This window comes from Brachybacterium sp. SYSU DS0246 (assembly GCF_059391765.1).
Genome location: NZ_JBZXYT010000029.1, coordinates 1 through 47,703, shown reverse-complemented (window position 1 = coordinate 47,703; position 47,703 = coordinate 1). Strand labels below are relative to the sequence as shown.

Annotated in this window: 52 protein-coding genes and 1 tRNA gene; 49 read left to right on the top strand and 4 right to left on the bottom strand. The window is 68.5% G+C overall.

The genetic code is table 11. The annotated features are described in order from the left end of the window. The first annotated feature begins 118 nt into the window (after positions 1 to 118). Positions 119 to 1,210: a lactonase family protein gene (locus tag AC5020_RS13745; protein WP_464988676.1), complete on the top strand. Its 1,092-nt coding sequence runs from the start codon at positions 119 to 121 to the stop codon at positions 1,208 to 1,210. A 150-nt stretch (positions 1,211 to 1,360) separates the two neighbouring features. Next, the gene (gene galK / locus AC5020_RS13740; protein WP_464988675.1) at positions 1,361 to 2,659 is read left to right on the top strand and encodes a galactokinase; all 1,299 of its coding nucleotides are present in this window, start codon (positions 1,361 to 1,363) and stop codon (positions 2,657 to 2,659) included. A 200-nt stretch (positions 2,660 to 2,859) separates the two neighbouring features. On the opposite strand, the gene AC5020_RS13735 is transcribed toward galK, so the two are convergent. Beyond that, positions 2,860 to 3,939, bottom strand: a complete 1,080-nt coding sequence (locus AC5020_RS13735; RefSeq protein WP_464988674.1) for an adenosine deaminase — start codon at positions 3,937 to 3,939, stop codon at positions 2,860 to 2,862. Further along, entirely contained in the window at positions 3,936 to 5,171 is a 1,236-nt protein-coding gene (locus AC5020_RS13730) for a pyridoxal phosphate-dependent aminotransferase (RefSeq protein WP_464988673.1), read from the bottom strand. Before AC5020_RS13730 ends, AC5020_RS13735 begins: the two co-directional genes overlap by 4 nt. 245 nt (positions 5,172 to 5,416) lie before the next feature. On the opposite strand from AC5020_RS13730, the gene AC5020_RS13725 reads away from it, so the two are divergent. The 14 genes from AC5020_RS13725 (at position 5,417) to tuf (ending at position 24,671) form a co-directional block, all read left to right on the top strand. Next, positions 5,417 to 5,489 (top strand) — tRNA-Trp (locus tag AC5020_RS13725). A 63-nt stretch (positions 5,490 to 5,552) separates the two neighbouring features. After that, the gene (gene secE / locus AC5020_RS13720) at positions 5,553 to 5,825 is read left to right on the top strand and encodes a preprotein translocase subunit SecE (protein WP_377020012.1); all 273 of its coding nucleotides are present in this window, start codon (positions 5,553 to 5,555) and stop codon (positions 5,823 to 5,825) included. 75 nt (positions 5,826 to 5,900) lie between these two features. Further along, on the top strand, positions 5,901 to 6,809 hold the full coding sequence (gene nusG / locus AC5020_RS13715; RefSeq protein WP_464988672.1) for a transcription termination/antitermination protein NusG: 909 nt from the start codon (positions 5,901 to 5,903) through the stop codon (positions 6,807 to 6,809). Positions 6,810 to 6,998: 189 nt separating this feature from the next. Then, positions 6,999 to 7,430, top strand: coding sequence for a 50S ribosomal protein L11 (rplK, locus tag AC5020_RS13710; protein ID WP_377020010.1), 432 nt, complete (start codon positions 6,999 to 7,001; stop codon positions 7,428 to 7,430). A 4-nt stretch (positions 7,431 to 7,434) separates the two neighbouring features. Next, a complete protein-coding gene (gene rplA / locus AC5020_RS13705; RefSeq protein WP_377020009.1) occupies positions 7,435 to 8,154 on the top strand; it encodes a 50S ribosomal protein L1 in 720 nt (239 codons plus the stop codon). 464 nt (positions 8,155 to 8,618) lie between these two features. After that, positions 8,619 to 9,134 carry a 50S ribosomal protein L10 gene (rplJ, locus tag AC5020_RS13700; RefSeq protein ID WP_377020008.1) on the top strand — a complete coding sequence of 172 codons (516 nt, stop codon included), beginning with the start codon at positions 8,619 to 8,621 and terminating at the stop codon, positions 9,132 to 9,134. Positions 9,135 to 9,279: 145 nt separating this feature from the next. Beyond that, a complete protein-coding gene (gene rplL / locus AC5020_RS13695; RefSeq protein WP_377020007.1) occupies positions 9,280 to 9,666 on the top strand; it encodes a 50S ribosomal protein L7/L12 in 387 nt (128 codons plus the stop codon). Positions 9,667 to 10,252: 586 nt separating this feature from the next. Beyond that, on the top strand, positions 10,253 to 13,741 hold the full coding sequence (gene rpoB, locus AC5020_RS13690; RefSeq protein ID WP_464988671.1) for a DNA-directed RNA polymerase subunit beta: 3,489 nt from the start codon (positions 10,253 to 10,255) through the stop codon (positions 13,739 to 13,741). A gap of 123 nt (positions 13,742 to 13,864) precedes the next feature. Then, the gene (locus AC5020_RS13685) at positions 13,865 to 17,749 is read left to right on the top strand and encodes a DNA-directed RNA polymerase subunit beta' (RefSeq protein ID WP_377020005.1); all 3,885 of its coding nucleotides are present in this window, start codon (positions 13,865 to 13,867) and stop codon (positions 17,747 to 17,749) included. Positions 17,750 to 18,315: 566 nt separating this feature from the next. Beyond that, entirely contained in the window at positions 18,316 to 19,560 is a 1,245-nt protein-coding gene (locus AC5020_RS13680) for a resuscitation-promoting factor (protein ID WP_464988670.1), read from the top strand. 713 nt (positions 19,561 to 20,273) lie between these two features. After that, on the top strand, positions 20,274 to 20,648 hold the full coding sequence (gene rpsL, locus AC5020_RS13675) for a 30S ribosomal protein S12 (RefSeq protein ID WP_377020002.1): 375 nt from the start codon (positions 20,274 to 20,276) through the stop codon (positions 20,646 to 20,648). Next, complete coding sequence (gene rpsG, locus AC5020_RS13670) at positions 20,648 to 21,118, top strand: 30S ribosomal protein S7 (RefSeq protein WP_377020000.1); 471 nt, start codon at positions 20,648 to 20,650, stop codon at positions 21,116 to 21,118. The genes rpsL and rpsG overlap by 1 nt, the downstream gene beginning before the upstream one ends. 90 nt (positions 21,119 to 21,208) lie before the next feature. Then, positions 21,209 to 23,356, top strand: a complete 2,148-nt coding sequence (gene fusA, locus AC5020_RS13665) for an elongation factor G (protein WP_377019999.1) — start codon at positions 21,209 to 21,211, stop codon at positions 23,354 to 23,356. A 127-nt stretch (positions 23,357 to 23,483) separates the two neighbouring features. After that, on the top strand, positions 23,484 to 24,671 hold the full coding sequence (gene tuf, locus AC5020_RS13660) for an elongation factor Tu (RefSeq protein ID WP_377019998.1): 1,188 nt from the start codon (positions 23,484 to 23,486) through the stop codon (positions 24,669 to 24,671). Positions 24,672 to 25,004: 333 nt separating this feature from the next. Here tuf and AC5020_RS13655 read toward each other — a convergent pair whose 3' ends face one another. After that, a complete protein-coding gene (locus AC5020_RS13655) occupies positions 25,005 to 26,048 on the bottom strand; it encodes a YflT domain-containing protein (RefSeq protein WP_464988669.1) in 1,044 nt (347 codons plus the stop codon). Between the two features lie 214 nt (positions 26,049 to 26,262). On the opposite strand from AC5020_RS13655, the gene ngcE reads away from it, so the two are divergent. From ngcE to rpsQ, 14 genes are all read left to right on the top strand, one after another. Further along, positions 26,263 to 27,717, top strand: coding sequence for an N-acetylglucosamine/diacetylchitobiose ABC transporter substrate-binding protein (gene ngcE, locus AC5020_RS13650; protein ID WP_464988668.1), 1,455 nt, complete (start codon positions 26,263 to 26,265; stop codon positions 27,715 to 27,717). After that, positions 27,717 to 28,697, top strand: a complete 981-nt coding sequence (locus tag AC5020_RS13645; protein WP_377019994.1) for a carbohydrate ABC transporter permease — start codon at positions 27,717 to 27,719, stop codon at positions 28,695 to 28,697. Before ngcE ends, AC5020_RS13645 begins: the two co-directional genes overlap by 1 nt. Further along, positions 28,694 to 29,602, top strand: coding sequence for a carbohydrate ABC transporter permease (locus tag AC5020_RS13640; RefSeq protein WP_464988667.1), 909 nt, complete (start codon positions 28,694 to 28,696; stop codon positions 29,600 to 29,602). Before AC5020_RS13645 ends, AC5020_RS13640 begins: the two co-directional genes overlap by 4 nt. A gap of 406 nt (positions 29,603 to 30,008) precedes the next feature. Next, complete coding sequence (gene rpsJ / locus AC5020_RS13635) at positions 30,009 to 30,317, top strand: 30S ribosomal protein S10 (RefSeq protein ID WP_038371325.1); 309 nt, start codon at positions 30,009 to 30,011, stop codon at positions 30,315 to 30,317. 11 nt (positions 30,318 to 30,328) lie between these two features. Further along, positions 30,329 to 31,009, top strand: a complete 681-nt coding sequence (rplC, locus tag AC5020_RS13630) for a 50S ribosomal protein L3 (protein ID WP_377019991.1) — start codon at positions 30,329 to 30,331, stop codon at positions 31,007 to 31,009. Positions 31,010 to 31,014: 5 nt separating this feature from the next. After that, a complete protein-coding gene (rplD, locus tag AC5020_RS13625) occupies positions 31,015 to 31,794 on the top strand; it encodes a 50S ribosomal protein L4 (RefSeq protein WP_377019990.1) in 780 nt (259 codons plus the stop codon). Beyond that, positions 31,791 to 32,093: a 50S ribosomal protein L23 gene (gene rplW / locus AC5020_RS13620; RefSeq protein ID WP_377019989.1), complete on the top strand. Its 303-nt coding sequence runs from the start codon at positions 31,791 to 31,793 to the stop codon at positions 32,091 to 32,093. Before rplD ends, rplW begins: the two co-directional genes overlap by 4 nt. Before the next feature lie 46 nt (positions 32,094 to 32,139). Next, the gene (gene rplB / locus AC5020_RS13615; protein ID WP_377019988.1) at positions 32,140 to 32,976 is read left to right on the top strand and encodes a 50S ribosomal protein L2; all 837 of its coding nucleotides are present in this window, start codon (positions 32,140 to 32,142) and stop codon (positions 32,974 to 32,976) included. An 18-nt stretch (positions 32,977 to 32,994) separates the two neighbouring features. After that, positions 32,995 to 33,276, top strand: coding sequence for a 30S ribosomal protein S19 (gene rpsS, locus AC5020_RS13610; protein ID WP_377019987.1), 282 nt, complete (start codon positions 32,995 to 32,997; stop codon positions 33,274 to 33,276). 50 nt (positions 33,277 to 33,326) lie between these two features. Next, positions 33,327 to 33,680, top strand: coding sequence for a 50S ribosomal protein L22 (rplV, locus tag AC5020_RS13605; RefSeq protein WP_377019986.1), 354 nt, complete (start codon positions 33,327 to 33,329; stop codon positions 33,678 to 33,680). Between the two features lie 10 nt (positions 33,681 to 33,690). Next, positions 33,691 to 34,545 (top strand): 30S ribosomal protein S3, encoded by an 855-nt coding sequence (gene rpsC / locus AC5020_RS13600; RefSeq protein ID WP_377019985.1) that lies wholly within the window; start codon positions 33,691 to 33,693, stop codon positions 34,543 to 34,545. A gap of 5 nt (positions 34,546 to 34,550) precedes the next feature. Beyond that, positions 34,551 to 34,970, top strand: a complete 420-nt coding sequence (rplP, locus tag AC5020_RS13595; protein ID WP_377019983.1) for a 50S ribosomal protein L16 — start codon at positions 34,551 to 34,553, stop codon at positions 34,968 to 34,970. Next, positions 34,970 to 35,203, top strand: a complete 234-nt coding sequence (gene rpmC, locus AC5020_RS13590) for a 50S ribosomal protein L29 (RefSeq protein WP_377019982.1) — start codon at positions 34,970 to 34,972, stop codon at positions 35,201 to 35,203. The genes rplP and rpmC overlap by 1 nt, the downstream gene beginning before the upstream one ends. Positions 35,204 to 35,223: 20 nt before the next feature. Then, entirely contained in the window at positions 35,224 to 35,559 is a 336-nt protein-coding gene (rpsQ, locus tag AC5020_RS13585) for a 30S ribosomal protein S17 (protein WP_377019981.1), read from the top strand. A 305-nt stretch (positions 35,560 to 35,864) separates the two neighbouring features. On the opposite strand, the gene AC5020_RS13580 is transcribed toward rpsQ, so the two are convergent. Then, positions 35,865 to 36,389 (bottom strand): hypothetical protein, encoded by a 525-nt coding sequence (locus AC5020_RS13580; protein WP_464988666.1) that lies wholly within the window; start codon positions 36,387 to 36,389, stop codon positions 35,865 to 35,867. A 405-nt stretch (positions 36,390 to 36,794) separates the two neighbouring features. On the opposite strand from AC5020_RS13580, the gene rplN reads away from it, so the two are divergent. The 19 genes from rplN to rplQ all read left to right on the top strand — a co-directional run bounded on the left by rplN (position 36,795) and on the right by rplQ (position 47,652). Then, entirely contained in the window at positions 36,795 to 37,163 is a 369-nt protein-coding gene (rplN, locus tag AC5020_RS13575) for a 50S ribosomal protein L14 (RefSeq protein ID WP_193116799.1), read from the top strand. Position 37,164: 1 nt separating this feature from the next. After that, the gene (gene rplX / locus AC5020_RS13570; RefSeq protein WP_377019979.1) at positions 37,165 to 37,551 is read left to right on the top strand and encodes a 50S ribosomal protein L24; all 387 of its coding nucleotides are present in this window, start codon (positions 37,165 to 37,167) and stop codon (positions 37,549 to 37,551) included. After that, the gene (rplE, locus tag AC5020_RS13565) at positions 37,551 to 38,120 is read left to right on the top strand and encodes a 50S ribosomal protein L5 (RefSeq protein ID WP_377019978.1); all 570 of its coding nucleotides are present in this window, start codon (positions 37,551 to 37,553) and stop codon (positions 38,118 to 38,120) included. The genes rplX and rplE overlap by 1 nt, the downstream gene beginning before the upstream one ends. 1 nt (position 38,121) lies before the next feature. After that, entirely contained in the window at positions 38,122 to 38,307 is a 186-nt protein-coding gene (locus tag AC5020_RS13560; protein ID WP_377019977.1) for a type Z 30S ribosomal protein S14, read from the top strand. A gap of 71 nt (positions 38,308 to 38,378) precedes the next feature. Next, a complete protein-coding gene (gene rpsH, locus AC5020_RS13555; RefSeq protein WP_464988665.1) occupies positions 38,379 to 38,777 on the top strand; it encodes a 30S ribosomal protein S8 in 399 nt (132 codons plus the stop codon). Positions 38,778 to 38,796: 19 nt separating this feature from the next. Beyond that, the gene (rplF, locus tag AC5020_RS13550) at positions 38,797 to 39,339 is read left to right on the top strand and encodes a 50S ribosomal protein L6 (RefSeq protein WP_377793089.1); all 543 of its coding nucleotides are present in this window, start codon (positions 38,797 to 38,799) and stop codon (positions 39,337 to 39,339) included. Positions 39,340 to 39,341: 2 nt separating this feature from the next. Continuing rightward, complete coding sequence (gene rplR / locus AC5020_RS13545; RefSeq protein WP_377019973.1) at positions 39,342 to 39,728, top strand: 50S ribosomal protein L18; 387 nt, start codon at positions 39,342 to 39,344, stop codon at positions 39,726 to 39,728. 37 nt (positions 39,729 to 39,765) lie between these two features. Next, complete coding sequence (gene rpsE, locus AC5020_RS13540) at positions 39,766 to 40,461, top strand: 30S ribosomal protein S5 (protein ID WP_377019971.1); 696 nt, start codon at positions 39,766 to 39,768, stop codon at positions 40,459 to 40,461. Next, the gene (gene rpmD, locus AC5020_RS13535; RefSeq protein ID WP_377020017.1) at positions 40,458 to 40,640 is read left to right on the top strand and encodes a 50S ribosomal protein L30; all 183 of its coding nucleotides are present in this window, start codon (positions 40,458 to 40,460) and stop codon (positions 40,638 to 40,640) included. Before rpsE ends, rpmD begins: the two co-directional genes overlap by 4 nt. A 4-nt stretch (positions 40,641 to 40,644) precedes the next feature. After that, complete coding sequence (rplO, locus tag AC5020_RS13530; protein ID WP_377019970.1) at positions 40,645 to 41,136, top strand: 50S ribosomal protein L15; 492 nt, start codon at positions 40,645 to 40,647, stop codon at positions 41,134 to 41,136. Positions 41,137 to 41,290: 154 nt separating this feature from the next. Next, complete coding sequence (secY, locus tag AC5020_RS13525) at positions 41,291 to 42,595, top strand: preprotein translocase subunit SecY (protein WP_377793090.1); 1,305 nt, start codon at positions 41,291 to 41,293, stop codon at positions 42,593 to 42,595. Then, positions 42,592 to 43,221 (top strand): adenylate kinase, encoded by a 630-nt coding sequence (locus tag AC5020_RS13520; RefSeq protein ID WP_377804358.1) that lies wholly within the window; start codon positions 42,592 to 42,594, stop codon positions 43,219 to 43,221. Before secY ends, AC5020_RS13520 begins: the two co-directional genes overlap by 4 nt. Continuing rightward, positions 43,218 to 44,054: a type I methionyl aminopeptidase gene (map, locus tag AC5020_RS13515; protein ID WP_464988664.1), complete on the top strand. Its 837-nt coding sequence runs from the start codon at positions 43,218 to 43,220 to the stop codon at positions 44,052 to 44,054. Before AC5020_RS13520 ends, map begins: the two co-directional genes overlap by 4 nt. Positions 44,055 to 44,358: 304 nt before the next feature. Continuing rightward, complete coding sequence (gene infA / locus AC5020_RS13510; protein WP_010532507.1) at positions 44,359 to 44,580, top strand: translation initiation factor IF-1; 222 nt, start codon at positions 44,359 to 44,361, stop codon at positions 44,578 to 44,580. A gap of 21 nt (positions 44,581 to 44,601) precedes the next feature. After that, a complete protein-coding gene (rpmJ, locus tag AC5020_RS13505) occupies positions 44,602 to 44,715 on the top strand; it encodes a 50S ribosomal protein L36 (protein WP_010532506.1) in 114 nt (37 codons plus the stop codon). A 310-nt stretch (positions 44,716 to 45,025) separates the two neighbouring features. Continuing rightward, positions 45,026 to 45,400 carry a 30S ribosomal protein S13 gene (gene rpsM, locus AC5020_RS13500; protein WP_377019964.1) on the top strand — a complete coding sequence of 125 codons (375 nt, stop codon included), beginning with the start codon at positions 45,026 to 45,028 and terminating at the stop codon, positions 45,398 to 45,400. Positions 45,401 to 45,501: 101 nt separating this feature from the next. Further along, on the top strand, positions 45,502 to 45,906 hold the full coding sequence (gene rpsK, locus AC5020_RS13495) for a 30S ribosomal protein S11 (RefSeq protein WP_377019963.1): 405 nt from the start codon (positions 45,502 to 45,504) through the stop codon (positions 45,904 to 45,906). A 157-nt stretch (positions 45,907 to 46,063) separates the two neighbouring features. Then, on the top strand, positions 46,064 to 47,059 hold the full coding sequence (locus AC5020_RS13490) for a DNA-directed RNA polymerase subunit alpha (RefSeq protein WP_377019962.1): 996 nt from the start codon (positions 46,064 to 46,066) through the stop codon (positions 47,057 to 47,059). Positions 47,060 to 47,085: 26 nt separating this feature from the next. Further along, positions 47,086 to 47,652, top strand: a complete 567-nt coding sequence (gene rplQ / locus AC5020_RS13485; RefSeq protein WP_464988663.1) for a 50S ribosomal protein L17 — start codon at positions 47,086 to 47,088, stop codon at positions 47,650 to 47,652. Positions 47,653 to 47,703 lie beyond the last annotated feature (51 nt).

Genomic DNA, 47,703 nt, shown 5'->3' with positions numbered 1-47,703 from the left:
GGCAGGGCTGGCAGAACTCATGCTGGCCGTCGAACGGCTCGCATCCTAGGCCATGCACCCGCCGGGACCGAGTGGTCACGACCCTACCGAACAAGGCCGCACTAAGGAGGGTCCCCCAGTGAGCATCCCCGCACTGATCGCCGTCGGCTGCTACTCCCGGAGCGGCACCGGCCGGGGCCCCGGTCTCGAACTGATCCGGCTGACGACCGAGGGAACCGGCGTCCCCGGCGGAGCGGACGGTGCCCCGGCGCTGACGGTCGAACGCGGGGCGAGTGTGGAGCTGCCGGATCCGTCCTTCGTGCTGTGGAGCCCGGACGGGACGCTCCTGTATGCGGTGCTCGAGACCGATCCGGCCCGCGTGGTGGCGGTGCGCGTAGGGCAGGACGGCCGCAGCGCCGACGTCGTCGCTGATCATCGGCTGGCGGCCGCCGGTGGCTGCCACCTGGCCTTCGGGCGCTCCCCGTCGACCCTGCTGGTGGCCGGCTACGGCTCCGGCACCGTCGAGACCGTGCGCCTGGACGCCGAGGGCCTGCCCGTCGAGTCGGTCGACCGCGATGACCACCATTCCCTGGCCGACGGCGGCCGGCCGCACCCCCACCAGGTGGTGGCGCTTCCCGGCACCGACCTCCTGGCCGTTCCGGATCTCGGCCTGGACCGGGTGTTCCTCTATCGCCAGGACTCCACCGGAGAGGTCGACCTGGCGGGCGAGATCCCCCTGCCGCGCGGCAGCGGCCCGCGCCACCTCGCGCCCGACCATGAGTCCGAGCAGCTGCACATCTCGTGCGAGCGCTCCGGCATGATCGCGACCGCGGTGCGACGGGACGTCCCGGCCGAACGCCCCGGCGCGTCGGCTCCGCAGGGTGCGACGCGCGAGTGGAGCGTGCGCTCGAGCACCGCCGCCAGCGGCCGGGAGGGTGACAACGCGCTCTCGCACGTGGAGCTGTCGGCCGACGAGTCCGTGCTGCTGGTCGCCAATCGCGGGCCGGACACCGTCTCCGCGCTGTCGCTGGCCCAGATGCGGCCGCAGCTCGTCTCGGAGATCGAGGTCGGGGCGCACCCGCGCCACTTCACCCGGCTCGGCGACCTGGTGCTGGTCGCTGCCCAGGAGAGCGACCGCATCGACGTGCTGCGCCTGGAGCGGGACGAGCTCTCCGTGGCCGGGGACCCGATCCCCGCGCCGTCGGTGGCCTGCCTCGCGCTCAGGCCCTGACAGCGGCCGCGGCCGCTGCTCACGCGCGTGAACCTCACGCGCTGACGAGGGCCGCCGACGCCCCGGGGGTTACACTTTCGGTCGCCGTGCCGGGGCCTACCGCGCGGTATGGCCAGTGCCCCGGCCCTCAAGAGTTCCGGAAGGAAGACGATGACCTCTGCCGCAGACGCCGGCACCGCCGAGACCCTGACCGAGGGCGCCCGATCCGTCGGCGCCCCAGCGGCGGACTCCACGGCCGACGGATCCGCCGCGGTCGTGCTGTCCGCCGCCCCCGATCGCACCGAGGCCGCCGAGCGGGCGGAGTCGCTGTTCCTCGAGTCCTTCGGATACCAGCCCGACGGGGTCTGGTCGGCGCCCGGACGCGTGAACATCATCGGCGAGCATGTCGACTACCAGGACGGGCTGTGCCTGCCGATGGCGATCTCGCACCGCTGCTACGCGGCGGCCGCCCGGACGCCCACCGACCGGGTGCGCCTGCGCTCCGCTCAGGACGATCGGGTGCTCGATATCGACGCGCGCGACCTCGAGCCGGGAGCGATCGACGGCTGGCCGGCGTACGTCGCCGGCGTGCTGTGGGCCCTGCGCCCCTACATCTCCGGGGCCACCACCCAGGGCATGGATGTGATGATCGACGGCCAGGTGCCGCTCGGTGCGGGACTGTCCAGTTCCGCCGCGCTCGAATGCGCTGCGGCGGAGGCCATCGAGGCGCTGCTGAGCCTGGGGACCGGTCCGCTGGATCGGGTCAAGGCCGCCATCACCGCCGAGACCTCCTTCGCCGGGGCGTCCACGGGCGGGCTCGATCAGTCCGCCGCGGTGCTCTCCCATGCCGGCCACGCCCTGTTCCTGGACTGCCGTGACTTCTCCACCCGGGCCGTGCCGTGGGACCTCGCCCAGCAGGGCCTCGCGCTGCTGATCACCGACACCCGCGCGGAGCACTCCCATGTCGATGGCGAGTACACCGCGCGCCGCGCGGACAGTGAGCGCGCCGCCGAGGCCCTGGGGGTGGCGACCCTGCGTGAGGCCGATGCCGGCCGGCTCGAGGAGCTGCTGCCGCGCATCGAGGACGAGGTGGTCCGTCGCCGTGCCCGCCACTCCATCACCGAGATCCAGCGGGTCAAGGACTTCGACGCACTGCTCGCCTCCGGCACCGTGCGCGAGAACGTGGCCGAGCTGGGCCGGCTGCTGAATGCCTCCCACGATTCCCTCCGTGAGGACTATGAGGTCACCGTCGCCCAGCTCGATGTCGCGGTCGACGCGGCGCGTGCGGCCGGTGCCCACGGCGCCCGCATGACCGGCGGCGGTTTCGGAGGGTCGACGATCGCCCTGGTCGAGGCCGACGAGGCCCAGAGCGTGGCCGAGGCGATCGCGGCAGCGTTCGCCGAGCGCGGGTTCACCGCCCCGGAGTTCTTCCTGGCCCTGCCGTCCGAGGGCGCCGGCCAGGACCGCTGAGCTCTCCGGGGCCGGCCAGGGCCGCTGAGCTCCCCGGGGCCGGCGGCGCCCGTCTCCCTGCGGGTCCATTGCTCCCCGCGGGCCCATCCCGGTTCTTTCTCCGGGCCTATTCCGGCGGCCGGATGGGTTGGGTTCCGATACGTTCCACTCAGCTGGTACGAATCGGAACCCAGCTGACTCGGGCGTCGGTCGGGTGGAGGTCAGGCCCGGTCGGGCGGGTCGCCTCCCGGCCAGTCACCCTCCGGCCGTACGCCCTCCAGCCAGTCGCGCACGCCGGCCAGGAGCCGCGTGCGGGTCGCCTCGTCCGCGGCCGAGAGCCTGATGGAGGCGGCGGCGAGATCGGCGAGCTCGGGGTCGGAGAGCCCGACGGCCCGGGCGGTCTCGTACTGGTCCAGGAGGCGGGAGCCGAACAGCAGGGGATCGTCGGCCCCGAGGGCGACCTGCGCTCCGGCGTCGACCAGCTGCCGCAGCGGCACATCGCCGGGCTCGGCGACGACACCGAGCGACGCGTTCGAGGCGGGGCAGACCTCCAGGCCGATATCGGCCTCGACGATGCGCTCGAGCAGGCGAGGGTCCTCGGCCGCACGCACCCCGTGGCCGAGACGATCGGGAGCCAGGTGCTCCACCGCCTCCTGGACGTGGTCCGGTCCTAGCAGCTCCCCGCCGTGGGGCACCGAGAGCAGCCCGGCTCCGCGGGCGATGCGGAACGCCGGCCCGTACTCCTCGGTGGTGCCGCGGCGCTCGTCGTTGGAGAGGCCGAAACCGATCACTCTGCCCGCGTGACGCGCGGCGAGGCGCGCGAGGGTTCGGGCGTCCATGGGGTGCCGGGTACGGGAGGCGGCGACGATGATCCCGATGCTCACTCCGGTCGCCGCTTCGGACCGCTCCGCCTGGTCCAGCACGATCTCCATCGCCGCGGTGAGCCCACCGACGAACGGCGCGTAGCTGGTGGGATCGACCTGCAGCTCCAGGCGTCCCGAGCCCTCGGCGGCATCGTCCTGCGCCGCCTCGTGGATGATCCGGCGCATGGCGTCCTCGCCGTCGACGACGGCACGGGCCGCGTCGTACTGCCGCTGGAAGCGGAACCAGCCGCGGTGGGTCGGCTCGACCTGCAGTGCCACCTCCTCGGTCAGTGACCGAGGCAGCAGGATCCCGCGCTCGCCGGCGAGGTCCCGCAGGGTCGAGGTGCGCATCGACCCCGTGAAGTGCAGGTGCAGATGCGCCTTCGGCAGAGCGGCGAGGTCGCGCGGGGTGCCCTCGTCCGGGCCCGCGGGGCTCACTCGGACAGCAGCGCGGCCAGACGGTCGATGCCCTCGGCGAGGTCGTCGTCGTTCAGTGCGTAGGAGAAGCGCAGGTGGCCGGGGGCCCCGAAGGCCTCGCCGGGAACGGCGGCGACCTCCGCCTCCTCCAGCATCACGGTCGCCAGCTCGGTGGACGTGGTGACCTGCCTGCCACGGATCTCGCGGCCGAGCACGCCGGAGACGTCCGGGAAGGCGTAGAACGCCCCGGTGGGGGTGGGCACGGTGAAGCCCGGCACGGCCGCCAGCTTCTCGACGATGGTGCGGCGGCGACGGTCGAAGGCCTCGCGCATGCGTTCGACGGGCTCCGTCGGCCCGGTCAGTGCGGCGATCGCGGCGCGCTGGGCGATGTTGTTGACGTTGGAGGTCAGGTGGGACTGCAGATTGCCGGCCGCGGCGACGACGTCCCGCGGCCCGACCATCCAGCCCACGCGCCAGCCGGTCATCGCGAAGGATTTCGCCACTCCGCCGAGGATCACGGTGGTCTCGGCGAGTTCGGGGACCGCCGCGAGGATCGAGGTGAAGGTGACGCCCTCGTAGGTGAGGTGCTGGTAGATCTCGTCGGTGATCACCCACAGCCCGTGCTCCAGGGCCCAGGTGCCCAGCTCGCGCAGCTGCTGCTGGGTCATGACCGCGCCGGTCGGGTTCGACGGGGAGCACACGACGATCGCGCGGGTGCGCTCGGTGCGGGCCGCCTCGAGCTGAGCGATCATGGGCACGTAGCCCTGGTCCGCGCCCGCCAGGACCGGCACGTCCGCGGCCCCGGCCAGGCGGATCGCCTCGGGGTAGGTCGTCCAGTACGGGGCCGGCAGCAGCACCTCGTCGCCCGGGTCCAGCAGCGTCGCGAAGGTCTGGTACACGGCCTGCTTGCCGCCGTTTGTCACGAGGGTCTGGGCCGGCTCGACGGTCAGACCGGTGGAGGCGGAGACGCTCTCGGCCAGGGCCTGCCGCAGCGCCGGCAGGCCGGCGGCGGGGGAGTAGCGGTGGTTGACCGGATCCGATGCCGCCTCGATGGCCGCGTCGACGATGTGCCGAGGGGTGGGGAAGTCGGGCTCGCCGGCGCCGAAACCGATGACCGGGCGCCCGGCGGCCTTGAGCTCCTTGGCCTTGGCGTCGACCGCGAGGGTGGCCGACGGGGCGATCGCGCCGACCCGCTGGGAGATACGGGCGCGCTGAGGAGTGCTGGCAGAGGTGGGGACGTCGTCGGTGATCACCCGACTATCGTGGCAGAGCTCTCCCCGCGGTGCCAGGTCGCCCGAAGTGCGGATCACCGGCGACGGCGGGCTGCGCGAGTCGGCTCTGCGGCCCGGGCGCAGCGGTGCCGAGCCGTGGGCCGATGTGATCTGGCGCGGGCGGATTCGCACAGGGTCGCCCCGGCTTGTATGCTGATCGCTGGTCAGATTCGTGCCCGTTCTTCGAGGCGGTACGGACCAACCTCACGGGGGACTTTCCCGCGTGGAGGGCAGTGGCGCAATTGGTAGCGCAGCGGTCTCCAAAACCGCAGGTTGCAGGTTCGAGCCCTGTCTGCCCTGCCGGCCCGGCCGGGTCCGCCCGGCCGGATACGGATGACCTCGAGGAGATCGGACAGTCCAGACGTGAATTCCAGCCAGAACGCCCCGTCGGCGCCCACCAGCGGCGACGCCCAGGGCTCCGGGTCCAGCAACCCGTTCGTGGCAATCGGTCTGTTCATCCGCCAGGTCATCGCGGAGCTCAGGAAGGTCGTCGTCCCGACCCGTAAGGAACTGGTCGTGTACTCGATCACGGTCCTGGTGTTCGTGATCGTGATGATCCTGCTGATCTTCGGCCTCGATGCCGGATTCAGCTGGCTGTCCCGGACTGCGTTCTCGTCTCCCGACGCGGGAGTCTGAGCGGGTCCGCGCCGAGCAGCACGCCGCACCGCGCCCGACCATTCCACAGCCGTCAGGAAGGCAGGTTCCCCGCTGATGAGCGACCAGACCTCATCCCCCGAAGAGTCCTACCAGGACGTCGACGACTCCCTGTCGTTCTCGTCGTCTCCCGAGACCGACGCAGCGCCCCAGGCGGCTGACGCCGAGGCGCAGAGCTCCGAGGCCGAGCTCGCCGAGGATGCCTCTGTGGATCAGGAGGCCCCCACCGAGGAGGGTGAGGACGCCGCGGAGACGGCCGCCGACCCGGTCGACGGCGACGCCGAGCCGGCCACCGGTGACGAGGCCGCGGAGTCCGAAGCGCCCCAGGAATCCGAGGACTCCGAGGAATCCGAGCAAGAGGACCCGCTGGTCGAGCTGAAGCGTCATCTGCGCTCCGCTCCCGGTGAGTGGTACGTCGTCCATTCCTACTCCGGCCACGAGAACCGCGTGAAGTCCCAGCTCGCGACGCGTACCGAGACCCAGGACATGGAGGACTACATCTTCGAGGTCCAGGTCCCGATGGAGGACGCGACCGAGGTCAAGAACGGCCAGAAGAAGATCGTCCGCCGGGTGCGGGTGCCCGGTTACGTGCTGGTGCGCATGGACCTGACCACCGAATCGTGGCGCGTGGTGCGCGACACCCCGGGCGTGACCGGCTTCGTCGGCAACGCGACCGACCCGACGCCGCTGAGCTTCGACGAGATCTACTCGCTGCTGGAGCCCTCCGTCGGCCTGCCGGAGAAGAAGCGCTCCTCGGGCGGCACTCCGAGCAAGCCCGCCGCCGCGCAGAAGATGCCCGATTTCCACGTGGGCGAGTCCGTCACCGTCATGGACGGTCCGTTCGAGACCATGCCGGCGACGATCTCCGAGATCCACGCGGAGACCCAGAAGCTCCAGGTGCTCGTGTCCATCTTCGGGCGCGAGACCCCGGTCGAGCTCGGCTTCGATCAGGTCACCAAGATCTGATCGGACCCGTTCGGCGCCGCGGCCTGCGCCGCGGCAGTACGACCAGGATCACCCTTGATCCCGGTCGACGCCGACGCGACGTGCAGGTAGCGTCGCACCGGACCTGACGTCGCCCCCGGCGCGTCCAGGTCCCCGCAGTGGGAGGAGCATGATGAGCTCCGCCCGGACCACGACACAGAGAGAAGAGCAATGGCTCCCAAGAAGAAGATCGCGAGCGTCATCAAGCTCCAGATCCAGGCCGGCCAGGCCACACCTGCGCCGCCCGTGGGTCCCGCGCTCGGCGCTGCCGGCGTGAACATGATGGAGTTCGTCAAGGCGTACAACGATGCGACCGCCGATCAGCGCGGCAACATCATCCCGGTCGAGATCACGGTCTACGAGGATCGCTCGTTCACCTTCATCACGAAGACCCCGCCGGCCGCTGAGCTCATCAAGAAGGCCGCCGGCCTCCAGAAGGGCTCGGCCACTCCGCATACGGACAAGGTCGGCACGATCACCCAGGCTCAGGTCCGCGAGATCGCGGAGACCAAGATGCCTGATCTGAACGCGAACGACATGGATACCGCGGCGAAGATCGTCGCCGGGACCGCTCGTTCCATGGGCATCACGGTGGAGGACTGACGAGATGGTATTCCGTAGCAAGGGTTACAAGGACAGCGCGGCCAAGGTCGAAGCGGGCCGCGAGTACTCGCCGCTGGACGCCCTGCGTCTGGCCCAGAAGACCTCCCCGGCGAAGTTCGACGCGTCCGTCGAGGTCGCCATGCGTCTGGGCGTCGACCCGCGCAAGGCCGATCAGATGGTCCGCGGCACGGTCAACCTGCCCAACGGCACCGGTAAGACCTCCCGCGTCATCGTCTTCGCGACCGGTGCGCAGGCCGACGCGGCCCTCGAGGCCGGGGCCGACGAGGTCGGCGACGACGAGCTCATCGAGAAGGTCGCCGGCGGCTGGACCGACTTCGACTCGGCCGTCGCCACGCCGAACCTGATGGGCAAGGTCGGTCGACTGGGCCGCGTGCTCGGCCCCCGCGGCCTCATGCCGAACCCCAAGACCGGCACGGTCACGATGGACACCGCCAAGGCCGTGTCCGACATCAAGGGCGGCAAGATCGAGTTCCGCACCGACCGTGCAGCGAACCTGCACTACCTGATCGGCAAGGTCTCCTTCACTGATCAGCAGCTGGTCGAGAACTACGTCGCCGCCCTCGATGAGATCCTCCGGCTGAAGCCGTCCTCCTCGAAGGGCCGCTACATCTCGAAGATCACCGTGTCCACCACCATGGGCCCGGGCATCCCGGTCGACGTGAACCGCACGCGCAACCTCCTCGAGGACACCGACGAGGCCTGATCCGTCAGTCTGACCGGGCCTGATCGAGCTCCTGCGAGCTTGTGGCCGGTCGGAGATCAGTCAGTCCGGTCCGGCACGGCCGGCCCGTCGCGCCATAATTCGGCACCTGGGATTCATGCTCACTCGAGCATGCGTCCCAGGTGCCGAACTGCATTCGTGGGGCGGTGTTGTGAGGCACTTCGCTCCACGCGGGGTAGTGGCTCGCGCCGCGTCCCGGTAGTCTGTAGGCACCGAAGACCGCCGGTCGTCGCCCTCGACCCCGAGAGCGACCGAAGAAATCCCGCACGGGATGGCCTGCGCAGGTGTAGAAGCGACCTCGCACGGTCGTGCCCATCCGGTATGTGCCGGAGCCCTCGCGGCGCGGGCATCACGTGCGAATGAGGCCTCGACACCTGCGTGTCGAGGCCTTTTCCGTGCCTGAGGACGACTTCACCCGTCGGCGAGAGACCTCTGGAAGGAGGGCCATGGCGAATCCCGACAAGGTGGACGCCGTCTCGGAGATCGCGGATCTGTTCCGCGAGTCCGATGCCGCCGTCATCACCGAATATCGCGGGCTCAGCGTGGGGGAGCTCCAGGAGCTCCGCCGCTCACTGGGTTCCGAGACGACGTACGCCGTGGTGAAGAACACGCTCACGGAGATCGCCGCCCGCGAGGCCGGCATCACCGCTCTCGATGGCACGCTCAGCGGTCCGACCGCTATCGCCTTCATCAAGGGTGAGCCGGTGGAGCCTGCGAAGGCTCTGCGTGACTTCGCCAAGACGCACGACAGGCTCGTGATCAAGTCCGGTCTCTTCGAGGGCAAGGCGCTCTCGAAGGAGGACGTCCAGAAGCTCGCGGACCTCGAGTCCCGCGAAGCGATGCTGGCCTCGGCCGCCGGCGCCATGAAGGCGTCGCTGTCCAAGGCTGCCGCAACGTTCGCCGCGCCGCTGTCCAAGACGGCACGCGCCGTGGACGCACTGCGCGCCAAGCAGGAGGCCTGAGGCCCTCGGGCCCCACGCTTCCGCAGTCCGCAGCCTCAGCGCTGCACCCGGAGCCCCTGAGCGGGGCACCGGACCGCAAGACCTGGCGCAGTGCGCCGCCTTACACCGCAGGGACCACGTCCCGCTTACAGGAAGGAACGCCACCATGGCGAAGCTCAGCAACGACGAGCTCATCGAGGCTTTCAAGGAAATGTCCCTCATCGAGCTCTCCGAGTTCGTGAAGCAGTTCGAGGACGTCTTCGACGTCACCGCCGCCGCTCCCGCGGCCGTTGCCGCCCCGGCCGGCGGTGGCGGCGAGGCTGCACCCGCCGAGGAGGAGAAGGACGAGTTCGACGTCATTCTCGATTCGGCCGGGTCCGCCAAGATCGCCGTCATCAAGGAGGTGCGCGCCCTGACCTCCCTCGGTCTGAAGGAGGCCAAGGCGCTCGTCGACGAGGCCCCCAAGCCCATCCTCGAGGGCGTCAAGAAGGACGACGCCGAGGCCGCCAAGGAGAAGCTCGAGGAGGCCGGCGCGACCATCAGCCTCAAGTGATCACCGGCGCTCGCCCTGGCGAGCGCCTGGCTTGAGGGCGGTCTCACCGCCTGCAGACTCGCTCTGCTGCCCGAAGGGCCGTCCCGCTTCCGCGGGGCGGCCCTTCGTCGTGCCTGCGGTCCACGCGCTCACGCGCTGCGTCGGCGCGGCCGCGACGTGCGGCCGCGGAGTGCGACCGTGCGCCCGCGTGGCGCGACCGCGCGACACGAGACCCCCGCATCGCGCGCGGCCTGCTTGACTCCGGCGGGATTTGCGTCCATTCTGTCTGCCGTACGGAGCTGTTCCTGCCGCATGCGCCCCGCTGAGCCGAGCTCGCGGAGGCCGGTCGAGCCAGACGGGCAGGAGGCACCGGGCGAAAATTTCCGCGCCAGGCATATAGCGGCCGACGCGGATGGACCGGCCACGTCGCGGGCCTTGTGTCCATCCGCGATTTTGTGTATGCTCAGTCCTTGCGCTGCGCGTCGCCCGTAGGTTCTGCTGCTCTGCTCGTCTTCGACGTCATTGTTGGCTGCTCTGCCTGCTCCACTGCCCTGACGGGTGTTCGCCGCGCCTGGGATTCCGTCATCGGCCTGTGGAAGGACCCCCCTTGGCTGCCTCGAGCACCGATCGCACCACCGACATCGCACTTCGCACCGCCTCCCCTCGCGTCACCTTCGCGAAGCTCGGCGACCCCATCGACGTTCCGGATCTGCTGAGTCTGCAGACCACCTCGTTCGACTGGCTGCTGGGCAACGAGCGCTGGCAGGAGCGTGCCGCCGAGGCCGCTGCCGCCGGTCGCGAGGACGTCCCGCAGAGCTCCGGGCTCGCGGACATCCTCGAGGAGATCTCTCCTATCGAGGACTTCGCGGGCAACATGTCCCTCTCCTTCCGGGACCACACCTTCGACGACCCGAAGTACACGGTCGAGGAGTGCAAGGAGAAGGACCTCACCTACGCCGCTCCGCTGTACGTCATCGCGGAGTTCATGAACAACGAGACCGGTGAGATCAAGACCCAGACGGTCTTCATGGGCGAGTTCCCGCTCATGACCGACAAGGGCACCTTCATCATCAACGGCACCGAGCGCGTCGTCGTCTCGCAGCTGGTCCGCTCCCCGGGTGTGTACTTCGAGGAGAACGTCGACAAGACCAGCGACAAGCACGTCTTCAGCGCGAAGGTCATCCCCTCGCGCGGCGCCTGGCTCGAGTTCGAGGTCGACAAGCGCGACCAGGTCGGCGTGCGCATCGACCGCAAGCGCAAGCAGTCGGTGACGACCCTGCTGCAGGCACTGGGCATGTCCCACAGCGACATCCTCGAGGAGTTCGGCGAGTTCGAGTCGATGCGCTCGACGCTGGAGAAGGACCGCATCTCCTCGCAGGACGAGGCGCTCATGGACATCTACCGCAAGCAGCGCCCGGGCGAGCCGCCCACGCGCGATGCGGGCGAGGCCATGCTCAACAACCTCTACTTCAACGCCAAGCGCTACGACCTCGCGAAGGTCGGCCGCTACAAGATCGGCAAGAAGCTCGGTCTCGAGGGCAGCCTGTCGGAGTCCACCCTCCGCCTCGAGGACATCGTCGCCACGATCAAGTACATCGTCGCCCTGCACGACGGCGTCGGGGAGTACACCAGCTCCGCCGGGAAGCCCGTGCGCGTCGAGACCGACGACATCGACCACTTCGGCAACCGTCGCATCCGTGCGGTGGGCGAGCTGATCCAGAACCAGATCCGCACCGGTCTCTCCCGCATGGAGCGCGTCGTCCGCGAGCGCATGACCACGCAGGACGTCGAGGCGATCACCCCGCTGACGCTGATCAACATCCGGCCCGTCACCGCGGCGATCAAGGAGTTCTTCGGAACCTCCCAGCTCTCGCAGTTCATGGACCAGAACAACCCGCTGTCGGGCCTGACCCACAAGCGTCGCCTCTCGGCGCTCGGCCCGGGCGGCCTCTCCCGTGACCGCGCCGGCATGGAGGTCCGCGACGTCCACCCGTCGCACTACGGCCGCATGTGCCCGATCGAGACCCCTGAGGGCCCGAACATCGGCCTGATCGGCTCGCTGGCGACCTTCGCGCGGATCAACCCGTTCGGCTTCATCGAGACGCCCTACCGCAAGGTCGAGGGCGGCCTGGTCACCGACGAGATCGTCTACCTCACGGCGGACGACGAGGACCGGCACATCATCGCCCAGGCCAACGCCAAGATCGGCGAGGACGGGCGCTTCGTCGAGGACCAGGTGCTGGTGCGTCTGGCCGGCGGCGACCCCGACCTGGTCGATGCGGCCGACGTCGACTACATGGACGTCTCCGCGCGTCAGATGGTCTCCGTCGCCACCGCGATGATCCCGTTCCTCGAGCACGACGATGCCAACCGCGCCCTCATGGGCGCGAACATGCAGCGCCAGGCCGTGCCGCTGCTCCGCGCCGAGATGCCGCTGGTCGGCACCGGTATGGAGCGTCGCGCAGCGGTCGACGCGGGTGACGTGGTCGTCGCCGAGAAGGGCGGTGTCATCGAGGAGCTCTCGGCCGATCTCGTCGTCGTGATGGCCGACGACGGCACCCGGCAGACCTACCCGATCGGGAAGTTCCAGCGCTCCAACGCCGGCAACTCCTACAACCAGCGCGTGCTGTTCGACGAGGGTGACCGCGTCGAGGCCGGCTCGATCCTGGCCGACGGTCCCTCGACCGACCAGGGCGAGCTCTCGATGGGCAAGAACCTGCTGGTCGCCTTCATGTCGTGGGAGGGCCACAACTACGAGGACGGCATCATCCTGTCCTCGCGGCTGGTCCAGGACGACGTGCTCACCTCGATCCACATCGAGGAGCACGAGGTCGACGCCCGCGACACCAAGCTCGGCAAGGAGGAGATCACCCGGGACATCCCGAACGTCGGCGACGACGTGCTGGCCGATCTCGACGAGCGCGGCATCATCCGCATCGGCGCCGAGGTGGAGCCGGGCGACATCCTCGTCGGCAAGGTGACCCCGAAGGGCGAGACCGAGCTGACCCCGGAGGAGCGCCTGCTGCGCGCCATCTTCGGTGAGAAGGCCCGCGAGGTGCGCGACACCTCGCTGCGCGTTCCCCACGGCGAGTCCGGCACGGTCATCGGTGTGCGCGTGTTCACCGATGACGAGGACGGCGACATCCTCCCCACCGGCGTCAACGAGATGGTCCGCGTCTACGTGGCCCAGAAGCGCAAGATCACCGGCGGCGACAAGCTCGCCGGCCGCCACGGCAACAAGGGCGTCATCGCGAAGATCCTGCCGGTCGAGGACATGCCGTTCCTGGAGGACGGCACCCCGGTCGACATCATCCTCAACCCCATGGGCGTGCCCGGCCGCATGAACATCGGCCAGGTCATGGAGACCCACCTGGGCTGGATCGCGAAGTCCGGCTGGGACCTCGACCCCGAGGACGAGGTGTCGGCCGAGCTTCCCGAGGCGGCTCTGCACGGCGAGCCCGGCACCCCTGTGGCCGTCCCGGTCTTCGACGGCCTCTCGGCCGAGGAGGTCACCGGCCTGATCGCCAATCACAGCCCCAACCGGGACGGTGTGCGGATGGTCAAGGAGGACGGCAAGGCGCAGCTGTTCGACGGTCGCTCCGGCGAGCCGTTCCCGGAGCCGATCTCCGTGGGCTACATGTACATCCTGAAGCTCCACCACCTGGTGGACGACAAGCTGCACGCGCGGTCGACGGGCCCGTACTCGATGATCACGCAGCAGCCGCTGGGCGGTAAGGCCCAGTTCGGCGGCCAGCGCTTCGGTGAGATGGAGGTGTGGGCCCTCGAGGCCTACGGCGCCGCGTACGCCCTGCAGGAGCTGCTGACGATCAAGTCCGACGACATCTCCGGCCGCGTCAAGGTCTACGAGGCGATCGTCAAGGGCGAGAACATCCCGGAACCGGGTATCCCGGAGTCCTTCCGCGTGCTGCTGAAGGAGATGCAGTCGCTGTGCCTGAACGTGGAGGTGCTCTCCAGCGACGGCACCGCCCAGGAGGTGCGCGAGAGCGACGAGGAGGTCTTCCGGGCCGCCGAGGAGCTCGGGATCGACCTGTCCCGCCGGCCCCACGAGGGCGTCGGCTCCATCGAAGAGGTCTGAGCGACGGGAACCCGGGAGCGCGCAGCGGTCGCAGGAATCCCCGCACCTGCAGCGCCTCCCGGACCCCTCCCTCGGCCCCCGTTCCCTCAGACCCCACGACTTCCGATCGAGAGAAGGACACCTGTGCTCGACGTCAACACCTTCGATGAGCTGCGCATCGGCCTCGCCACCGCCGATGACATCCGCGGCTGGTCCCACGGCGAGGTCAAGAAGCCGGAGACCATCAACTACCGCACCCTGAAGCCCGAGATGGACGGCCTGTTCTGCGAGCGCATCTTCGGCCCCACCCGGGACTGGGAGTGCTACTGCGGCAAGTACAAGCGCGTGCGCTTCAAGGGCATCGTCTGCGAGCGCTGCGGCGTGGAGGTCACCAAGTCCTCCGTGCGCCGTGAGCGCATGGGTCACGTGGAGCTCGCCGCTCCCGTCACCCACATCTGGTACTTCAAGGGCGTTCCCAGCCGTCTGGGCTACCTGCTCGATCTCGCGCCGAAGGATCTCGAGAAGATCATCTACTTCGCCGCGTACATGATCACCGCGGTGGACGAGCAGGCCCGCCACGAGGACATGCCGGAGCTGCAGGCCCGTTTCGACCTGGAGATCAAGGAGCTCGAGAACGAGCGCGACTCCGCGATCAACCAGCGTGCCGTCTCCGCCGAGAAGGACCTCGCCCAGCTCGAGGAGGAGGGCGCCAAGGCCGACGCGAAGCGCAAGGTCCGCGACTCCTCCGAGCGCGAGCAGTCCCAGATCCGCAAGAAGTACGACGCCGAGATCGCTCGCGTCACCGCGGTGTGGGAGCGCTTCAAGTCCCTGAAGGTCGCCGACCTCGAGGGTGACGAGCAGCTCTACCGTGCGATGAAGCTGCGCTACGGCACCTACTTCGAGGGCGGCATGGGCGCCGAGGCGCTCCAGAAGCGCCTGCAGGACTTCGACCTCGAGGGGGAGGCCCAGGCTCTCCGCGAGGTCATCGCCAACGGCAAGGGCCAGAAGAAGGCCCGCGCCCTGAAGCGCCTCAAGGTGGTCTCCGCCTTCCGCTCGACCACGAACTCGCCGGCCGGCATGGTCCTGGACTGCGTCCCGGTCATCCCCCCGGATCTGCGTCCGATGGTGCAGCTGGACGGTGGCCGTTTCGCGACCTCCGATCTCAACGATCTGTACCGTCGCGTGATCAACCGCAACAACCGCCTCAAGCGGCTGCTGGACCTCGGGGCTCCCGAGATCATCGTGAACAACGAGAAGCGCATGCTGCAGGAGTCGGTCGACTCGCTGTTCGACAACGGCCGGCGCGGCCGTCCGGTCACCGGACCGGGCAACCGCCCGCTGAAGTCGCTCTCGGACATGCTCAAGGGCAAGCAGGGTCGTTTCCGTCAGAACCTGCTGGGCAAGCGCGTGGACTACTCGGCGCGCTCGGTCATCGTCAACGGCCCGCAGCTGAGCCTGCACCAGTGCGGCCTGCCCAAGGGCATGGCGCTGGAGCTGTTCAAGCCCTTCGTCATGAAGCGCCTGGTCGAGCTCTCGCACGCGCAGAACGTGAAGGCCGCCAAGCGGATGGTCGAGCGGGCGCGTCCGGAGGTCTGGGACGTCCTCGAAGAGGTCATCACCGAGCACCCGGTGCTGCTGAACCGTGCCCCGACCCTGCACCGTCTGGGCATCCAGGCGTTCGAGCCGCAGCTCGTCGAGGGCAAGGCCATCCACCTCCACCCGCTCGTGTGCGCCGCGTTCAACGCGGACTTCGACGGTGACCAGATGGCTGTCCACCTGCCGCTGTCGGCCGAGGCCCAGGCTGAGGCCCGCATCCTGATGCTGTCCTCGAACAACATCCTCAAGCCCTCGGACGGCCGCCCGGTCACCATGCCCGCGCAGGACATGGTCATCGGTCTGTACCACCTCACCACGGTGCGCGAGGACGTCCCGGGCGCCGGGCGCTCCTTCGCCTCGGAGGCCGAGGCGATCATGGCCCATGATCGCGGCGAGCTGCACCTGAACGCCCCGGTGAAGATCCGCTTCACCGACATCGTTCCCGGCAACGACTGGGAAGCCCCGGAGGGGTGGACCGAGGGTGACCCGATCACCCTGGAGACCACTCTGGGCACCGTCTACTTCAACGAGGCGCTGCCGGAGGACTTCCCGTTCGTCCAGGGCCAGGTCGGCAAGAAGCGTCTGGGCGGCATCGTCAACGCGCTGGCCGAGAGCTACGACAAGGGTCAGGTCGCCGCGTCGCTGGACGCGCTGAAGTCCTACGGCTTCTCCTGGTCGACCCGCTCTGGTGCCTCCTTCGCGCTCTCGGACGTCGTCACCCCGCCGAACAAGGCGGAGATCGTCGCCCGCTTCGAGGCCAAGGCCGCCCAGGTCCAGGAGAACCGGGACCTCGGTCTGGTCTCCGAGGCCGAGCGCAACATGGAGCTCATCGACATCTGGACCGAGGCGACCAACGAGGTCGACAACGCCATGCGTGAGAACTTCGAGTCGACCAACACCATCTACCGGATGGTGGACTCGGGCGCCCGCGGCAACTGGATGCAGATCCGCCAGATCGCCGGCATGCGCGGCCTGGTGAACAACCCCAAGGGTGAGATCATCCCGCGCCCGATCCTCTCCAACTACAAGGAGGGGCTCTCGGTCCTGGAGTACTTCATCGCCTCGCACGGCTCCCGCAAGGGCCTGGCGGATACGGCGCTGAAGACGGCACAGTCCGGCTACCTCACCCGTCGTCTGGTCGACGTCTCGCAGGACGTCATCGTCCGCGAGGACGACTGCGGCACCACCAAGGGCCTGGTCATCCCGATCGCGGTCGAGGAGGCCGGCGCGCTGCGCACCCACGAGCACGTGGAGTCCACGGCGTACGGACGCGTCCTGGCCACTGCGGCCATCGGCGCCGACGGCGAGGAGGCGGCCCCGGCCGGCTTCGAGGTGGGCGACGTCCAGATCGAGCAGCTGGTCGCGGCCGGCGTGCGCGAGATCAAGATCCGCTCCGTGCTGACCTGCGATTCGGCAGTGGGCACGTGCGCCCAGTGCTACGGCCGCTCGCTCGCGACCGGCCAGCTGGTCGACATCGGCGAGGCCGTCGGCATCGTCGCGGCCCAGTCCATCGGTGAGCCCGGCACGCAGCTGACCATGCGTACGTTCCACTCCGGTGGTGTGGCCAGCGCCGACGGCGACATCACCCACGGTCTGCCCCGTGTCCAGGAGCTCTTCGAGGCCCGCACCCCGGCCGGCTTCGCGCCGATCACCGAGTTCGCGGGTCGCGCCGAGATCGAGGAGAACGACAAGCAGCGCCGGATCACCGTGACGCCGGACGACGGCTCCGACCCGGTCACCTACACGGTCTCCAAGCGTGTGACCCTGCTGATCGGCGACGGCGACCATGTCGCGGTCGGCCAGCAGCTCACGCAGGGCTCGGTGGACCCGAAGCAGGTCCTGCGCATCCTCGGCCCGCGCGCCGTGCAGCAGCACCTGGTCGACGAGGTGCAGAAGGTGTACATCTCGCAGGGCGTGGACATCCACGCCAAGCACATCGAGGTCATCGTGCGCCAGATGCTGCGTCGCGTGACGATCATCGAGTCGGGTGACACCGACCTGCTGCCCGGCGACTTCGCCGAGCGGGTCGCGTTCGAGCGCGAGAACCGCCGGATGCTCGCCGAGGGCGGGCAGCCCGCCTCCGGTCGTCCGGAGCTGATGGGCATCACCAAGGCGTCCCTCGCGACGGACTCGTGGCTGTCGGCGGCCTCCTTCCAGGAGACCACCCGCGTGCTCACCGAGGCCGCCCTGAACCGCAAGAGCGACTCGCTCATGGGGCTCAAGGAGAACGTCATCATCGGCAAGCTGATCCCCGCCGGGACCGGCCTGTCGCGGTTCCGCCGCATCGCGGTGGAGCCGACCGACGAGGCCAAGGCGCAGATGTACCAGGTGCCGGGGTACGACGAGCTGGACTTCTCCGGCTTCGGTCAGACCGGTGCGGTGAACCTGGACGACATCGACTACGCCGATCCGTTCCGCACGGACTTCCGCTGAGTCGCTGACGGCCGCGGCGTCGCTGCGCTGAGGCCCCTGCGGGGGTGCCCGGCGGACCGGCCCGCGTGACCGGCATGAGGGGCGGTCCCACTTCGGTGGGGCCGCCCTTCGTCGCGTCCGGGCGACCCAGCGGAGCACTGTGCGGGCTGCGCAGTCCCTCCTGAGCCCGGCGTGGGCGTCGACGACGGGAACCGGGTTCGCGGGACCCGTGGGCGGCTCACGTGGGCGGCCCCGTGGGCGGCTCACGTGGGCGGATCCCGTGGGCGGCTCACGTGGGCGGGACCACGCGGCGCAGAGCCGACGGCCCGCCCGGCGTGACCTGTCGGACCCGGAAGTTCACGTGCGGGTAAAGACCTCTTGGGTGGGAGCCCAAACCCTCGTCGAACGCCTTCACAGCAGGCGAAAAGGACGAAACGATGGGTCCTGGCAGTTCCCGTGCGACCTTCCCCCGCTGCGCTTCGCCCCCGAACGCGCGCTCGTGCCGGAACGCCCGTGCCCCGCTCGGGGCACTCGCGCTCAGGCAACGACTGCCGCCCCGCTGTGGCGGCCGAGGAACAGGTGGAACAGTGAAGAAGACTCCGTGGATCATCGCGGCTGCGACCGCGGCCGTCGTCGGCGTCGGCGGTGGCGGAACGGCCTATGCCGTCTCCAACGAAGCCGCCGTGACGGTGTACGGCGAGCAGCAGCAGGTGCGTACGTTCAGCCCCACCGTCGCCGAGCTGCTCGAGGCCCAGGGCATCGAGGTCAAGGACACCGATATGGTCGTGCCCGGTCTCGGTGAGCAGGTCACTGACGGTATCGAGATCCAGATCATCGAGCGCACGCCGGTCACCGTGAGCATCGATGGCGAGGAGCAGGAGCTGCTGACCACCGGTGACACCGTCGCCGACGTGCTCGAGGAGGTCGACTACGACGCCGACGGCACCGCCGTGACCCCGGCCCCCGAGACCGAGCTGTCCGAGGTGGAGGACGGCATCGACGTCGTCACCGCGAAGACCGTGACCTTCGTCGGCCAGCGCGGCCAGGACACCTTCACGATCGCTGCGAAGACGGTCGGCGAGGCGATGGAGCGTCTGCTCGGAGACATCGAGGACACCGACACGAGCGAGCCCGGCCGGGACACGGCTCTCGAGGACGGGGCGACGGTCCAGGTCACGCGCGTCCGCGAGGAAGAGCGGACCGAGACCGAGGAGATCCCGTTCGAGACCAAGACGGTTGAGGACGACGAGCTGCTCGAGGGCAAGACCAAGGTCACCACCGAGGGCAAGAAGGGCTCCAAGGAGAAGGTCTACGCCGAGAAGACCGTCGACGGGGAGGTCACCGAGTCCGAGCTGGTCTCGGAGGAGGTCGTCACCGAGCCGGTCACCGAGGTCATCGCCGAGGGCACCAAGCCGGCCCCGGAGCCCGAGCCCGAGCCGGAGCCCGAGAGCGACACCGAGGAGAAGTCGAGCAGCTCCGACTCCTCCGACGAGGCGAAGGAGCGCTCCGGCAGCAAGTCCAGCCGCAGCTCGGAGCGCGAGGAGAACGACGGGAACACCGGCGCGTCCGCACCGTCGGTGTCCTCCGGCTCCGTGTGGGACCGTCTCGCCCAGTGCGAGTCCGGTGGTGACTGGTCGATCAACACGGGCAACGGCTTCTACGGAGGCCTGCAGTTCACGAAGTCGACCTGGCGCGCGTTCGGTGGCGGCAAGTACGCCTCCTCGGCGCACCTGGCCACCCGCGAACAGCAGATCGAGATCGCCAAGAAGGTCCAGGCCGGCCAGGGCTGGGGCGCATGGCCGTCCTGCACCTCGAAGCTCGGCATCCGCTGACCCGAGGCGTCACGGCCGGTTCGCCCGAGACCGGCAGCACATCACGAGCGCGCCGCGAACTCCTCGCGGCGCGCTCGTGGTCTGTCGAGACCGCCCGCGTCGGCGCCCATCTGCTAGGGCGCCCGCGTCGGCGCCCATCTGCTATGGCGCCCGCAAGAAGATGGTCACCAGCGTCGGGTCACCCCTGTTTTCGGACGTGCTCCTGCGCTCACGGCCATTTTGTGGTGGGAGAGGCCGAGGCAGGCCGCCGCGCGCCCTGAGGCGTGCCCTCATCCCGGTGCCACCCCGGGCGCCGAACCCTCCCGCGCCGTCACGAGCCGTGATGTGATCTGCGTCGGAACCAGGCACAAGCTTTGACCGCATGCACGCGGCCTCAGTAGACTGCCGTTGCGTCCGGAGTGCCCTCTGGTCGTGACCCGGGACGAGATCCGCGAAAACCCTTCGGGGCAGCCGCGGATTGGTGTCCCCCGCGAGGAGCGGATCCTTGCGGCGTGCCCGATTTACGGAACCGGCGGCCATGCCCGGCCCCGTCCCGCGGGCGCCGATCACGGTCCTTCCGGACGCCCGTCGGGTGCCATCACTCGTCGGGCGGGTCGAACCGCTGACCATCCTCGGGCATGGGGACGGCGATTCGGGTCGCCGACCGTGCGAGCGGTCGAAGAAGTCGATCCGTCGGTGCGAACAGCGCCGATGGCTGAACAGAAAGAGAAGCTGTGCCCACAATCCAGCAGTTGGTGCGCAAGGGGCGGGACGCCAAGTCCACCGCCTCGAAGACGCCCGCGCTCAAGGGTTCGCCCCAGCGCCGCGGCGTCTGCACGCGCGTCTACACCCAGACTCCCAAGAAGCCGAACTCGGCGCTGCGCAAGATCGCGCGTGTGCGCCTCTCGAGCGGCATCGAGGTGACCGCCTACATCCCCGGCGTCGGCCACAACCTGCAGGAGCACTCCATCGTGCTCGTCCGCGGCGGCCGTGTGAAGGACCTGCCGGGCGTGCGCTACAAGATCGTGCGTGGCTCCCTCGACACCCAGGGCGTGCGCGGCCGTCAGCAGGCCCGCTCCCGCTACGGCGCGAAGAAGGAGAAGAAGTAATGCCTCGTAAGGGCCCCGCTCCCAAGCGCCAGCTGGTCGTCGACCCCGTCTACGGCTCGCCGATCGTCACCCAGCTCATCAACAAGATCCTCCTGGACGGCAAGAAGACCGTCGCCGAGGGGATCGTCTACGACGCCCTCGAGGGCTGCCGTGCCAAGAACGACCAGGATCCGGTCGTGACCCTGAAGAAGGCGCTGGACAACATCCGTCCCAGCCTCGAGGTCCGCTCCCGCCGTGTCGGCGGCGCGACCTACCAGGTCCCGATCGAGGTCAAGCCGGGCCGTGCGACCACGCTGGCGCTGCGCTGGCTGGTCAGCTACTCCCGCGCGCGTCGTGAGCACACGATGACCGAGCGTCTGATGAACGAGATCCTCGACGCCTCCAACGGCCTCGGCGCCGCTGTCAAGCGTCGCGAGGACACCCACAAGATGGCCGAGTCCAACCGGGCCTTCGCCCACTACCGCTGGTGAGTTCCGGTGGGGTCCGTCCCGTGCGGGCGGACCCCACCGACTGCCCTCCGGCACGTCGACCAGCTCCCGTTCTGCAGAAAGGCATAGCCCGTGGCACTCGCAGTGCTCAGTGACCTCACAAAGGTCCGAAACATCGGCATCATGGCCCACATCGATGCCGGTAAGACCACCACGACCGAGCGCATCCTGTACTACACCGGGGTCAACTACAAGATCGGTGAGACCCACGACGGCGCCGGCACGATGGACTGGATGGAGCAGGAGAAGGAGCGCGGCATCACCATCACGTCCGCCGCGACCACCTGCTACTGGCACGACAGCCAGATCAACATCATCGACACCCCGGGCCACGTCGACTTCACCGTCGAGGTGGAGCGTTCGCTGCGCGTGCTCGACGGTGCGGTCGCCGTGTTCGACGGCAAGGAGGGCGTGGAGCCCCAGTCGGAGACCGTGTGGCGCCAGGCCGACAAGTACGACGTCCCGCGCATCTGCTTCGTCAACAAGATGGACAAGCTCGGCGCCGACTTCTTCTTCACCGTCCAGACGATCATCGACCGTCTGAAGGCCAAGCCGCTGGTGATGCAGGTGCCGATCGGCTCGGAGAGCGACTTCAACGGCATCGTCGACCTGGTGGAGATGAAGGCCTACGAGTGGCCCGAGGTCTTCCCCGAGGACATGCCCAAGTTCGGCAAGAAGAAGGGCGACGCTGCTCTCGGCCAGTACCAGGTCGAGATCCCGATCCCCGAGGACGTCCAGGACACGGTCGACGAGTACCGCGCCAAGCTGGTCGAGGACGTGGCCGAGAGCTCCGAGGAGCTCATGGACAAGTACCTCGAGGAGGGCGACCTCACCGTCGACGAGCTCAAGTCCGGTATCCGGGCCCTGACCGTCAACTCCGAGGCGTACCCGATCTTCCTGGGCTCCGCGTTCAAGAACAAGGGCGTCCAGCCCATGCTCGACGCGGTCATCGACTACCTGCCCTCCCCGCTGGACGTACCCCCGATGGTCGGCCACAAGCCGGGCGACGAGGACACCGAGCTGACCCGTAAGCCCGACTGGGACGAGCCCTTCTCCGGCCTCGCCTTCAAGGTCGCCGCGCACCCGTTCTTCGGGACGCTGACCTACGTGCGCGTCTACTCCGGCCAGGTCAAGACCGGCGAGCAGATCCTCAATGCCACCACCGGCAAGAAGGAGCGCGTCGGGAAGCTGTTCCAGATGCACTCGAACCAGGAGAACCCGGTCGAGGAGGCCTTCGCGGGCCACATCTACGCGTTCGTCGGCCTGAAGGACACCACCACCGGTGACACCCTGACCGACTCGTCGAACCCGATCCAGCTCGAGTCCATGAGCTTCCCCGACCCGGTCATCAACGTGGCCATCGAGCCCAAGACCAAGGGCGACCAGGAGAAGCTGGGCGTGGCCATCCAGAAGCTCGCCAAGGAGGACCCCACCTTCCAGGTGGAGCTGGACGAGGAGACCGGCCAGACGGTCATCAAGGGCATGGGCGAGCTGCACCTCGACATCCTCGTGGACCGCATGCGCCGCGAGTTCAAGGTCGAGGCCAACATCGGCAAGCCCCAGGTGGCCTACCGCGAGACGATCAAGCGCACGGTGGAGAAGTACGACTTCACCCACAAGAAGCAGACCGGCGGCTCCGGCCAGTTCGCGAAGGTGCAGATCACCTTCGAGCCTCTGACCGATGCCGAAGAGGGCGTGTTCTACGAGTTCGAGAACAAGGTCACCGGCGGTCGCATCCCGCGCGAGTACATCCCGAGCGTGGACGCGGGCATCCAGGACGCGCTGGAATCCGGCATCATCGCCGGCTACCCGGTGGTCAACGTCAAGGCCAGCCTGATCGACGGCGCCTTCCACGACGTCGACTCCTCGGAGATGGCGTTCAAGATCGCCGGCTCCATGGCTGCCAAGGAAGCCCTCCGCCAGGCGAAGCCCGTGCTCCTCGAGCCGGTCATGAGCGTCGAGGTCCGCACTCCGGAGGACTACATGGGAGAAGTCATCGGCGACCTGAACGCGCGACGCGGTCAGGTGCAGTCGATGGAGGACGTGAGCGGGATCAAGGCCATCCGTGCTCTCGTCCCGCTGTCCGAGATGTTCGGGTACGTCGGCGACCTGCGGTCCAGGACCCAGGGGCGTGCGATGTACACGATGCAGTTCGACAGCTACGCGGAGGTCCCCTCCAGCATCTCGGAAGAGATCGTCGCGAAGACCCGGGGCGAGTGAGAAGCCGGGGGAACGGGTAGGCTCCTTCTCCTGTTCCCCCGCGCTTCCATCGGACCTCCGTCCTCGTGGACGGAACCCGATCCCGATCCAGAAGTACCACGATAAGAAGTCCTAGGAGGACACCACCATGGCGAAGGCCAAGTTCGAGCGGAACAAGCCGCACGTCAACATCGGCACCATCGGTCACGTCGACCACGGCAAGACCACGCTGACCGCTGCGATCTCCAAGGTCCTGTACGAGCAGTACCCGGACCTGAACGAGCGTCGAGACTTCGATCAGATCGATAACGCGCCGGAAGAGAAGCAGCGCGGCATCACGATCAACATCTCGCACATCGAGTACCAGACGGAGAAGCGTCACTACGCGCACGTCGACGCTCCCGGCCACGCCGACTACATCAAGAACATGATCACCGGTGCGGCCCAGATGGACGGTTCGATCCTCGTGGTCGCCGCCACCGACGGTCCGATGGCGCAGACCCGCGAGCACGTGCTGCTCGCCCGCCAGGTCGGCGTGCCCTACATCGTCGTCGCCCTGAACAAGGCCGACATGGTGGAGGACGAGGAGATCCTCGAGCTCGTCGAGATGGAGGTCCGCGAGCTGCTGGCTTCTCAGGACTTCGACGAGGACGCCCCCGTCATCCAGGTCTCCGCGCTCAAGGCCCTCGAGGGCGACGAGAAGTGGGTCAAGTCCGTCCAGGACCTGATGGCCGCTGTGGACGACAACGTTCCGGATCCGGAGCGCGACATGGACAAGCCGTTCCTCATGCCCGTCGAGGACGTCTTCACCATCACCGGTCGCGGCACCGTCGTCACCGGCAAGGTCGATCGCGGCAAGCTCGCCATCAACTCGGAGGTCGAGATCCTCGGCATCCGTGAGGCGCAGAAGACGATCGTCACCGGTATCGAGATGTTCCACAAGCAGATGGACGAGGCGTGGGCCGGCGAGAACTGCGGTCTGCTCCTGCGCGGTACCAAGCGCGAGGACGTCGAGCGCGGCCAGGTCGTCGTGAAGCCGGGCACCATCACCCCGCACACGAACTTCGAGGCGCAGGTCTACATCCTGTCCAAGGACGAGGGCGGGCGTCACAACCCGTTCTACTCGAACTACCGCCCGCAGTTCTACTTCCGCACCACCGACGTCACCGGCGTCATCACGCTGCCCGAGGGCACCGAGATGGTCATGCCCGGCGACAACACCGAGATGTCGGTCGAGCTGATCCAGCCGATCGCCATGGAGGAGGGCCTCGGCTTCGCCATCCGTGAGGGTGGCCGCACCGTGGGCTCCGGCCGGGTCACCTCGATCCAGAAGTGATCTGCGCGGGGGAGACCCCGCTGCGGTGAGGCGGCCGTGCACACGGTCGCCGCATCATCCAGAAGGCCCCGGACCGGGTTGACCGGTCCGGGGCCGTCTGCATGCCCGGCTGTCCGTGCCGTCCCGGCCCCGGTTCCGCCGGGCGTCACGCGGTGGGTGTCTGCGTCCCGAGGCCGCAGATGACACTGGGAGGCATACCCCGTCGGTCCGGAAAGCGGTGGGTGGTCACGTCCTGCCGGTCACAGAGTCCTGCCGGTCACAGAAGAGCCCCTGGCCCGCCGCTAAGCGGGGCAGGGGCTCTCGTCGGTGGAGGAGGCCGATCGGCATGTCAGCTCAGCGCTCCGAGCTGCCACGCTCCTGGTTCTCCTGCGCCTCCTGCCCGTGCTCCGGCGGCCGGTCGGCATCGAACTGGCCATAGCCGCGGCCGCCGGCGGCGTCGAACCGCCCGGGGTCCGGCTGCCGGACCCCGTACTCCTCACCGGACGCGGCCTGTGTCTGCGGAGCCTGGCCGGACCCGGCCTCACCCTGCACGGCCTCGCCCTGCACGGACTGGCCGTGCATCGGAGTGCCGGCGGGCTGGCCGAAGTTGGGACGGCCGCTGCGGGAGCGGCCCTCCGCGGTCGGCTGAGGCGCTGCGGCCGGAGCCGGCTGACCGTAGGTGGGGCGGGAGCGCCCGCCGGGCTGCGGCGACCCTGGCTGCTGGGCGTCCGGCTGCTGGGGGCCCGACGGCGGGCCTGCGGCCTGTCCGGGCCCAGGGTGCTGCGGCGAGGGCTGCTGCGGGGAGGGCTGCTGCGGGGACTGCCAGGACTGGCCGTACCCGGCGGCCGGCGGCGTCTGACCGCCGTGCCCGGGCAGTGCGGTGGCCGGCGACTGCGGCGGCGCCGCGGGGGAGGCGCCGGTCTCGGCCAGCAGGCGGCGCGCCTGATCAGCGTGCTTGTGCTCGACCAGGAGCTCGTACTGCATCGGGATCGTGGCGGTCATGGAGGTGAAGTCCCGCCGGCCACCGGTCATGGCGTACCCGATCACGGCCCACACCGTGAAGAACACGATGCCCATCAGGATGCTGGTCAGGATGACCATGACGTTGCTGGGCGTGATCAGCATCAGCAGCAGCCCCAGGAACAGGCCCATCCACAGTCCCGACAGCACACCCTGGCCCACCACGCGGCCCCAGGTCTTGCGTCCCGTGACGCGCTCCATGAGCTTGAGATCGGTGCCGACGATCAGGGTGCTCTGGACGGGGAACTGGTTGTCGGCGAGGGTGTCGACGACGGACTGCACTTCCTGGTACGTGCTGTAGACACCGAGGGACCGCGGGTACTCCAGGTCGTACAGGCGCGCGGTCAGGGGGGAGGCGGTGTGCGGTGGCTGACTCATGGCCCCACGGTAGAACAGGGGACCGCGCCCGGGCTGAAGCTTGTCCGAACGGTCGCTGGACACGTCAGGGCGTGCGTCGGTGGCATCACCGCGGCGGAGCAGCCGATTACGATCGGGACTCGCTCCGAGCGTATGAGGCTCACGTCACACGCGCTGTGGGTATGGTCCGTGCCACTGCATCACGTCCCTGTCACCACTCGACGAAGAGGCCACGATGAACGACTCCGAGAGCTCCTCGCTGGAGACCCCGCTGGACCGCCTGGGCGCCTCGCGCCGTCGGTTCCTCGCACTCGCTTCCTCCGGTACCGGTGCGGCCGCGCTGAGCGCCTGCGCCGCGGGCGGCGGCGGGGGAGACGATGACAGTGGCGGTGCTGCCCCGGAGGGCGGTGGGGACGTCAGCGACGACAACCCCTTCGGCGTCGCGGGCTCCGACCCCGTCGAGGTGGTCGTCTTCGACGGTGGCTACGGGGACCAGTACGCCGTCGATGCGGGGGAGAAGTACTCCGAGCTGTACCCCGACGCCGAGGTCGACGTCAGCTCGACCGTGAACATCCAATCCGATCTCCAGACCCGGTTCATCGGCGGGGACCCGCCGGACCTGTTCGACAACGCCGGTGCGCAGTCGATGAACGCCAGCGCTCTGATCTCCGAGGGCAGCATCGCCGACATCGGCGCCCTGATCGAGGCACCGTCGCTGGATGGCGGCACCGTCGGGGAGTCGCTGCTTCCCGGCGTGCTGGATCCGGGCACGTACTCCGGCACGGTCTACGCGATCAACTACGTCTACGAGATCTTCGCCCTGTGGTACTCGGCCAGCCAGTTCGAGGAGAAGGGCTGGGAGCCGCCCCGCACGTGGGACGAGGTGATGACCATCGCCGAGGCCGCGGCGAGCGAGGACCTGGCGATGTTCCCCTGGGGTGGTCAGAACGCTGCGGACTACTACCACGAGCTCGTGCTGTCGATGGCGATCAAGGAGGCCGGCCCGGACCTGTCCCGCAAGCTCGACCTGCTCGAGGACGATGCCTATCACCAGGACGCCGTCGTCGCCGCCTTCACTGCCATCGAGGACGCTGTCTCGGCCGGCTACTTCATGGCCGGCGGGGCCGGGATCCAGCACACCGAGGCCCAGACCCAATGGGTCACCGGCAATGCCGTCATGTACCCGTCGGGGTCCTGGATCGAGAACGAGCAGGCCGGTGTCACGCCCGAGGACTACCGGATGACGGGTGTACCGGCTCCGATGCTCACGGACGCCGCCGCCATGGGCGAGGCCGCGGTCCACGGCACCGCCGGCGAGCCCTTCTTCGTACCCGCCGAGGCCGCCAACGGCGCCGGGGGCATGGAGTTCCTGCGCATCATGCTGTCGAAGCAGCAGTGCCAGAACTTCTCGGAGATCACGTCCTCCATGACCGTCGTCAAGGACACCATTCCCGAGGACGCCTTCGGCTCCACGGCGCTCGCTTCGGTCAACGAGATGATCACGGCTGCCGGCGAGGACGTCTTCAACTACAACTTCGCTGCCTGGTACAACATGGGCACCGTGTTCAAGCCGCTGTGGGCGGAGTTCCTCAACGGCGACATCACCGCCGACCAGGCCATCGAGCGGTCGCAGGCCGCCATCGACGAGGTCCGCGAGGACGACGGTATCGAGAAGTTCGACGTCGAGTGATGGCAGCGGTCCCCACCTCCGCGCCCCCGGCGGGCCCCAGGCGCTCGCGGGGGGCGCGGAACCGCCTCACCCCCGGTCGGCTCCTGTTCTTCGCACTCTTCCTGGGCCTGCCGCTGCTGGTCTACGTGCTGTTCGTGGTCTCCCCGTTCCTGCAGGCGTTCTACTACTCGCTGACCGACTGGCGCGGCCTGTCCCAGGCTCCGCGATTCATCGGGCTGGACAACTACGTCTCCCTGTTCCAGGACCCGGGGTTCCGCAGGGCCCTGGCCAACAACCTGATCTACATGATCGTGCTGCCCACGATCACCATCACGCTCGCCTTCGCGCTCGCCGTGCTGGTCACCGTGGGCGGGGACAGCCGCGGCCGGATCCAGGGCATCCGGGGCGCCACCATCTATCGGGTGGTCAGCTTCTTCCCCTACGTGATCCCCGCGGTCGTCGTCGGCATCCTGTTCGCCTTCATCTACTCGCCCAACGGCGGCCTGCTCAACGGCATCCTCAACGTGCCGCTGGGTCTGTTCGGCCAGGAGGTGCACATCGGCTGGCTCGGTGATCGGCGATTCGCGCTCGCCGCGATCATCGCGGCCGTGGTCTGGAGCCTCGTCGGCTTCTACATGGTGCTGTTCGTCGCCGCCATCAAGTCGGTCCCGGCCGAGGTCATCGAGGCGGCCCGCATCGACGGGGCGGGGCGCCTGCGCCTCGCGGTCGGCGTCATCCTGCCGATGGTGCGGGAGAACGTCTCCACCGCCGCCGTGTACATGGGGATCCTGGCGCTGGACATGTTCGTCTACGTCAGCGTCATGACGCCCACCGGCGGCATCGGCAAGAGCACCGACGTGGTCTCGCGCCTGCTGTACGAGACGGCCTTCACCAGCTCGCAGTTCGGGCGCGCCTCGGCGATGGGCGTGGTCATGGCGCTGCTGACGATGCTGATGGCCGTGATCGTGCTGTTCTCCACCCGGGAGAGGGAGCGCCGATGAGCACCGAGACCCCGACGCAGAACGCCCCGTCGGCCCCCGATCTTGCAGTGCCCGCCTCGCGGCGGACGGAGCGCACGGGCGGCGATCGCGCCTTCGGCATCCTCGCGCAGACGATCCTGGCCGCGTGGGCGCTGGTGGTGGTGCTGCCGCTGATCTGGACGGTCTTCAGCTCGTTCAAGACCTCGCGCGGCATCCTCGCCTCCCCGTTCGCGCTGCCCGAACGGCTGAACCTCGACAACTTCGTGCGGGCGTGGGAGCAGGCGGGCATCGGCCGGTTCTTCGGGAACACGGTGCTCGTGGTCGGCTGCGCCCTGGTGCTGGTGATGCTGCTGGGAGCGATGTGCGCCTACGTGCTCGCGCGCTACGAGTTCCCCGGCCGGCGGATCATCTATTACGCCCTGATCGCGGGGCTGACGTTCCCGCTCTTCCTGGCCGTGGTGCCGCTGTTCTTTATTATGGAGTCGATGCAGATCCGGGGCACCTACTTCGGGCTGATCATGGCCTACGTGGGCTTCGCCCTCCCGTTCACGGTCTTCTTCCTCTACGCCTTCTTCCGGCAGCTGCCCGAGGAGATCTCGGAGGCCGCGGCGATCGACGGGGCGGGGGATTTCCGCACCTTCTTCCAGGTGATGCTGCCGATGGCGGGCCCCGGGATGGCCAGCGTGACCATCTTCAACTTCCTCGGGCTGTGGAACCAGTTCCTCATCCCCGTGGTGCTCAACACCGACCGCGACAAGTTCGTGCTCGCCCAAGGCCTCGTCAACATGCAGGCCCAGCAGGGCTACAACTCGGACTGGGCGGCGATGTTCGCCTCCGTGACGATCACGATCCTGCCGGTGCTGATCGTCTACATGATCTTCCAGCGTCAGCTGCAGGGCGGGATGGACCCCAGCACGAACAAGTGACCGCCTCCGCGCTGGACGTCGGGCGCCGCGCCGTCGACGAGGCCCGACGTCCTCCTGCTCCGCCGACGGGCGCGATGCCCGTGTGACCGGGTGCACCCGGGGTCCTCTTGTGGCCTCGAGTGCGCGTCTGGCAGACTGTTCGAGTTGTCTGCGCGGGCCGACATGCCCGGTTCCGTTCTCCATGATCTCCGGATCACGGCGAATGATCACCGGATGAGGTCCGTCCCGAGGATGCGAACGATGCACCTGCATCGAGTGCGCATCGTCAGAGGGAAGAAGTCGCAGAAGCAGCCGATCCTCGGTGGCCGAACGCTGGATTCTTATGTCCCGCGGAGGCCGACACGCCCGTCCTCGGGTGCCGGGGTCGGGTGCATCCATGCCAGACGAAGAAGAGAGACAGGACGCCATGGCGGGACAGAAGATCCGCATCCGGCTCAAGTCGTACGACCACGAAGTGATCGACAGCTCGGCGCGCAAGATCGTCGACACGGTCTCCAGCGCGGGCGCGACTGTTGTGGGCCCGGTGCCGCTGCCGACCGAGAAGAACGTGTTCGTCGTCATCCGGTCGCCGCACAAGTACAAGGACTCCCGTGAGCACTTCGAGATGCGCACGCACAAGCGACTGATCGACATCGTCGATCCCACGCCCAAGGCCGTGGACTCGCTCATGCGCCTCGATCTGCCGGCGGACGTCAACATCGAGATCAAGCTCTGAGGCAGGTGGACATGAGCAACGAACTGACGGGTCAGAGCGCCCGCCCCGTGTCCGGCGTGCTCGGCACCAAGCTCGGCATGACCCAGGTCTGGGACGAGAACGGAAAGCTCGTCCCCGTGACCGTCGTGCAGACCGGTGCGAACGTCGTCACCCAGATCCGCTCCGTCGAGAACGACGGATACGACGCCGTGCAGATCGCCTACGGGCAGATCGATCCGCGCAAGGTCTCGCAGCCGCTGCGCGGCCACTTCGACAAGGCCGGCGTGACCCCGCGCCGTCACCTGGTCGAGCTGCGCACCGCTGACGCCACCGACTACTCGCTGGGTCAGGAGATCGACGCGTCGATCTTCGAGGCCGGCCAGAAGGTCGACGTCGTCGGCACCTCCAAGGGCAAGGGCACCGCGGGCGTCATGAAGCGCCACGGCTTCGCCGGTGTCGGTGCCTCCCACGGTGCGCACCGCAACCACCGCAAGCCCGGTTCCATCGGCGGCGCCGCCACGCCCGGTCGCGTCTTCAAGGGCCAGCGCATGGCCGGCCGCATGGGCAGCGCCCGAACCAGTGTCCAGAACCTGACCGTTCACGCGGTCGACGTCGAGAAGGGCCTCGTGCTCGTCAAGGGTGCCGTTCCCGGCCCCAAGGGCGGGCTCGTGCTGGTCCGCTCGGCCGTCAAGAGCCCCGCGAAGGAGGCCTGAGCCCGATGGCAGCGAATCTGACTGTCGACGTGCTCGATCCGGCCGGCACCAAGTCCGGCACCGTCGAGCTGCCCGCGTCGATCTTCGACGTGCAGACCAACGTGCCCCTGATCCACCAGGTGGTCGTCGCCCAGCAGGCGGCGTCCCGTCAGGGCACCCACAAGGCCAAGACCCGCGCCGAGGTGCGTGGCGGCGGCAAGAAGCCCTGGAAGCAGAAGGGCACCGGTCGTGCCCGTCAGGGCTCCCTCCGCGCCCCGCAGTTCACCGGTGGCGGCACCGTCCACGGCCCCGTCCCCCGCGAGTACAGCCAGCGCACCCCGAAGAAGATGAAGGCTGCCGCTCTGCGCGGTGCCCTCTCGGATCGGGCCCGCAACGGCCGCGTCCACGTGGTCTCGTCCCTCCTCGACGGCAATGCGCCGTCGACGAAGGCCGTCCGCACCACCCTGTCCCACGTCTCCGACCGCCGGCACGTGCTGGTCGTCGTGCGTCGTGACGACGACCTGGGCGCGCTGAGCTCGCGCAACCTGCCCACCGCGCACGTCCTGTACGCGGACCAGGTGAACACCTACGACGTCATGCTCTCCGACGACGTGGTCTTCACCGCCGGTGCGCTGGAGGACTTCGTCGCCCAGGCCACCGTGTCCCTGCCCACCTCGTCCTTCGCCGCGGCGAAGAACGCGTCGTCGGCCCCGGCCGCCGCCGCGCAGGAGGCCCCGGCCTCCGACGACGAGGACGGCGCCCAGGCCGCTGAGGCCGCCGAGCCCGCCAAGGAGGAGTCGAAGTGACCGTGCTGAACAAGGATCCCCGCGACGTCCTGCTGGCCCCGGTCGTCTCCGAGAAGAGCTACGGGCTGATGGACGAGGGCAAGTACACCTTCCTGGTGGACGCCCGCGCCAACAAGACCGAGATCAAGATCGCCGTCGAGTCCATCTTCGACGTCAAGGTCTCCTCGGTGAACACGATCAACCGTCAGGGCAAGTCGCGCCGCACGCGCTTCGGGACCGGCAAGCGCAAGGACACCAAGCGCGCCGTGGTCACCCTGACTGACGGAGCCATCGACATCTTCGGAGGGTCGGTCGCCTGAGGCGGCCGATATCCGAGGAGCCGAAGAGAGTCTGAGGGAAACCCACATGGCAATTCGTAAGAGCAAGCCGACCACGCCCGGTCGTCGCGGCTCGAGTGGCGCCGACTTCGTCGAGGTCACCCGCGACACCCCTGAGAAGTCGCTGGTCCGCCCGCTGTCCAAGTCGGGCGGGCGCAACAGCAACGGCCGCATCACCTCCCGTCACCGGGGCGGCGGCCACAAGCGTGCCTACCGTGTCATCGACTTCCGTCGCCACGACAAGGACGGCGTCGGTGCCAAGGTCGCGCACATCGAGTACGACCCCAACCGCACCGCGCGCATCGCGCTGCTGCACTACACCGACGGCGAGAAGCGCTACATCCTCGCCCCGGCGAAGCTGCGTCAGGGCGACTGGATCGAGAACGGTCCGGAGTCGGACATCAAGCCCGGCAACAATCTGCCGCTGCGCAACATCCCGCTGGGCACCGTGATCCACGCGATCGAGCTGCGCCCCGGCGGCGGTGCCAAGATCGCCCGCAGCGCCGGCGCCTCCGTGCAGCTGGTCGCCAAGGAAGGACCGTACGCGCAGCTGCGCATGCCGTCCGGCGAGATCCGCAACGTCGATGCCCGCTGCCGCGCCACCATCGGTGAGGTGGGCAACGCGGAGCAGTCCAACATCAACTGGGGCAAGGCCGGCCGCATGCGCTGGAAGGGCAAGCGCCCTCACGTGCGTGGCGTCGTCATGAACCCCATCGACCATCCGCACGGCGGCGGCGAGGGCCGCACCTCCGGTGGTCGGCATCCGGTGTCGCCCTGGGGTCAGCCCGAGGGCCGTACCCGGCGACCCGGCAAGGAGAGCGACAAGCTCATCGTGCGCCGCCGCCGGACCGGCAAGAAGCGCTGATAGGGAGAACCACAGACTATGCCTCGCAGTATCGCCAAGGGCCCGTTCGTCGACGATCACCTCCAGAAGAAGGTGGACGCTCAGAACGAGAAGGGCACCAAGAACCTCATCAAGACCTGGTCGCGTCGTTCGGTCATCACGCCGGACTTCCTCGGCCACACCTTCGCAGTGCACGACGGCCGCAAGCACGTCACGGTGTTCGTCACCGAGGCCATGGTCGGCCACAAGCTCGGCGAGTTCGCTCCCACGCGGACTTTCAAGGGCCACGAGAAGGACGACAAGAAGGGCCGCCGCCGCTGACCTCGGTCACGCGGCAGCACCATCAGCAATCCGAAGAAAGCAGGACAGCAATGGAAGCCAAGGCGCAGGTGCGGTACCTCCGCATGTCGCCCATGAAGGCTCGCCGCGTTGTGGACCTGATTCGTGGCAAGAGCACGGCCGAGGCCCTGGACACCCTGCGGTTCGCCCCGCAGGGAGCCAGCGAGCCCGTCCTCAAGCTCGTCGAGTCCGCGATCGCCAACGCGCGGGTGAAGGCAGATCAGGCGGGGGAGCGCTTCGATGAGCGCGAACTCGTCGTCTCCTCCGCATTCGTCGATGAGGGCCCGACCATGAAGCGGTTCCAGCCGCGCGCACAGGGTCGAGCCTTCCAGATCAAGAAGCGCACCAGCCACGTCACCGTGGTGGTCGCTCCCGTGAACAAGTAAGGAGTCCCGAATGGGCCAGAAGGTCAATCCGAACGGGTTCCGCCTCGGGATCACCACGGAGCACAGCAGCCGGTGGTTCGCCGACTCCTCCAAGGAGGGTCAGCGTTATCGCGACTACGTGAAGGAAGACGTCGCGATCCGCAAGCTCATGTCCAAGGGGCTCGAGCGCGCCGGCATCTCCAAGGTCGAGATCGAGCGCACCCGTGATCGTGTCCGCGTCGACCTCCACACCGCCCGCCCGGGCATCGTCATCGGGCGCCGGGGTGCCGAGGCCGAGCGTCTGCGCGGCGAGCTGGAGAAGCTCACCGGCAAGCAGATCCAGCTGAACATCCTCGAGGTCAAGAACCCCGAGAACGACGCTCAGCTGGTCGCCCAGGGCATCGCCGAGCAGCTCGCCGCCCGCGTCTCCTTCCGTCGTGCGATGCGCAAGGGCATGCAGTCCGCGCAGCGCGCCGGCGCGAAGGGCATCCGAGTGGCCGTCTCCGGCCGCCTCGGCGGCGCCGAGATGAGCCGCAACGAGTTCTACCGCGAGGGGCGCGTGCCGCTGCACACCCTCCGCGCGAACATCGACTACGGCTTCTACGAGGCCCGCACCGCCTTCGGCCGCATCGGCGTGAAGGTGTGGATCTACAAGGGCGACGTCACCGCCAAGGAGCTCGCGGCCCAGGCCGCCACGCAGGGTCCCCGCTCCGGCGGCCGCGGCCCCCGTGCCGAGCGCCCGCGCGGCCGTCGCAACGAGCGCAACGCCAACGCCCGTCGTGAGGGTGGCAGCACCGAGGGAGCAGCCCAGGCTGCCGCTCCGGCCGCCGCCCCCACGGAGCAGCCGGCGTCCGCTCCCGCACAGCAGTCCGGAACGGAGGCCTGAGCGACATGCTGATCCCCCGCAGGACCAAGCACCGCAAGCAGCACCACCCGACCCGCAGCGGCATGGCCAAGGGCGGCACCGAGCTGGCGTTCGGCGACTACGGCATCCAGGCGCTCGCGCCGGCCTACGTCACCAACCGTCAGATCGAGGCGGCACGAATCGCCATGACGCGCTACATGAAGCGTGGCGGCAAGGTGTACATCAACATCTACCCCGACCGGCCGCTGACCAAGAAGCCTGCCGAGGTCCGCATGGGCTCCGGCAAGGGTTCGGTCGAGTGGTGGGTCGCCAACATCAAGCCCGGCCGTGTCCTCTTCGAGGTCGCGGGCGTGTCCGAGGAAGTGTCCCGCGAGGCGCTGCGCCTGGCGATGCACAAGCTCCCCATGAAGTGCCGCATTCTGAGCCGAGAGGGTGGTGACATCTGATGGCAGCGACCAAGCTCACCGCCGATGAACTGGACAAGCTGGACGACGCCAAGCTGGCCGACGAGCTGGCGAAGGCGAAGGACGAGCTGTTCAAGCTCCGTTTCCAGTCCGCCACCGGTCAGCTCGAGAGCTCCGGCCGCCTGCGGTCCGTCAAGAAGGACATCGCACGGATCTACACGATCCTGCGCGAGCGCGAGCTGGGCATCCGACAGGCGCCCGGCGCCGCCGAGTGACCGCGAAGCGAGGAACAGACATGACTGAGAACAGCAAGGCCGAGGCCCCGGCCGTCGACGAGGTCGAGGTGCTCGACAAGGAAGGCGCGCACGCGTCGTCCCACGAGCGCCCGTACCGCAAGACCGTCCGCGGCTTCGTGGTCTCCGACAAGATGGACAAGACCGTCGTCGTCGAGGTCGAGGAGCGCGTCAAGCACGCTCGCTACGGCAAGGTCACGACCAAGACGAGCAAGTTCAAGGCCCACGACGAGGAGAACACCGCCGGTATCGGCGACCGTGTCCTCATCATGGAGACTCGACCGCTCTCCGCCTCCAAGCGGTGGCGCCTGGTCGAGATCCTCGAGCGAGCCAAGTGATCCAACGGTCCTGGTGACCGCAGCAGGATCGACGTGAAGGGTCGGCCTTCCCCTTGGGGGAGGCCGGCCCTTTCGCTATGCCCGGGGCCGCTGCGTCAGGGCCCGCCCGTCGGGCGCTCCGGCATGTCGCGCCTCCATTCCACTGATTCGTCTCGTCACTGCAACGGATCAGTGGAACGAGCCCGCGTGTCGCCGGACGGTCGCCGCCCGAGTGCCCGTATACGGCAGTGGTGGTGGCCGAGGGACGGGCCAGGCGCGCGTGAGACGGTCAGGCGCGCGCGGGTCGGGTCAGGAGCGCGAGACGCTCAGGCGCGCGTGAGACGGGTCAGGAGCGCGCCCGCGTAGGCGTCCTCAGCATGAGGTGCCCGGACCTCGCGCAGGCCACCGGCGTCAGCATCGGCACCGAGTGCAGTGCCAGTGCCAGCGCAAGTGCCAGTGCCGGCGCCAGGGTCAGCGTCGGTATCGGTGCCAGGTGCAGCACCGCTGCCAGCGCCGGCGTCGCCCGCCGGCGCGAACCTGACCACGTAGGCGCCCGACTGCTCCCGGTGCAGCGACATGAAGGAGTCGCCGAGCGCATCGCGGAGCTGGTCCTCGCGGGGGATCCAGATGGCCTCATGCTGCTCGACCGTGTCCAGCGCCCACTCGGTGGTGCCGTTGAAGCGGAAGACATGCTGGCCCGACCGGCTGATGCCCCGCTCGACCACCATCGGGGAGAGCATGAACGCCTCGTCGCGCAGCAGCTCGGTGTCGATCGAGAACAGGTCGCCGTCCGCCGGTTCCCAGGGCAGCCCCGCGTCCTTGAGTCGTCGTGCCACATCGATGTCGATCATGGATCGAGTGTAGGGGCGGCGGGAGAGCAAGCCCACACCCTTCGCAGGGCTCGCATGGGGTGACAGCGACTGCTGCGGGGACGTAGTCTTGAACGGTTGCCGGACGACCATGCCCACCAGCCCTCGCGGTGAGTGCGGGATCGGGAGTCCGCGGCAGGATCCGGAAGCACCAGATCCGTCCTCGCCGGAGACCTCGCACGAGAAGCGAACGCTGAGGCGTTCTCCACGCTAGTGCCTGAGTCCGGCCGAGGGTTTTTTGGTGCCCGGAGCCCGCCGCCGGTGATGCTCATGGCCACGTTCGTGACCAGGGCGGACGTCCGGGCATGGTCCATATTCCGTTCCGCCAGGCTCGGCCGGCCCGCTCCCGCGGACCGGAAGAGAACCGGTGAGACGATAGGAGAACGAGTGATTCAGCAGGAGTCGCGACTGAAGGTCGCCGACAACACAGGTGCCAAGGAGATTCTCTGCATCCGTGTTCTCGGTGGCTCCGGTCGCCGTTACGCCAGCATCGGCGACACCATCGTGGCGACCGTCAAGGACGCCATCCCCGGTGGCAACGTCAAGAAGGGCGATGTCATCAAGGCTGTCGTCGTCCGTACGTCCAAGGAGCGTCGGCGCGCCGACGGGTCCTACATCCGCTTCGACGAGAACGCGGCGGTGATCCTCAAGGCCGATGGCGAGCCGCGCGGAACGCGCATCTTCGGCCCCGTCGGGCGCGAACTGCGCGACAAGCGCTTCATGAAGATCATCTCGCTGGCACCGGAGGTGCTGTGACATGGCAAAGATGAAGATCAAGAAGGGCGACCTCGTCCAGGTCATCACCGGCCGCACGAGCGACGCCGACAAGGTCGCCGCACGTGGCCTCGAGGCCGGCGACAAGGGCAAGCAGGGCCGCGTCCTGCAGGTGTTCCCCGATACCGAGCGCGTGCTCGTCGAGGGCATCAACCGCCGCACCCACCACATCAAGCCCAACCAGGCCGGTGGCGCGGGCGGCATCGAGCAGCGCGAGGCCCCCATCCACATCTCCAACGTGGCTCTGGTCGACCCGGAGGACAACAAGCCGACCAAGGTCGGCTACCGCGTCGAGACCCTCGAGCTCGAGAACGGCCGCTCCAAGCAGGTGCGCGTCCGCTTCGCCAAGCGCTCCGGGAAGGACATCTGATGAGCGAGACTGCTATCCAGGCGCCCACCCCGCGCCTGAAGGCCCGGTACAACGAGACCATCAAGGCGGAGCTGACCGACCAGTTCGGTTACGAGAACGTCATGCTGGTGCCCGGTCTGACCAAGATCGTCGTGAACATGGGCGTCGGCGACGCCGCTCGCGACTCCAAGGTCATCGACGGCGCCGTGCGCGACCTCGCCGCCATCACCGGACAGAAGCCGCAGGTCACCAAGGCCCGCAAGTCGATCGCGCAGTTCAAGCTGCGTGAGGGAATGCCGATCGGTGCGCACGTCACCCTCCGTGGCGCTCGCATGTGGGAATTCCTGGACCGGCTGCTGTCGACCGCTCTGCCGCGCATCCGCGACTTCCGTGGTCTGTCGCCGAAGCACTTCGACGGCAACGGCAACTACACGTTCGGCCTCACGGAGCAGGTCATGTTCCACGAGATCGACCAGGACAAGATCGACCGCGTCCGCGGTATGGACATCACGGTCGTGACCACCGCGAAGACCGACGACGAGGGACGCGCGCTGCTGAAGCTGCTCGGCTTCCCCTTCAAGGAGAACTGATATGGCCAAGACAGCCCTGATCAAGAAGTCGGAGCGCAAGCCGAAGTTCGCCGTGCGCGCTTACTCCCGGTGCCAGCGTTGCGGCCGCCCGCACTCCGTGTACCGCAAGTTCGGCCTCTGCCGAGTCTGCCTTCGCGACATGGCTCACCGTGGTGAGCTCCCCGGCGTCACCAAGAGCAGCTGGTAAGGACTACCGCCAGAGGTCCCGGGGCACAGCGATGATGCCGCGGGAAACCAGGTGAGGAAGAAGCAACAGACATGACCATGACCGACCCGATCGCGGACATGCTCACGCGCATCCGTAACGCCTCAGGGGCGTACCACGAGAGCGCGTCCATGCCGTATTCGAAGTTGAAGAGCCGTATCGCGGACATCCTGAAGGCCGAGGGCTACATCCTCGGCTGGCACGAGGAGGAGGCCGAGGTGGGCAAGAAGCTCGTCCTCGAGCTGAAGTACTCCGACAGCCGTGAGCGCGCCATCTCCGGGGTGCGCCGCGTCTCGAAGCCCGGCCTGCGTGTGTACGCGAAGTCCACCAATCTGCCCAAGGTCCTCGGCGGCCTGGGCGTGGCGATCCTGTCCACGTCCTCCGGCCTCCTGACCGGCCGGCAGGCAGCCAAGAAGGGTGTAGGTGGGGAAGTCCTCGCCTACATCTGGTGAGCGGGAGAGGAGAAACACTATGTCCCGCATCGGAGTCCGCCCGGTTCCCGTTCCGGCGGCCGTGCAGAACGTCACCATCGAAGACCGCACCGTCACGGTGACCGGTCCCAAGGGCGAGCTGAAGCACGTCGTGCCCGAGCCCATCGCCGTCGAGCGCGATGAGTCCGGCGCCATCGTGGTGAGCCGCCCCGACGACGAGCGCGAGAACAGGTCGCTTCACGGCCTGACCCGCACTCTCATCAACAACATGGTCCTCGGCGTCACCGAGGGCTTCACGAAGAAGCTGGAGATCGTGGGCACGGGCTACCGTGTGACCGCGAAGGGCACCGACCTCGAGTTCGCCCTCGGCTTCTCCCACCCCGTCGTGGTGAAGGCGCCCCAGGGCATCACCTTCACCGTCGAGACCCCGAGCAAGTTCTCGGTCAGCGGCATCGACAAGCAGCAGGTGGGAGAGGTCGCCGCGAACATCCGCAAGATCCGTCGGCCCGAGCCCTACAAGGGCAAGGGCGTGCGGTACGCGGACGAGACCGTGGTGCGCAAGGCCGGAAAGGCTGGTAAGTGATCATGGGTTACGCACTCAAGCACACCAAGGGCAAGCCCGGCAGCCGGCTGCGTACGCGCGGCCGTCGCCACCTGCGCGTCCGTCGTCGTGTCATCGGCACGCCCCAGCGTCCGCGTCTGGTCGTGACCCGTTCGGCCCGTCACGTCTTCGTGCAGGTCGTCGACGACGATGCCGGCGTCACGCTGGCGTCGGCCTCGACCATGGAGGCCGATCTGCGCGCCGCCTCCACCACGAAGTCGGACAAGGCCCGCACCGTCGGCGCCCTGGTCGCCGAGCGCACCAAGGCAGCCGGGATCGACTCCGTCGTGTTCGACCGCGGCGGCAACAAGTACCACGGTCGCGTGGCCGCCGTCGCCGACGGCGCTCGCGAGGCCGGCCTGGCGCTGTGATCGCCCCCCGGACACAGGACGAGAAGAGGATCTGAATATGGCTGCACAGCAGCGGAACAATGGTCCCGCGGCCTCCGGCCGGCGGGGCGACAACTCCACCAACACCAGCAGCAGCTCCGATGATCGCGGAGGCCGTCGCAGCGACGACCGCGGCGGTCGGCAGGGCCGCGGGCGCGGTCAGGACGCCGAGAAGTCGGCATTCCTCGAGCGCGTCGTGAGCATCAACCGCGTCTCCAAGGTCGTCAAGGGCGGCCGTCGCTTCTCCTTCACCGCCCTCGTGGTGGTCGGTGACGGCGACGGAACCGTCGGAGTCGGCTACGGAAAGGCCAAGGAGGTCCCCTCGGCGATCTCCAAGGGTGTCGAGGAGGCGAAGAAGAACTTCTTCCGCGTCCCGCGCATCCAGGGCACCGTCGTGCACAAGGTCCAGGGTGAGGATGCGGCAGGCGTCGTCCTGCTGCGTCCCGCCGCCCCGGGTACCGGTGTGATCGCCGGCGGTCCGGTCCGCGCCGTGCTCGAGTGCGCCGGAGTGCACGATGTGCTCTCCAAGTCGCTCGGCTCGACCAACGCGATCAACATCGTGCGGGCCACCGTCGACGCGCTCAAGCAGCTCGAGGAGCCGGAAGCCGTGGCCGCGCGCCGCGGTCTCGCGGTCGAGGACATCGCCCCGGCGGCTCTCCTGCGGGCCCAGGCCGAAGGCCGCGCCGCGGCCCGCGCCGAGAAGGTGGGTGCCTGATGCAGATCAAGGTCACCCAGGTCCGTTCCGACATCGGCGGCAACCAGACCCAGCGTGCCACCTTGCGCGGCCTCGGCCTCAAGCGCATCGGTGACACGGCGGTGAAGGACGACCGCCCCGAGATCCGCGGCATGATCCGCGCCGTCACCCACCTGGTGACGGTCGAAGAGGTGGACTGACTCCATGAACGACACCGAGAACAAGAGCGCCGAGAGCACGGGACCCGCTTCCGGCTCTCCGCTGAAGCTCCACGACCTGCGCCCCGCGCCGGGCTCCAAGACCCGTCGCACCCGCGTCGGCCGTGGTGAGGCTTCCAAGGGCAAGACCGCCGGTCGCGGCACCAAGGGCACCAAGGCCCGCAATCAGGTGCCGTTCGGCTTCGAGGGCGGGCAGATGCCGCTGCACATGCGGCTGCCCAAGCTGCGCGGCTTCACCAACCCCTTCCGCGTCGAGTACCAGGTCGTGAACCTGGCGACCCTGCAGGAGCTGTTCCCCGAGGGCGGCACCGTGACGGTCGAGGACCTCGTCGCCCGGGGCGCCGTGCGCAAGAACCAGCCCGTCAAGGTGCTGGGCACCGGCGACGTCAGCGTCAAGCTGGACGTCACCGCACAGAAGTTCTCCGCCTCGGCGGAGCAGAAGATCGCGGCGGCTGGCGGGTCCGTCACCACCGCGTGAGTCATTTTGACGGGGCACCGCGGCGCAGAATAATCTGTGCCGCGGTGCCCCGTCGTCATATCGGGGCCGGTCCGAAGGCCGTACGACACACACGGCACCGGGACGGACCGGGACGTCCAACGGTCCTGTCCCCGGACCTCCAGGAGGGAAACTGGTGAACTCGTTCGTGCGCGCGCTGCGCACCCCCGAGCTGAGGAATAAGATCCTCTTCACGCTCGGCATGATCGCGATCTACCGTCTCGGTGTCTTCATCCCCACGCCGGGATTCGACTACACCAACGTGATGGTGTGCGCAGATCAGGCCATGACGGGGCAGGGCGCCAACGTGATGGGCATGGTCAACATGTTCTCCGGCGGCGCGCTGTTGCAGCTGTCCATCTTCTCGCTGGGCGTCATGCCCTACATCACGGCATCGATCATCGTGCAGCTGCTGCGCGTGGTCATCCCGCGGTTCGAGGCCCTCCACAAGGAAGGGGCCTCGGGCACCCAGAAACTGACGCAGTACACGCGGTATCTGACCATCGGTCTGGCCGTGCTGCAGGCGACCACCATCATCACGCTGGTCCGTTCCGGGCAGTTCTTCGTCGGCTGCCAGCTCGAACTGGTGCCCGATCAGTCGATCCACACCCTGCTGCTGATGGTCGTGACCATGACGGTGGGCACCGTCCTGATCATGTTCATGGGCGAGATGATCACCGAGCGCGGCATCGGTAACGGCATGTCGCTGATGATCTTCTCGTCGATCGCGGCCTCGTTCCCCTCCGCCATGGCGCAGATCTGGGAGCTGCAGGGCTGGCTCGTGTTCGCCCTGGTGATCCTGGTGGCGCTGCTGGTCATGATCGGCATCGTGTTCGTCGAGCAGTCCCAGCGGCGCATCCCGGTGCAGTACGCCAAGCGCATGGTGGGACGGCGCATGTACGGCGGCACCTCCACCTACATCCCGATCAAGGTCAACCAGGCCGGCGTCATCCCGGTCATCTTCGCGGCCTCGATCCTCGCGCTGCCGCAGATGGCCGCGTCCTTCGGCAGCCCGGAGTCCGGGTGGGTCCAGTGGATCAATGCCCACCTCGTGATGGGCGCGTCGTTCTCCTGGATCTACGCACTGGTCTACGTGGCCCTGATCGTGTTCTTCGCGTTCTTCTACGTCTCGATCACCTTCAACGCGGAGGAGATCGCCGACAACATGAAGAAGTACGGCGGGTTCGTGCCCAATGTGCGCGCCGGCAAGCCCACCGAGAACTACCTGCGGTACGTGATCAATCGGATCCAGACCCCCGGCGCCATCTACCTCGCGGTGATCTCGCTGATCCCGCTGTTCGCACTCGTCTACCTCGGTGCCTCGCAGAACTTCCCGCTCGGCGGGGTCTCGGTGCTGATCATCATCGGCGTCGGCCTCGACACCGTGAAGCAGATCGATGCGAAGCTCCAGCAGCACCACTACGAAGGGATTCTCCGGTGACCAGCCCCGACCTCTCGACCGACCCCACCGCGACGCAGGACGACGGCGGCCAGGCCGCCCGCCGGCTGCTGATCGTGGGCCCGCCCGGGGCGGGCAAGGGCACCCAGGCCGTGCGCATCGCCGAGGAGCTGTCCATCCCGGCGATCTCCACCGGGGACATCTTCCGGGCCAACGTCTCGCAGGAGACCGAGCTCGGCGTGCTGGCGAAGTCCTACATGGATGCCGGTGAGTACGTTCCCGACTCCGTCACCAACGACATGGTCCGCTCCCGTCTGGCCGAGGCGGATGCCCGTGACGGCTTCCTGCTGGACGGCTACCCGCGCACCCTCGACCAGGTCGAGGCGCTGGACTCGATCCTCACCGAGCTCGGCACCGCGCTGGACCTGGTGCTGCTGCTCGAGGTCGAGACCGACGAGGTCGTCGGCCGCCTGCTCGCCCGCGGGGCCGAGCAGGGCCGCAGCGACGACACCGAGGAGACCATCCGGCGCCGCCTCGACGTCTACGCGGAGCAGACGGCACCGCTGATCGACGTCTACGACTCCCGCGGCCTCGTGCGCCGCGTGGACGGCTCGGCGCCGATCGACGAGGTCACCGTCGCGCTGCGGGAGGCGCTCAGGGCACGATGAGCATCCTCCCCGAGCGGGTGGAGCTGAAGACCCCCGAACAGATCCTGGTGATGCGGCGCAGCGGGCTGCTGCTGGACCGTGTCCACGCGATGCTCGAGGAGAACATCCGCCCCGGCATCACCACGGCCGAGCTGGATCGTCTCGCCCACGAGATGATCCGCGACGAGGGGGCCACACCGAACTTCCTCGGCTACCACGGGTTCCCCGCGACGCTGTGCATCAGCGTCAACGAGATCGTCGTCCACGGGATCCCCGGCCCGCGCCGGCTCGCAGAGGGCGACATCGTCTCCATCGACGGTGGTCTGATCATCGACGGCTGGCACTCCGACGCCGCCCGCACCCACATCGTGGGTGCCCCGCGCTCGGTGGGGGACGAGGACCTGGTCCGGATCACCCGGGAGGCGCTGTGGGCCGGTATCGCCGCGCTCGCCTCGGCCGACCGGGTCGGTGACGTCGGCGCAGCCATCGAGGACCACGTCACCGAGGCGGCGGGGGAGTCCCTCGCCCACCTCGAGGGCTTCGGCGGGCACGGCATCGGGACCGCCATGCACCAGGCGCCCGACGTCATGAACTACCGCACCCGCTCCCGTGGGCCGCGGGTGAAGGCGGGCATGTGCCTGGCCATCGAGCCGATGCTGATCCAGGGCTCGGGAGACTGGGTGCTGGAGGACGACGACTGGACGGTGCGGGCCACCGGGGGCGGCCGGGCCGCCCACGCCGAGAACTCCGTGGCCGTGACCGATGAGGGTCTGCTCGTCCTGACGGAGGCCGACGGCGGCGCTGCCGAGCTCGCCCGGCGCGGCATCGTCGCCGCCCCGGATCCCCTCGCGTAGTGATGGGCATCATCACGGGGACTATCGCGGTTCCCGGAAAGGCCGTGTAGGCTGGTCGATCGGGTGTGCTCCGCGCGCGATGTCCATCGTGTGCTGTGGCCCGGCGCTGTCCGCAGCGCCGTCGCGCAGTCCCCGTCGTGCTGACGTCGTCGACCGGCTCCTGCCGTGTGGCCGGTGAGGCCGACGGCGCGCTGGTGGCGCCACCCTCATCGACCACCGTACTCGTCACCCGACGGGCGGTGCGCAAGAGACGATAATGCGGAACTCGACCCCCGGTCCGCCGGTGGCGAGAGATTGGGGAGGCATGGCGAAGAAGGACGGCGTGATCGAAGTCGAGGGCACGGTCACGGAGGCGCTCGCGAACGCGCGCTTCCGCGTGGAGCTCGACAACGGGCACAAGGTGCTCGCGCACATCTCCGGGAAGATGCGCCAGCACTACATCCGTATCCTTCCCGAGGACCGCGTGGTCGTCGAGCTGAGCCCCTATGACCTCGACCGGGGCCGCATCGTCTACCGCTACAAGTGATCGTCCCGGGAGAAGGAAGCTATGAAGGTCAAGCCGAGCGTCAAGCCGATCTGTGACAACTGCAAGGTGATCCGTCGCCACTCGCGCGTCATGGTCATCTGCTCGAACCCGCGTCACAAGCAGCGTCAGGGTTGAGCGCCGTGCTGCGAGGAGGAGGGGCCGACGAGGAACGAGTCGTCCCCGAGACCGAGCGGCACGAGCTCAGCACCGCACAGCAGGGCTGAACGGAGCACGTCGTTCGTCCCGACGACTGTCGTGACATCGCCGCCCCTGAGCGGCCGCCCTGCGTGCAGGGCACCGTCCGGGACACCGGACACACACAAGTAAAGAGTCGACACCACCGGCCCACGGGCCGGCCACCCGCAGTACGGAGGCTGCGGCGTCCCGGGAACAGACCCGAGGACGAGGTGTCGGATCAGGCCTCCGAGACAGTAGGAGAATGCACATGGCACGTCTGGTGGGAGTCGACCTCCCGCGCGAGAAGCGCCTCGAGGTCGCCCTGACGTACATCTTCGGCGTGGGACGCACCCGCGCCCTGGAGACCCTGGCCGCAACCGGCGTCTCCGGTGACAAGCGCGTGCGCGAGCTGACTGACGACGATCTCGTCAAGATCCGCGATCACATCGAGAACAACTACCGGGTCGAGGGTGACCTCCGCCGCGAGGTGGCAGCCGACATCCGCCGCAAGGTGGAGATCGGCAGCTACCAGGGGCTGCGCCACCGCCGCGGCCTTCCCGTGCACGGTCAGCGCACGAAGACCAACGCGCGCACCCGCAAGGGCCCCAAGCGCACCGTCGCCGGCAAGAAGAAGTCCCGCTGATCCACGGCATCGCCGTGGGATCGCGTCCGTCTTCCGCCGCACCCACTTCGCGCCGCTGAGGGATCCGGCGCACCCGAAACCCACCAGAGGAGTTCCGCCGCATGGCAACCAAGACCCGTCAGGCCGCTGCGCGCAAGCCGCGCCGCAAGGACAAGAAGAACGTCGTCAACGGCCAGGCCCACATCAAGAGCACGTTCAACAACACCATCGTCTCCATCACGGACCCGGTCGGCGCCGTCATCTCCTGGGCTTCGTCCGGGCAGGTCGGCTTCAAGGGCTCGCGCAAGTCGACCCCGTACGCCGCGCAGATGGCCGCCGAGGCAGCTGCCCGCCAGGCGCAGGAGCACGGCATGAAGAAGGTCGACGTCTTCGTCAAGGGCCCGGGCTCCGGTCGTGAGACCGCCATCCGCTCGCTGACCGCGGCCGGCCTCGAGGTCGGTTCGATCCAGGACGTCACCCCGCAGCCGCACAACGGCACCCGCCCGGCCAAGCGCCGCCGCGTCTGACCTCGCCGGCCGCTGCGGGGCCGCAGCCCCGTCGGCGCGGCCGGCGCCCGTGCCGGGACGGCCCTCGCCGCCCCGGCACCCTGGACACCACTCATCCTCTAGGCCCATCGCCCCCTTCTGAGCGTCATATGGCGGACGCTCGCTGAAAGGATCCACAGTGCTCATTGCACAGCGCCCCACGCTGACCGAAGAGGTCGTGTCGGAGAACCGTTCCCGGTTCGTCATCGAGCCGCTCGAGCCGGGCTTCGGCTACACCCTCGGCAACTCGATGCGTCGCACCCTGCTGTCCTCCATCCCCGGTGCCGCGGTCACCTCGATCCGCATCGACGGGGTCCTGCACGAGTTCAGCACCGTGCCCGGCGTGAAGGAGGATGTCACCGAGATCATCCTCAACGTCAAGAACCTCGTGGTCTCCTCGGAGAACGACGAGCCGGTCGTGATGTACCTGCGTCGCGAGGAGGCCGGCCGGGTCACCGCTGCCGACATCACCCCGCCCGCCGGCGTGGAGATCCACAACCCCGACCTCCACATCGCGACCCTGAACGAGAAGGGCCGCCTGGAGATCGAGCTGACCGTCGAGCGGGGTCGCGGCTACGTCTCCGCTGCGCAGAACAAGGGCCTCGACGCGGAGATCGGTCGGGTCCCGGTCGACTCCATCTACTCGCCCGTGCTGAAGGTGACCTACAAGGTCGAGGCGACGCGTGTCGAGCAGCGCACCGACTTCGACAAGCTGATCGTCGACGTCGAGACCAAGCCGGCCATCAGCCCGCGCGACGCGATGGCATCGGCCGGCAAGACGCTGGTGGAGCTGTTCGGCCTGGCGCGCGAGCTGAATCAGGAGGCCGAGGGCATCGAGATCGGCCCGTCGCCGACGGACCAGGCGCTGGCCGCCGATCTGGCACTGCCGATCAACGACCTCAACCTCACGGTGCGCTCGTACAACTGCCTCATGCGCGAGGGCGTCCACACCGTCGGTGAGCTGACCGCCCGTTCCGAGGCCGATCTGCTCGACATCCGCAACTTCGGGCAGAAGTCCATCGACGAGGTCAAGGCCAAGCTCGCCGACCTCGGGCTGTCGCTGAAGGATTCCCCGGCCGGTTTCGATCCGTCGGCCATCGAGTCCTACTCCGACGATTTCGGCGACCAGTACTGACCTTCATTTGAACTAGGAGAACGACCATGCCTGCACCCACCAAGGGCGCGCGCCTCGGCGGATCCCCCTCGCATGAGCGGATGATCCTCGCCAACCTCGCCACCGAGCTGTTCCGCCACAAGGCGATCACCACGACGGAGTCGAAGGCCAAGCGCCTGCGTCCGTACGCGGAGCGCCTGGTCACCTTCGCCAAGAAGGGCGACCTCGCCTCGCGTCGCCGCGTGATGCGCACCATCCGCGACCGCGGCGTCGTCTACTCGCTGTTCGAGGAGATCGCCCCGACGTTCGCCGAGCGTCCCGGCGGATACACCCGCATCACGAAGATCGGCCCCCGCAAGGGTGACAACGCGCCGATGGCCGTGATCGAGCTCGTCCAGGAGGAGTACTCCCCGAAGCAGGCCGTGGTGAAGGAGGCCGAGGGCGCCGCCAAGAACGCGTCCCGGACCGAGAGCGCCGACGAGGCCGCTGCCGAGGACACCGCCACCGAGGCGACCGCATCCGACGACACCGCGTCCGAGGAGGCTGCTTCCGAGGAGGCCGCTTCCGAGGACACGGCCGCTGAGAGCGACGACGAGCAGGCCGACAAGGCCTGATCGCGCACGACGCGCCACGCCGAGGGCGGGCCGACGGGAGAGATCCCGTCG

Excerpts from the sequence above, each read along its gene's own strand:
- rplA (WP_377020009.1), top strand. The coding sequence starts at position 7,435 with ATGGTATTCCGTAGCAAGGGTTACAAGGACAGCGCGGCCAAGGTCGAA.
- AC5020_RS13640 (WP_464988667.1), top strand. The coding sequence starts at position 28,694 with ATGAGCACCGAGACCCCGACGCAGAACGCCCCGTCGGCCCCCGATCTT.
- rplR (WP_377019973.1), top strand. The coding sequence starts at position 39,342 with ATGGGTTACGCACTCAAGCACACCAAGGGCAAGCCCGGCAGCCGGCTG.
- AC5020_RS13655 (WP_464988669.1), bottom strand. The coding sequence starts at position 26,048 with ATGAGTCAGCCACCGCACACCGCCTCCCCCCTGACCGCGCGCCTGTAC.
- rpsJ (WP_038371325.1), top strand. The coding sequence starts at position 30,009 with ATGGCGGGACAGAAGATCCGCATCCGGCTCAAGTCGTACGACCACGAA.
- rplC (WP_377019991.1), top strand. The coding sequence starts at position 30,329 with ATGAGCAACGAACTGACGGGTCAGAGCGCCCGCCCCGTGTCCGGCGTG.
- rpsM (WP_377019964.1), top strand. The coding sequence starts at position 45,026 with ATGGCACGTCTGGTGGGAGTCGACCTCCCGCGCGAGAAGCGCCTCGAG.
- rplQ (WP_464988663.1), top strand. The coding sequence starts at position 47,086 with ATGCCTGCACCCACCAAGGGCGCGCGCCTCGGCGGATCCCCCTCGCAT.
- rpsS (WP_377019987.1), top strand. The coding sequence starts at position 32,995 with ATGCCTCGCAGTATCGCCAAGGGCCCGTTCGTCGACGATCACCTCCAG.
- rplO (WP_377019970.1), top strand. The coding sequence starts at position 40,645 with ATGAACGACACCGAGAACAAGAGCGCCGAGAGCACGGGACCCGCTTCC.
- map (WP_464988664.1), top strand. The coding sequence starts at position 43,218 with ATGAGCATCCTCCCCGAGCGGGTGGAGCTGAAGACCCCCGAACAGATC.
- rpsE (WP_377019971.1), top strand. The coding sequence starts at position 39,766 with ATGGCTGCACAGCAGCGGAACAATGGTCCCGCGGCCTCCGGCCGGCGG.
- rpmC (WP_377019982.1), top strand. The coding sequence starts at position 34,970 with ATGGCAGCGACCAAGCTCACCGCCGATGAACTGGACAAGCTGGACGAC.
- AC5020_RS13580 (WP_464988666.1), bottom strand. The coding sequence starts at position 36,389 with ATGATCGACATCGATGTGGCACGACGACTCAAGGACGCGGGGCTGCCC.
- rplF (WP_377793089.1), top strand. The coding sequence starts at position 38,797 with ATGTCCCGCATCGGAGTCCGCCCGGTTCCCGTTCCGGCGGCCGTGCAG.
- rpsC (WP_377019985.1), top strand. The coding sequence starts at position 33,691 with ATGGGCCAGAAGGTCAATCCGAACGGGTTCCGCCTCGGGATCACCACG.
- infA (WP_010532507.1), top strand. The coding sequence starts at position 44,359 with ATGGCGAAGAAGGACGGCGTGATCGAAGTCGAGGGCACGGTCACGGAG.
- rplB (WP_377019988.1), top strand. The coding sequence starts at position 32,140 with ATGGCAATTCGTAAGAGCAAGCCGACCACGCCCGGTCGTCGCGGCTCG.
- rplK (WP_377020010.1), top strand. The coding sequence starts at position 6,999 with ATGGCTCCCAAGAAGAAGATCGCGAGCGTCATCAAGCTCCAGATCCAG.
- nusG (WP_464988672.1), top strand. The coding sequence starts at position 5,901 with ATGAGCGACCAGACCTCATCCCCCGAAGAGTCCTACCAGGACGTCGAC.
- rpsG (WP_377020000.1), top strand. The coding sequence starts at position 20,648 with ATGCCTCGTAAGGGCCCCGCTCCCAAGCGCCAGCTGGTCGTCGACCCC.
- rplL (WP_377020007.1), top strand. The coding sequence starts at position 9,280 with ATGGCGAAGCTCAGCAACGACGAGCTCATCGAGGCTTTCAAGGAAATG.
- AC5020_RS13560 (WP_377019977.1), top strand. The coding sequence starts at position 38,122 with ATGGCCAAGACAGCCCTGATCAAGAAGTCGGAGCGCAAGCCGAAGTTC.
- rpmJ (WP_010532506.1), top strand. The coding sequence starts at position 44,602 with ATGAAGGTCAAGCCGAGCGTCAAGCCGATCTGTGACAACTGCAAGGTG.
- tuf (WP_377019998.1), top strand. The coding sequence starts at position 23,484 with ATGGCGAAGGCCAAGTTCGAGCGGAACAAGCCGCACGTCAACATCGGC.
- rplX (WP_377019979.1), top strand. The coding sequence starts at position 37,165 with ATGGCAAAGATGAAGATCAAGAAGGGCGACCTCGTCCAGGTCATCACC.
- rpsH (WP_464988665.1), top strand. The coding sequence starts at position 38,379 with ATGACCATGACCGACCCGATCGCGGACATGCTCACGCGCATCCGTAAC.
- rplP (WP_377019983.1), top strand. The coding sequence starts at position 34,551 with ATGCTGATCCCCCGCAGGACCAAGCACCGCAAGCAGCACCACCCGACC.
- AC5020_RS13645 (WP_377019994.1), top strand. The coding sequence starts at position 27,717 with ATGGCAGCGGTCCCCACCTCCGCGCCCCCGGCGGGCCCCAGGCGCTCG.
- rplJ (WP_377020008.1), top strand. The coding sequence starts at position 8,619 with ATGGCGAATCCCGACAAGGTGGACGCCGTCTCGGAGATCGCGGATCTG.
- rpsQ (WP_377019981.1), top strand. The coding sequence starts at position 35,224 with ATGACTGAGAACAGCAAGGCCGAGGCCCCGGCCGTCGACGAGGTCGAG.
- rpsK (WP_377019963.1), top strand. The coding sequence starts at position 45,502 with ATGGCAACCAAGACCCGTCAGGCCGCTGCGCGCAAGCCGCGCCGCAAG.
- rplV (WP_377019986.1), top strand. The coding sequence starts at position 33,327 with ATGGAAGCCAAGGCGCAGGTGCGGTACCTCCGCATGTCGCCCATGAAG.
- galK (WP_464988675.1), top strand. The coding sequence starts at position 1,361 with ATGACCTCTGCCGCAGACGCCGGCACCGCCGAGACCCTGACCGAGGGC.
- rplD (WP_377019990.1), top strand. The coding sequence starts at position 31,015 with ATGGCAGCGAATCTGACTGTCGACGTGCTCGATCCGGCCGGCACCAAG.
- ngcE (WP_464988668.1), top strand. The coding sequence starts at position 26,263 with ATGAACGACTCCGAGAGCTCCTCGCTGGAGACCCCGCTGGACCGCCTG.
- rplE (WP_377019978.1), top strand. The coding sequence starts at position 37,551 with ATGAGCGAGACTGCTATCCAGGCGCCCACCCCGCGCCTGAAGGCCCGG.